The sequence below is a fragment of the Alkalinema pantanalense CENA528 genome (assembly GCF_050753345.1).
GTDB classification, from domain to species: domain Bacteria; phylum Cyanobacteriota; class Cyanobacteriia; order Leptolyngbyales; family Leptolyngbyaceae; genus Alkalinema; species Alkalinema pantanalense.
Genome location: NZ_JBLZFX010000001.1, coordinates 115,343 through 171,078 on the forward strand (window position 1 = coordinate 115,343; position 55,736 = coordinate 171,078).

The 55,736-nt window shown below is 48.3% G+C and carries 49 protein-coding genes and 1 tRNA gene; 30 read left to right on the top strand and 20 right to left on the bottom strand.

Going from position 1 to position 55,736, the window contains the following annotated elements:
• Nucleotides 1–40 precede the first annotated feature (40 nt).
• Complete coding sequence (locus ACN4EG_RS00485; protein WP_431627121.1) at nucleotides 41–2,428, top strand: PhoX family protein; 2,388 nt, start codon at nucleotides 41–43, stop codon at nucleotides 2,426–2,428.
• 463 nt (nucleotides 2,429–2,891) lie between these two features.
• Complete coding sequence (locus tag ACN4EG_RS00490; RefSeq protein WP_431627122.1) at nucleotides 2,892–5,024, top strand: NACHT domain-containing protein; 2,133 nt, start codon at nucleotides 2,892–2,894, stop codon at nucleotides 5,022–5,024.
• A 158-nt stretch (nucleotides 5,025–5,182) separates the two neighbouring features.
• On the opposite strand, the gene ACN4EG_RS00495 is transcribed toward ACN4EG_RS00490, so the two are convergent.
• On the bottom strand, nucleotides 5,183–9,517 hold the full coding sequence (locus ACN4EG_RS00495) for a PAS domain S-box protein (RefSeq protein WP_431627123.1): 4,335 nt from the start codon (nucleotides 9,515–9,517) through the stop codon (nucleotides 5,183–5,185).
• 532 nt (nucleotides 9,518–10,049) lie between these two features.
• Between ACN4EG_RS00495 and ACN4EG_RS00500 the strand changes: the two genes are divergently transcribed.
• Complete coding sequence (locus tag ACN4EG_RS00500) at nucleotides 10,050–10,583, top strand: PAS domain-containing protein (protein ID WP_431627124.1); 534 nt, start codon at nucleotides 10,050–10,052, stop codon at nucleotides 10,581–10,583.
• Between the two features lie 40 nt (nucleotides 10,584–10,623).
• Here ACN4EG_RS00500 and ACN4EG_RS00505 read toward each other — a convergent pair whose 3' ends face one another.
• The gene (locus tag ACN4EG_RS00505; protein WP_431627125.1) at nucleotides 10,624–10,860 is read right to left on the bottom strand and encodes a hypothetical protein; all 237 of its coding nucleotides are present in this window, start codon (nucleotides 10,858–10,860) and stop codon (nucleotides 10,624–10,626) included.
• Nucleotides 10,861–11,127: 267 nt separating this feature from the next.
• Between ACN4EG_RS00505 and ACN4EG_RS00510 the strand changes: the two genes are divergently transcribed.
• The 3 genes from ACN4EG_RS00510 to ACN4EG_RS00520 all read left to right on the top strand — a co-directional run bounded on the left by ACN4EG_RS00510 (nucleotide 11,128) and on the right by ACN4EG_RS00520 (nucleotide 15,696).
• On the top strand, nucleotides 11,128–13,887 hold the full coding sequence (locus tag ACN4EG_RS00510) for a cation-translocating P-type ATPase (RefSeq protein ID WP_431627126.1): 2,760 nt from the start codon (nucleotides 11,128–11,130) through the stop codon (nucleotides 13,885–13,887).
• Between the two features lie 148 nt (nucleotides 13,888–14,035).
• A complete protein-coding gene (locus tag ACN4EG_RS00515) occupies nucleotides 14,036–14,647 on the top strand; it encodes a DnaJ domain-containing protein (protein ID WP_431627127.1) in 612 nt (203 codons plus the stop codon).
• Between the two features lie 2 nt (nucleotides 14,648–14,649).
• The gene (locus tag ACN4EG_RS00520; protein WP_431627128.1) at nucleotides 14,650–15,696 is read left to right on the top strand and encodes a hypothetical protein; all 1,047 of its coding nucleotides are present in this window, start codon (nucleotides 14,650–14,652) and stop codon (nucleotides 15,694–15,696) included.
• Nucleotides 15,697–15,837: 141 nt separating this feature from the next.
• Here ACN4EG_RS00520 and ACN4EG_RS00525 read toward each other — a convergent pair whose 3' ends face one another.
• Together ACN4EG_RS00525 and ACN4EG_RS00530 are read right to left on the bottom strand one after the other, a co-directional pair.
• Nucleotides 15,838–16,050 (bottom strand): type II toxin-antitoxin system HicA family toxin, encoded by a 213-nt coding sequence (locus ACN4EG_RS00525; RefSeq protein ID WP_431627129.1) that lies wholly within the window; start codon nucleotides 16,048–16,050, stop codon nucleotides 15,838–15,840.
• Nucleotides 16,040–16,234: a type II toxin-antitoxin system HicB family antitoxin gene (locus ACN4EG_RS00530; protein ID WP_431627130.1), complete on the bottom strand. Its 195-nt coding sequence runs from the start codon at nucleotides 16,232–16,234 to the stop codon at nucleotides 16,040–16,042. Before ACN4EG_RS00530 ends, ACN4EG_RS00525 begins: the two co-directional genes overlap by 11 nt.
• A gap of 296 nt (nucleotides 16,235–16,530) precedes the next feature.
• On the opposite strand from ACN4EG_RS00530, the gene ACN4EG_RS00535 reads away from it, so the two are divergent.
• The 4 genes from ACN4EG_RS00535 to ACN4EG_RS00550 all read left to right on the top strand — a co-directional run bounded on the left by ACN4EG_RS00535 (nucleotide 16,531) and on the right by ACN4EG_RS00550 (nucleotide 19,094).
• Nucleotides 16,531–17,007, top strand: a complete 477-nt coding sequence (locus tag ACN4EG_RS00535) for a YbhB/YbcL family Raf kinase inhibitor-like protein (protein WP_431627131.1) — start codon at nucleotides 16,531–16,533, stop codon at nucleotides 17,005–17,007.
• Nucleotides 17,008–17,095: 88 nt separating this feature from the next.
• A complete protein-coding gene (locus ACN4EG_RS00540) occupies nucleotides 17,096–17,521 on the top strand; it encodes a hypothetical protein (RefSeq protein WP_431627132.1) in 426 nt (141 codons plus the stop codon).
• 234 nt (nucleotides 17,522–17,755) lie between these two features.
• On the top strand, nucleotides 17,756–18,208 hold the full coding sequence (locus ACN4EG_RS00545) for a RidA family protein (RefSeq protein ID WP_431627133.1): 453 nt from the start codon (nucleotides 17,756–17,758) through the stop codon (nucleotides 18,206–18,208).
• Nucleotides 18,186–19,094, top strand: coding sequence for an alpha/beta hydrolase (locus ACN4EG_RS00550; RefSeq protein ID WP_431627134.1), 909 nt, complete (start codon nucleotides 18,186–18,188; stop codon nucleotides 19,092–19,094). The genes ACN4EG_RS00545 and ACN4EG_RS00550 overlap by 23 nt, the downstream gene beginning before the upstream one ends.
• A gap of 159 nt (nucleotides 19,095–19,253) precedes the next feature.
• Here ACN4EG_RS00550 and psb30 read toward each other — a convergent pair whose 3' ends face one another.
• The gene (psb30, locus tag ACN4EG_RS00555) at nucleotides 19,254–19,373 is read right to left on the bottom strand and encodes a photosystem II reaction center protein Ycf12/Psb30 (RefSeq protein ID WP_190569644.1); all 120 of its coding nucleotides are present in this window, start codon (nucleotides 19,371–19,373) and stop codon (nucleotides 19,254–19,256) included.
• Nucleotides 19,374–19,755: 382 nt separating this feature from the next.
• Between psb30 and ACN4EG_RS00560 the strand changes: the two genes are divergently transcribed.
• From ACN4EG_RS00560 to ACN4EG_RS00570, 3 genes are all read left to right on the top strand, one after another.
• The gene (locus tag ACN4EG_RS00560; protein WP_431627135.1) at nucleotides 19,756–20,106 is read left to right on the top strand and encodes a YkgJ family cysteine cluster protein; all 351 of its coding nucleotides are present in this window, start codon (nucleotides 19,756–19,758) and stop codon (nucleotides 20,104–20,106) included.
• A gap of 76 nt (nucleotides 20,107–20,182) precedes the next feature.
• Nucleotides 20,183–20,551, top strand: a complete 369-nt coding sequence (locus ACN4EG_RS00565; protein WP_431627136.1) for a TMEM165/GDT1 family protein — start codon at nucleotides 20,183–20,185, stop codon at nucleotides 20,549–20,551.
• A gap of 5 nt (nucleotides 20,552–20,556) precedes the next feature.
• Nucleotides 20,557–20,889 carry a TMEM165/GDT1 family protein gene (locus ACN4EG_RS00570; protein WP_431627137.1) on the top strand — a complete coding sequence of 111 codons (333 nt, stop codon included), beginning with the start codon at nucleotides 20,557–20,559 and terminating at the stop codon, nucleotides 20,887–20,889.
• On the opposite strand, the gene ACN4EG_RS00575 is transcribed toward ACN4EG_RS00570, so the two are convergent.
• Entirely contained in the window at nucleotides 20,857–21,303 is a 447-nt protein-coding gene (locus tag ACN4EG_RS00575) for a DUF4149 domain-containing protein (protein WP_431627138.1), read from the bottom strand. The two genes, ACN4EG_RS00570 and ACN4EG_RS00575, sit on opposite strands and share 33 nt — an antisense overlap.
• A gap of 741 nt (nucleotides 21,304–22,044) precedes the next feature.
• On the opposite strand from ACN4EG_RS00575, the gene ACN4EG_RS00580 reads away from it, so the two are divergent.
• The gene (locus ACN4EG_RS00580; protein WP_431627139.1) at nucleotides 22,045–22,626 is read left to right on the top strand and encodes a DUF2808 domain-containing protein; all 582 of its coding nucleotides are present in this window, start codon (nucleotides 22,045–22,047) and stop codon (nucleotides 22,624–22,626) included.
• Nucleotides 22,627–22,884: 258 nt separating this feature from the next.
• Here the strand turns inward: ACN4EG_RS00580 and ACN4EG_RS00585 are convergent, their stop codons facing one another.
• Nucleotides 22,885–23,331, bottom strand: coding sequence for a phenylpyruvate tautomerase MIF-related protein (locus tag ACN4EG_RS00585; protein WP_431627140.1), 447 nt, complete (start codon nucleotides 23,329–23,331; stop codon nucleotides 22,885–22,887).
• Nucleotides 23,332–23,477: 146 nt separating this feature from the next.
• A complete protein-coding gene (locus ACN4EG_RS00590) occupies nucleotides 23,478–24,290 on the bottom strand; it encodes a DUF4114 domain-containing protein (protein ID WP_431627141.1) in 813 nt (270 codons plus the stop codon).
• Between the two features lie 344 nt (nucleotides 24,291–24,634).
• On the opposite strand from ACN4EG_RS00590, the gene ACN4EG_RS00595 reads away from it, so the two are divergent.
• Nucleotides 24,635–25,627, top strand: a complete 993-nt coding sequence (locus ACN4EG_RS00595; protein ID WP_431627143.1) for an inositol monophosphatase family protein — start codon at nucleotides 24,635–24,637, stop codon at nucleotides 25,625–25,627.
• Between the two features lie 132 nt (nucleotides 25,628–25,759).
• On the opposite strand, the gene ACN4EG_RS00600 is transcribed toward ACN4EG_RS00595, so the two are convergent.
• Nucleotides 25,760–26,827 (bottom strand): potassium channel family protein, encoded by a 1,068-nt coding sequence (locus ACN4EG_RS00600; RefSeq protein WP_431627144.1) that lies wholly within the window; start codon nucleotides 26,825–26,827, stop codon nucleotides 25,760–25,762.
• 87 nt (nucleotides 26,828–26,914) lie between these two features.
• On the opposite strand from ACN4EG_RS00600, the gene msrA reads away from it, so the two are divergent.
• Nucleotides 26,915–27,565: a peptide-methionine (S)-S-oxide reductase MsrA gene (gene msrA, locus ACN4EG_RS00605; protein WP_431627146.1), complete on the top strand. Its 651-nt coding sequence runs from the start codon at nucleotides 26,915–26,917 to the stop codon at nucleotides 27,563–27,565.
• A 102-nt stretch (nucleotides 27,566–27,667) separates the two neighbouring features.
• Nucleotides 27,668–28,834, top strand: coding sequence for a glycosyltransferase (locus tag ACN4EG_RS00610; protein WP_431627148.1), 1,167 nt, complete (start codon nucleotides 27,668–27,670; stop codon nucleotides 28,832–28,834).
• Nucleotides 28,835–29,026: 192 nt separating this feature from the next.
• On the opposite strand, the gene ACN4EG_RS00615 is transcribed toward ACN4EG_RS00610, so the two are convergent.
• The 3 genes from ACN4EG_RS00615 to ACN4EG_RS00625 form a co-directional block, all read right to left on the bottom strand.
• Complete coding sequence (locus tag ACN4EG_RS00615; RefSeq protein WP_431627183.1) at nucleotides 29,027–29,551, bottom strand: LabA-like NYN domain-containing protein; 525 nt, start codon at nucleotides 29,549–29,551, stop codon at nucleotides 29,027–29,029.
• Nucleotides 29,552–29,994: 443 nt separating this feature from the next.
• The gene (locus tag ACN4EG_RS00620; protein ID WP_431627149.1) at nucleotides 29,995–30,549 is read right to left on the bottom strand and encodes an FKBP-type peptidyl-prolyl cis-trans isomerase; all 555 of its coding nucleotides are present in this window, start codon (nucleotides 30,547–30,549) and stop codon (nucleotides 29,995–29,997) included.
• Between the two features lie 715 nt (nucleotides 30,550–31,264).
• On the bottom strand, nucleotides 31,265–31,588 hold the full coding sequence (locus tag ACN4EG_RS00625; RefSeq protein ID WP_431627151.1) for a phasin family protein: 324 nt from the start codon (nucleotides 31,586–31,588) through the stop codon (nucleotides 31,265–31,267).
• A 151-nt stretch (nucleotides 31,589–31,739) separates the two neighbouring features.
• Between ACN4EG_RS00625 and ACN4EG_RS00630 the strand changes: the two genes are divergently transcribed.
• Together ACN4EG_RS00630 and ACN4EG_RS00635 are read left to right on the top strand one after the other, a co-directional pair.
• Entirely contained in the window at nucleotides 31,740–32,063 is a 324-nt protein-coding gene (locus ACN4EG_RS00630; protein ID WP_431627152.1) for a TIGR03792 family protein, read from the top strand.
• A 39-nt stretch (nucleotides 32,064–32,102) separates the two neighbouring features.
• On the top strand, nucleotides 32,103–32,462 hold the full coding sequence (locus tag ACN4EG_RS00635) for a zinc ribbon domain-containing protein (protein WP_431627154.1): 360 nt from the start codon (nucleotides 32,103–32,105) through the stop codon (nucleotides 32,460–32,462).
• A gap of 22 nt (nucleotides 32,463–32,484) precedes the next feature.
• Here ACN4EG_RS00635 and ACN4EG_RS00640 read toward each other — a convergent pair whose 3' ends face one another.
• From ACN4EG_RS00640 to ACN4EG_RS00650, 3 genes are all read right to left on the bottom strand, one after another.
• Nucleotides 32,485–32,667 carry a hypothetical protein gene (locus ACN4EG_RS00640; RefSeq protein WP_431627155.1) on the bottom strand — a complete coding sequence of 61 codons (183 nt, stop codon included), beginning with the start codon at nucleotides 32,665–32,667 and terminating at the stop codon, nucleotides 32,485–32,487.
• A 183-nt stretch (nucleotides 32,668–32,850) separates the two neighbouring features.
• The gene (locus ACN4EG_RS00645; RefSeq protein WP_431627157.1) at nucleotides 32,851–33,576 is read right to left on the bottom strand and encodes an FTR1 family iron permease; all 726 of its coding nucleotides are present in this window, start codon (nucleotides 33,574–33,576) and stop codon (nucleotides 32,851–32,853) included.
• Between the two features lie 26 nt (nucleotides 33,577–33,602).
• Nucleotides 33,603–33,734, bottom strand: a complete 132-nt coding sequence (locus tag ACN4EG_RS00650; protein WP_431627158.1) for a hypothetical protein — start codon at nucleotides 33,732–33,734, stop codon at nucleotides 33,603–33,605.
• On the opposite strand from ACN4EG_RS00650, the gene ACN4EG_RS00655 reads away from it, so the two are divergent.
• The 6 genes from ACN4EG_RS00655 (at nucleotide 33,727) to crtC (ACN4EG_RS00680) (ending at nucleotide 39,506) form a co-directional block, all read left to right on the top strand.
• The gene (locus ACN4EG_RS00655) at nucleotides 33,727–33,939 is read left to right on the top strand and encodes a hypothetical protein (protein WP_431627159.1); all 213 of its coding nucleotides are present in this window, start codon (nucleotides 33,727–33,729) and stop codon (nucleotides 33,937–33,939) included. The genes ACN4EG_RS00650 and ACN4EG_RS00655 overlap by 8 nt on opposite strands.
• Nucleotides 33,940–34,369: 430 nt before the next feature.
• The gene (locus tag ACN4EG_RS00660; RefSeq protein ID WP_431627160.1) at nucleotides 34,370–35,047 is read left to right on the top strand and encodes a (2Fe-2S) ferredoxin domain-containing protein; all 678 of its coding nucleotides are present in this window, start codon (nucleotides 34,370–34,372) and stop codon (nucleotides 35,045–35,047) included.
• Nucleotides 35,048–35,698: 651 nt separating this feature from the next.
• The gene (locus ACN4EG_RS00665; protein ID WP_431627161.1) at nucleotides 35,699–36,319 is read left to right on the top strand and encodes a hypothetical protein; all 621 of its coding nucleotides are present in this window, start codon (nucleotides 35,699–35,701) and stop codon (nucleotides 36,317–36,319) included.
• A gap of 365 nt (nucleotides 36,320–36,684) precedes the next feature.
• Nucleotides 36,685–37,641: a cyanoexosortase C gene (gene crtC, locus ACN4EG_RS00670; RefSeq protein WP_431627163.1), complete on the top strand. Its 957-nt coding sequence runs from the start codon at nucleotides 36,685–36,687 to the stop codon at nucleotides 37,639–37,641.
• Between the two features lie 189 nt (nucleotides 37,642–37,830).
• Nucleotides 37,831–38,448 carry an HpsJ-like protein, cyanoexosortase C-associated gene (hpsJ-C, locus tag ACN4EG_RS00675; RefSeq protein ID WP_431627164.1) on the top strand — a complete coding sequence of 206 codons (618 nt, stop codon included), beginning with the start codon at nucleotides 37,831–37,833 and terminating at the stop codon, nucleotides 38,446–38,448.
• Nucleotides 38,449–38,570: 122 nt separating this feature from the next.
• Nucleotides 38,571–39,506, top strand: coding sequence for a cyanoexosortase C (gene crtC, locus ACN4EG_RS00680; RefSeq protein WP_431627166.1), 936 nt, complete (start codon nucleotides 38,571–38,573; stop codon nucleotides 39,504–39,506).
• A 6-nt stretch (nucleotides 39,507–39,512) separates the two neighbouring features.
• On the opposite strand, the gene ACN4EG_RS00685 is transcribed toward crtC (ACN4EG_RS00680), so the two are convergent.
• The 3 genes from ACN4EG_RS00685 to ACN4EG_RS00695 form a co-directional block, all read right to left on the bottom strand.
• Entirely contained in the window at nucleotides 39,513–40,229 is a 717-nt protein-coding gene (locus ACN4EG_RS00685) for an ABC transporter ATP-binding protein (RefSeq protein WP_431627167.1), read from the bottom strand.
• A 160-nt stretch (nucleotides 40,230–40,389) separates the two neighbouring features.
• Nucleotides 40,390–41,607: an ABC transporter permease gene (locus ACN4EG_RS00690; protein WP_431627169.1), complete on the bottom strand. Its 1,218-nt coding sequence runs from the start codon at nucleotides 41,605–41,607 to the stop codon at nucleotides 40,390–40,392.
• 230 nt (nucleotides 41,608–41,837) lie between these two features.
• Nucleotides 41,838–43,292 carry an efflux RND transporter periplasmic adaptor subunit gene (locus tag ACN4EG_RS00695; RefSeq protein ID WP_431627170.1) on the bottom strand — a complete coding sequence of 485 codons (1,455 nt, stop codon included), beginning with the start codon at nucleotides 43,290–43,292 and terminating at the stop codon, nucleotides 41,838–41,840.
• 1,019 nt (nucleotides 43,293–44,311) lie between these two features.
• Here ACN4EG_RS00695 and ACN4EG_RS00700 point away from each other — a divergent pair.
• Nucleotides 44,312–45,646 carry a hypothetical protein gene (locus ACN4EG_RS00700; protein ID WP_431627172.1) on the top strand — a complete coding sequence of 445 codons (1,335 nt, stop codon included), beginning with the start codon at nucleotides 44,312–44,314 and terminating at the stop codon, nucleotides 45,644–45,646.
• A gap of 159 nt (nucleotides 45,647–45,805) precedes the next feature.
• Here the strand turns inward: ACN4EG_RS00700 and ACN4EG_RS00705 are convergent, their stop codons facing one another.
• Together ACN4EG_RS00705 and ACN4EG_RS00710 are read right to left on the bottom strand one after the other, a co-directional pair.
• A complete protein-coding gene (locus tag ACN4EG_RS00705; RefSeq protein ID WP_431627173.1) occupies nucleotides 45,806–46,687 on the bottom strand; it encodes an alpha/beta fold hydrolase in 882 nt (293 codons plus the stop codon).
• A gap of 52 nt (nucleotides 46,688–46,739) precedes the next feature.
• The gene (locus ACN4EG_RS00710; RefSeq protein WP_431627174.1) at nucleotides 46,740–47,936 is read right to left on the bottom strand and encodes a homocysteine biosynthesis protein; all 1,197 of its coding nucleotides are present in this window, start codon (nucleotides 47,934–47,936) and stop codon (nucleotides 46,740–46,742) included.
• A 172-nt stretch (nucleotides 47,937–48,108) separates the two neighbouring features.
• Here ACN4EG_RS00710 and ACN4EG_RS00715 point away from each other — a divergent pair.
• From ACN4EG_RS00715 to ACN4EG_RS00730, 4 genes are all read left to right on the top strand, one after another.
• Nucleotides 48,109–48,182: transfer RNA gene (locus tag ACN4EG_RS00715), tRNA-Asp, on the top strand.
• Nucleotides 48,183–48,272: 90 nt separating this feature from the next.
• Nucleotides 48,273–49,817 (top strand): TAXI family TRAP transporter solute-binding subunit, encoded by a 1,545-nt coding sequence (locus tag ACN4EG_RS00720; RefSeq protein ID WP_431627175.1) that lies wholly within the window; start codon nucleotides 48,273–48,275, stop codon nucleotides 49,815–49,817.
• Between the two features lie 669 nt (nucleotides 49,818–50,486).
• A complete protein-coding gene (locus ACN4EG_RS00725; protein ID WP_431627177.1) occupies nucleotides 50,487–52,319 on the top strand; it encodes a hypothetical protein in 1,833 nt (610 codons plus the stop codon).
• A 5-nt stretch (nucleotides 52,320–52,324) separates the two neighbouring features.
• Nucleotides 52,325–55,438: an SNF2-related protein gene (locus ACN4EG_RS00730; RefSeq protein ID WP_431627178.1), complete on the top strand. Its 3,114-nt coding sequence runs from the start codon at nucleotides 52,325–52,327 to the stop codon at nucleotides 55,436–55,438.
• Nucleotides 55,439–55,736 lie beyond the last annotated feature (298 nt).

The following is a 55,736-nucleotide window of genomic DNA, read 5'->3' on the forward strand; positions in this document are numbered from 1 at the left end:
TTCGTCACGTTCGTTCGCGGGACTCTTCTAGAGATTGGCTATGACGCACTTAAATCGCAGACAGCTTCTGATCTTTTTTGGGGCAAGCGCGGTCACGACTGCCTTGGCTCCCACGGCCTTGAATCGCTTTTTAGGGGGGACGGATGTCGTCCTCGCAGCCGAAAAGCTCCTAGGCTTTACCCCGGTTCGTGTTCCCCATTCCCTGCCGATTTTCAAGGAAACCCCAACCTATTTGGCTTCCTCGATCGGAGTCGGTTCCACGTTGCCTAAGGCGACTGCGTTTGAACAACTCCACTTAAATGCCTACTCTCCGATCGACGATGTCGTCGTCCCCCCCGAGTACGAGCGCTACGTGATTGTCAGTTGGGGCGATCGGGTCTTCCCGAACCCAGAAGAGTACTTTGGTTACAACTGTGACTACACGGGCTATGTGCCTATTCGCGAAGAAGAAGAAGGCTGGCTGTGGGTAAACCATGAGTACGTCAGCTATCCCATGTCCCGCTTTGCGCCGGATACTCCAGCGGATGTTAAAGATACCAGCCTATATCCTGAATCCGCTCCAGTTGTCTTGGGCAAAGATTTCCCCAATACCCTCGATCTCACCCTGCGGGGAGAATTCCTCTATAACCTGGGTGGCTCGATCGTCCGCATCAAAAAGCAGAACGATCGGTATCAACCCGTCAGCGATCGTAAAAATCGGCGGATCCATGGTCTATCGGGCCTAGGCATTAACGCTAGCCGCAAAGACAGCTACGCCAGCATCACCGGCTGGGGGACAAAGTCCTACCAAAAGGGCGATCAAAACTACCTGATCGGGACAGGCCCAGCCGTTAAGGAAGTCTTTGAAGCGGTCAATGCCGACGGATTGGGCAACCGCATTATTGGCACGGCCTACAACTGCTCCGGCGGAACTACCCCCTGGGGCACGGTTGTGTCTGCTGAGGAAAATTTCCAGGGCAGTGCTGATTTCTTTATCGGGGTGACGGAATCGGTCAAACCCAACGGCAGCCAAACCAGCTACACCGCAGGCACGACGGGGGCTGAGTTTGGTTTGGTGGGTGAAAAATACGGTTGGATGGTGGAAATCGATCCCGCCGACCCCAACTTCCGTCCTCGTAAACACACGGCTCTGGGACGCTTCCGCCACGAAAACATCACCGTGCGGGCTGAGGCAGGTCGTAAGCTGGTGGCCTACATGGGCGACGATCGGCGTGGGGGCCACACCTGGAAATTCGTCAGCAACAGCACCGTCAGCAATGCCAAGAGCAAAGCCAACAGCCGCCTATTTGAAAATGGTGTGCTCTACGTTGCAAAGTTTAATCCTCCCAGCAATTCCCGCCGACCGGATGAGGGCACTGGCGAATGGATTCCCCTCACCTTGCAGACCCCGACCAATCCGATTTCTCCCAGTGTTTTGTCCAGCGTTGAATTCCAAGCCCTCGGAGCCGCCCAACGCAACGGTCGTTTGCCCTTGCCTCGCCGGAATGGGATCGCTGGACAAACTAGCGATGGCGGCACCTTCAACTGCGAGCGTACCAACGAAGCCACCGCCCTTCCCGGTTATCGGAATAAAACCTTGGCGAACTTCTACACCTCCCAAGGGGCTGTGCTGTGCGATGCATTTCTCGCCGCTAATTTAGTCGGTGGAACCCCAACAGCCCGTCCAGAGGATTTGGAAATCAATCCCAAGAATCCCCGCGAAGTCTTCATTGCCTATACCGATGGCGCACCGGGCGGTGATGGCTATCCCGACTCCCGAATTTTTGTCGTCGCCAAGTACTCCGGCGGCAATAACGACACGCAGCAGTACGGTGGATTGTATAAGATTATCGAAGACAGTGCAGACAGCACAGGCCGCACCTTTAAGTGGAAACGGTTGGAACAAGGCGGAGAAGCGGGTTCGATCGATGGCGCAGGCTTCGCTAACGTAGACAACCTTGCCTTTGACCAGAAAGGCAACATCTGGGGCGTGACCGACATGTCCACAGGGCTGCACAATGGCTTTGAGACCGGGGCTGCGGGCAAGCCGACAGACATTAGCCATGCGCCATCGGGTAACGTTGGCAATTTGGTGGGTGTTTTTGGTAATAACTGGCTGTTCTATATTCCCCTCAAGGGACAACATGCGGGACAGGTCGTGCCCTTTGCCTATGGCCCGCCCCGCTGCGAAATGACTGGCCCAACCTTTGTGGGTAATACGCTGATTCTCTCGGTGCAACATCCCGGCGAAGATTGCCCTTACCAACCGCAGGTGAATTTGAATCGATCGGTGGAAATGTTGGCATTGAATGGGTCGATCGTTTACCAGAACCGTACGGTACCGCGCGGCAGTAACTGGCCCAGCAACCTGAAGGGTAACCCCAACGGAGCACCCAAACCTTCTGTCATCGGAATTCGGCCTAAAAAATCGGGATCGAAATTCGTTTAAGCTTTGCTGTTTAAGCTTTAAGAGAATAGTAATGGGGTTCCGCCAAACGACTGAACTTTTGGTAGGCCACCTAGTCATCTTCACTTTTGGCTTAACTTGGGCAACTTAAATTTAAGCCTCCTGCAAAACAGGGTTGCCATCACAACCATTGCACGGGGGTTATATCACTTGCTCAATCACATGGGATAGGTGCCACTGGCACTTATCCCTCTTTTTTGGCGTCTGGGGGTACGAAAGGAATGCTCGCTTGTAGAATATTAGCGACTGCTCAGTATTCGTGACGGCTCAGTATTGATGACTGCGTCGTCAATACTGAGCCGTCAAATTTGCGCTGCGTGGCTATTGGAATGATTAATAGATTTTCTGAATCAGAGATTGTTTAAGATATTTCGACCATCTGGATTGAAGCTAATCTGGACTGAAGCTAAAAAATGAGTGATGTTGTGAGCTGAAGCGGAATGTAATGGGTGTGTGGCCAAGTACGATCGGCAGTGAACTAAGCCTTGTCCTGTGGCAGAGGGAGGGCTGGCTACTTGCGAGTGCAGATTCGTCCTTGCCCACTTGGCTAGAGCAACTATTACAAAATTCGCCCTTAGGTTCTGTGGTGGGAACGTTTGTAGCCTTGGCAGGCGCACTTACGTTTTTATCTACACAGACGGAAACGATTCAAAAGTTAATTGAGTCTTGGCGGACGATCGCGGGATTTTTTCGATCGCCTACACAATCGAATCCCCCGATCGACACCACCGAAAATCGGCGGCGATTTTTGCGAGTCCTAAAAAGTGAAATTGCCCGCCGTCGCCAGGATTCGCTGCACAATTTGGTTGTGATTGACCTAATGCTGCAAGATCAGCCTGAGCAAGTCGGGCGGCTCCAACTTCCAGAGTTAGCCATTCCCCAGGAATCTCAGGTGGAGCGCACTCTGCAAATCGGCAATCAACCGGCTGTCGCGATCGCCAATGTGCGGACGTTGTTTGATGTATTTAATCAAGTGGACATTGATGGGAAATTGCTAATTCTAGGGAAACCGGGTTCAGGCAAAACGACAGAAATTCTCAAATTTGCCGCCGAGTTAATCGATCGGGCCGAAGCGGATGCTACCGCTGCCCTTCCTGTAATCCTAGAACTTTCGTCTTGGCGCGACGAAGGCACCCCGATCGCCCATTGGATGATAGGTCAACTGAAAAAACAATATAACGTACCGTTGCCCGTGGCCCAGCAATGGTTACAGGATGAACAACTCGTCTTGCTGTTGGATGGACTCAATGAATTGGGTTTGGTACAGCAGGTTAAATGCATTCGAGCCATTAATCAATTTTTGGCAGAAACCGCCTATCCTCACTTTATTGTTTGCTGTCGGGAAGAGGAATATCAAGCGGGGGAGGCCAAACTATCGCGGTTGAATGGAGCGATATATTTGCAACCTTTAACGGATACACAAATATATCAATACTTGCAGCAGGTTAATCGCATTAGCCTCTGGGATAACATTCAACATTCCGGAGAACTGATGGAACTTGCCAGAATTCCGTTATTACTCACGATGATGGTCGCAGTATACCAAGGGCGAACGATTCGTAAACCCCAGGAGTTATTTGATTTATATATTGAACAGCGCTTTAGTCAAGCGATCGTAAAAGCCCAGTATCCAGCAGGGAAAGAGCCATCCCGTAGCCAAACTCGGCAATATTTAATTTGGCTGGCACGACAACTGAAAGCCCAATCTAAACCGGAATTGTTAATTGAGCGCATTCAGCCCAGTTGGTTAGGACGACCCCGCGCGCGACTATGGTATCGATTAAGTTGTGGCGTAATCATCGGACTGTTGTATTTGATGATCACTTGGCTAGTCCTCTGGCAGCTAGGGTTTGGGTCTGCGGGCCGGGTCTTTGGGGTGATGGTTGCCGGGATGGTTGGATTTCTCTACGGAGTCTATAGCCGTGAGGATTTGCACCACTGGCTCTTACAATTTAAGGTGTTGCAGCCCCTCATAGAACTGTTGGACAATGAGGAAATTGAACCGATTCAACTAGGTTGGTCGTGGGAGCGAGCTCGATCGGGAACGATTGCAGGCTCAATGATTGGCTTGCTGCTAGGCACGATCGTGATTGTTTTCTTTTCCTATAAGGACTTCTTGGTCAAAGGTTTAGTATGGGGACTCTCCTTCGCAGGGAGTTATGGATTATTGATTGGCCTAGTCTCCGGTTTACAAGCGGGGATTCATACCAGTAATGAGCCCAATCAAGGCATGCGAGAGTCAGCCAGGAATGCGCTCACGATGTTTTTGATCGGGGTTCCGATGGGAATGATTCTGGCGACGATCGGTCTATTTTTACCCACCTCCCAAGTAGATTTATACCTCAATTTCTGGTTGGGAATGGGGTGCGGCTTATTTTCAGCCGTCTTAACCGGCGGACTCCCTTGTATTCAACATTTTGTGTTGCGAGTTTTGCTCTGGCGCAGTGGCATGATGCCGTGGAACTATGCCCGGTTTCTGAACTATGCCCACGACCTACGGTTAATGCAGCGGGTCGGGGGGCGTTATCGATTTATCCATGAGCTGTTACGGGAACACTTTGCTCAGATGCGTTCATAGTGCCTAGAATTGCTCAACGCCATTCATTTCATCGGACTGAGTTCAGAGACACTGATCCCAACACCCAACCCCAAAAAACAGCACCGCAACCCTAGAATTCATTACGATCGAAATCATAGTTGGCTAAGCTTCATCTCCCGAATCATTCATGTCCTTCTCTACAAATCAAAGACATCATGATTCCCTTGGACAAGATAATGAACACTGTACAATAGATTTTCTAAGGTATATGGCTTTTCTAAAAACAGCCGAGCCCCCACCGCCAATGCCGCTTCTCGGTGAGAGGATAATCCACTGACAGCAACGATGACTGCCTGCGGATTCATGCTTTTCAGAACTCGAATTGCTGTGATTCCATCCATATCTGGCATCATGATGTCAATAATAATAACTTTCACTTCATTACGATGTTGTGTATAGAGTTCGATCGCGTCTATTCCGTTGTTGGCGACTAAGGTGTTGTATTGATAATGTTCCAAGGACGCTCGAGTAGCTTGCTGTACAGGAATATCGTCTTCCACAATTAGCACCAATTCTCCCTCGCCCTCTGGACAGATTTCCACAGAACTTCGGGTTTCCAGGGTAGATTCGATCGCAGGTAAGTACAGCTTAAACTGACTGCCTTCACCAACTTGGCTCGTCAGTTGTAAAAAACCGCCGTGGTTTTTGACGATCCCCAAGACCGTTGAAAGCCCTAAGCCAGTGCCCGAACCGGGCTCTTTGGTCGTAAAGAAAGGATCAAAAATACGATCGCGAATTTCAGGCGGAATTCCCGTCCCGGTATCCGTGACTGTGAACAGGACATAATTCCCCACCTGACTATCCAAGGTCATCCGAGCAAAGATTTCATCCACATAAAAATTGTCCACGGATAGGGTGAGCACGCCGCCCTTGGGCATGGCATCCCGCGCATTGACGCACAAATTCAACAAGACCTGATGCAGTTGGGTGGCATTGGCGGAAACCAGCGCTAACGGGGTATCCGGAATCTTCTGGTAAATTTCGATCGATTTTGGGAAGGTCGGTTGGATCACCTTAATCACGTCCTGCAACAGCGACACCACTTCAACGGGAGTCTGTTCTCCACCGGTGCTGCGGGTAAAGGTCAGAATTTGTTGAATCATGTCTGCCCCCCGCCTCGCGCTATCTTCAACAATCTTGAGCATCTGTTGCGCTTGTTCTTCCTGTAAATTTAATGGTTTCAATTGTAAAAGCTTAGAAATCGCTAACACTGGCGTTAGTACATTATTCAAATCGTGGGCGATTCCACTTGCCAGCGTCCCTAAACTTTCTAGCCGTTGGGCTTGATAAAACTGTGCTTCCAGCAATTTCTTTTCTGTAATATCCGTATCGACTGAAAGAATAGATTGTGGTTTTCCAGATTCATCTCGGATCAATGTCCAACGGGTTTCCACCGTAATTTGCTTTCCAGTTTTAATCGTATTGCAAACCTCCCCCTGCCATTGGCCAGTATCCGAAACCCGTTGCACGATGGTTTCAATTGAAGCAGAGTAATCTTGAAGCAGCTGATCAGCCTGCTGCCCGATCGCCTCTGCCGCCGTCCACCCGTACAAGCGCTCGGCTGCTGGATTCCAATAGAGAATTCGGTTATTTAAATCCCGAACAAAAATGGCATCGGAGGCAATTTCTAACAAAGCCGCCTGTTCTCGGATTTTTTGTTCCGCTAATTTACGATCGGTAATATCGGTATGGGTACCAATTACCCGCAATGGCTTGCCATCGGCTGTCCATTCAATGACCTGACCCCGATCGAGAATCCATTTATAGCTACCATCATTACAACGCACTCGATGCTCACTTTTGTAAATTGGAGTTTTGCCTTGAAAATGCTGGTTTAGATCCGCATAGCATTGCTCTTTATCCTCCGGATGCACCCGGCTCTCCCACTCGTCCAAGGTATTGCCAATTTCAGAATCCGCATACCCTAACATGGCTTTCCATTGATGGGAAAAGAAGACGGTATTCGTCTGAGCATCCCAGTCCCAAATGCCATCACCAGATCCTTCTAGGGCAAATTGCCAACGGGCTTCGCTTTCTCGCAGGGCTTCTTCCACCAGTTTACGATCGGTGATATTGATCGCGGTTCCCACAATCCGCACAATTTCGCCTTGGTCATTTCTAATGGGTGAGAGGGTTGTCAACGTCCAGATCCTTCGCCCATCAAGAATATTTTGCTCTTCGTAGGAAATACTGGTATCGGATTGCAGACAACGCTCATAATTTTGCCGAAAGAATGCACCAATTTGGCTACCATAAGCCTCTTCCGGCGTTTTACCTTGGGAGTCCTGACTACTAACGCCACCATACTGTTCTGCTAAGTGATTAAAGCCAGCGTAGTAAAAATCATTGTTCCGGACATCAATAGCAAAGATTGCTTCATTCGCACCATTGTAGACACTGCTGAGAAACGCTTCCCGCTGTTGCAGTTCAATTTCAATCCGTTTGCGATCGGTGATATTGCGACTTAAGGTGGCAAGGGCGATCGGTTCTTCATTTTCGTCTCGAATACAGACTACATTGTAAATCATCCATAACGCTTCTCCAGTTTGAAAATGGCGAAACCGAATTTCCACCTCTGCCCGTCCATCCCGCAAGACCTGGGGAAAAAAATTATTGATAATAAAATCTTGATCTTCGGGAAAGAAACAATCTCGTACAGAGAGGTTCTGGAGGAAGGCAACATCAGAAAGCCCAAGCATTTGTTTGGCTGCCGCATTCACGTAAAACGGAACCCAATCCATCCCACAGATGCCAATAAATTCCGAACTATTTTCAGCCAGCGCCACAAATTTTCTGACTTCTAGCTCCGCTTGTTTACGATCGGTGACATCCTCCGCAATGCCTCCGTAGCGATAGACTTGACCGAATTCATCCCGAATGGCAAAGCCCCAATCCCAAATCCAGCGAACCGTGCCATCCGGCTGAATGATCCGATATTCCACAGCACTCGAGGAGCCTTGGCGCTGCTGTTGCAGTTTGGTTTGAACCCGATCGAGATCGTCGGGATGAATGGACTCTAACCAGGAATCAGGATATTCGATCAGACTTTGGCGCGACCGACCCCAAACCGTTTCGTAGGCCGGACTTACATAGAGATTATCAAGGGTCGTCGGATGGGCAATCCAAATTACCGCATGGCTATTTTCAGCAAACTGGCGAAAGATTTCCTCGCTTTCTTGGAGTTCTGTCTCCACCTGTTTACGATCGCTCACATCCCGCAAAATTGAAAGATGGCGACCGGGAATAAAATTGGCGATCGCGTTAAATTCAGTGGCTCTCGTTGTGCCATCAGGACGAAAAAGGCGAAACTCTCCCGAGAGTTGTCCAACCTGCAAAAACGTTTGCCAAACTTGAATGATATCCAAGCTGGGATCGGCAAAATTAGCCACACTGGCGCGTAACAGTTCATCTTTTGTGACGCCAAATAACTGACAGGCCGCTGGATTGGCATCAAGATATCGCCCTTCATCATCGGCAATCAAAATCGCATCCAATGCATAATCAAATAATGCTTGCCATTGATCGTGTTGCTGTTGTAGGGATTGATTGGTCGCAGTCAGTTCAGTGGTGCGTTCTATCACCCTTTGTTCTAAGGCATCCCGAGCAATTTGTAATTGTTGTCGTTCTTGGGCGATCGTTTGATAGGCATCTTGCAATTCTTGATTTTTCTGGCGTAATTCCGCTTGAGTCGATCGTAATTGTTCTAACGTTACCTGGAGTTGGGCATTGACGGCTTTTAATTCAGCAACTTGAGTCAGGGGGAGTTGATCGATCGCTGGGCCTCTCAACGGTGAGGCGTAGAGCGGATTCAATTGATAACCTTCTCTAGGTTTCGTTTTAATGAAATCCTTCGGTGCAGCAACGGCCATTAATTTTTTACGGAGTTCCTTAATATGAACTCGTACCGCTTCCTCTCCGGGGGCCTCCACCGAACTCCAGGCATGATCTAAAATTGCCTTTGCATGGAATATTTTCTGAGGTTCCCGCAACAAAAGTTCCAGAATCGAATATTCCTTGGGTGTCACAGACAGAAGATTTGTGTCATAGGCGACTCGGTGACTACTGGGATCCAGAGATAACTTGCCCCAGGTGAGAACTGGCTGACTAGCTGAACTGCCTCGCCGGAGCAATGCCTGAATCCGAGCGATCAATTCTGCGACATCAAAGGGCTTAACAACATAATCATCCGCACCAGCATTCAGGGCGATCGTCTTCTGCTGCACATCCGCTTGGCCCGTTAGTAGCAAAATCGGCTGCAGAAACCCCTGGGCGCGAAGCCGCTGACAAACACCAACGCCATCCAACCGAGGCAACCCCAGATCCAGCAGGATCAAATCGTATTCAAAAGCCTCAGCCATTTCTAAGGCAGCTTCGCCATCAGTGGCTAAATCAACCGCGTAATGATGGCTGGTCAGCAATAGGTTCAAAGCTTGGGCAATGATGTATTCATCTTCAACCACTAGAATCTTCATCCTTACCCCCCAGATCTAGTACTCTAGAGCAGCATTTTGCAAAGCTTTTTCCGGTAACTGCTGTAATTTCCTCAGCTTCAATTACTTTCTGGAATCCTTACTTTCAGAATAACTTAATTATTAGACCTGTTGGGATATAACGAAGAAAATCGCTGAAATAATGCTTACACAGCTTGAGTTTCAAGCATTTTTACCAGAAGTCGTTGAAACGCTTACCTGAAGCGGGTTTTGAGAGTCTTTCGTCTTATTACCCAACAAGTCGATTTTTCTTGCTAGATTAAGATCGTTAATTTTCGCACTCCTCACAGTTTCTTTACAACTCATCTTTCATACTACTGAGGAAAGTTCAGCCGTAATTTGGAGTTCTTTGCCTTCTGAAAAACCAGATGATGGCTGAATTTGACTCCCCTAGCTCCAGACCTTCTCCCAAGCGGTAGAAGCCCCGATACGTTGATACTTTTTCTCTTGCCAGCAAGGAGAAGGTCTCTTCTTACAGCTAGTATGACCTCATTCAAAAACAGAGGGATGGATAATGCGTCACACGAATACAGCAACTCACCTAAATAATTTCTTACCATTACTGCCCCAAAAAATTATTAAAATCCTTGCACAGCTTCAATCAAGCTCGACGTGCACTCTTCCAGGCAGCTTCTATATTTATGATCTGGTAGAGCAGCAGACTCTCTGCGCAAGTTCTTCAATCCCAACGCTTTTAGGCTACACTGCCGATGAAATGCACACCATGGGGATGAATGGATTAGCGAATCTGATTCATCCTGATGATTTACAGCGTGTCTCTGAGCATTATCAACACTTGACTGTTTTGCAATGGGGAGAAGTGATTTGCAGTGAGTATCGCATGCAACGATCGGATGGCTCATGGTGTTGGCTTCGATCGCAGGAAACTCCGTTACCCCTAGAGAACAATGACTTTCCACGACAAATTTTAGGCTTGATTCAAACCTTGGTGCAGCCGACAGTCCATCAGTCACCACATAGACAGCGCCGTCGCAGAACACGGGAACGCCCGATCGCAGGATTATCCATCCATCATCCTGTGGGCTAGAACCGAAATCGTTTACTTAAAATCATTCACTTAAAATCATTCACTCAAAATCCTTGCTCTCCTTGGGTTCAACCGTTTTACTTCCACCAATTGTTTGAAAGCGAGTTTGATATGTCCTATCACAATTGTCCATGGTGCAAAAATCCAGTTCTGCTGCACGTTCGAAATCATCAATCGTACTGGTTCTGTCGGTATTGCTGGCAGGAAGTTCCCGGACTGCGACAGGATTTTCCAAAGACCCTGGCCCAAGAATATCCAATCCAAGGTAATGCTTCATCCATCAATCATCCATCCCCCCATCTGCTCCGACAGGATTTGAGACATCAGAGAACACCTGACTGGATTTCTCCGCAGTCATCGCTCTTTCCCTAATCAAAACCCAGGGTTATTAAGAATTGTTGTTAGCGATCGCCCTAGGCCGCGATCGTCCCTTCGGAGGGTTTGGGGCAATATTGCTGCGTCCAGGCTACGCCCTAAAAACGGTATGCTGGATAACAGCAATCAACAGTAATCCGCGCAGGTCAGTTACGACAGGACAACCACCTTGGGCCACTGGGAGCGATTAGATGACACCGACGTTTTGCAGCAACTGGACACGGACGCCGCCCAAGGGTTAAGCCGTGACGAGGTACACCGTCGGCAAGCACAATGGGGCAGCAATGAACTCGCAGACCACCACACCAAAAGTCCTTGGCTGATCCTCTGGGAACAACTCACCGCTTCCACGATCGTGGTTCTGTTGTTGGCGGCGCTGACAACGCTCGTTCTCGGGGACTATAAAGATGCGATCGCGATCGGAGCGATCGTGCTGCTCACTGTTCTCTTAGGGTGGAGCCAAGAATACCGCGCAGAAAAAGCATTACTCGCCCTCAAACAACTGACCATTCCCAATGTTCGTGTTTGGCGGGAGGGCGCATGGATCGAAATTTCAGCGCGGGAGTTAGTACCGGGGGATATCGTGCGACTGGAAGCGGGAAATCGTGTCCCTGCCGATGGGCGTCTACTAGAAACGGCGCATCTACAAGTGCAGGAATCGGCCCTAACTGGAGAGTCAGTCCCCGTTGAAAAATTCAGTCATTTGCTAACAAACGAGGCCATTCTGGCCGAGTCGGCGTTTTATCCCAATATGGTCTATATGGGCACGACGGTGACTGCTGGCCGAGGGCGTGCTGTCATTACAGCCACGGGGATGCAGACAGAACTCGGCAACGTAGCGCATCTGATGCAGGAAGTCGGCTGGGAACCCACTCCTTTACAGCAACGATTAAATCAACTTAGTCAGAAGCTCGTGTTAGCCATTCTGGGGCTAGTAGCTATTATTTTTGTGTTGGGTGTATTGCGCGGAGAATCGCTGCCCTTAATGTTTCTGACGGCGGTTAGCGTTGCGGTGGGTCTGATTCCGGAAGGGCTGCCTGCGATCGTGACCATTTCCCTGGCTCTGGGTTCCCAGCGAATGCTGAAACAGCAAGCCTTAATTCGCAGATTGCCAGCGGTGGAAACCTTGGGTTCTGTAACCGTCATCTGTTCAGATAAGACAGGGACGCTGACGGAAAATCGCATGACCGTGACGACCTTGGAGGTGGCAGACCAACGTATGCGATTTGATGCCTCTCCAGGTTTATCTTTGGATTCCAGTTTCCAACTGTTGCTGCTTGGGGCCGCCCTTTGCAATGATGCCGTTTTGCCCAACCCTCAAACTCCAGTCCAGCCCCATGACAGTTCTCCGCTGGCAGATCCGATAGGAGATCCGACCGAGGTGGCTTTGGCAGCCGCAGCGAGTATTTTGGGATTTTCCAAATGTGATCTAGACACTCAATATCCACGGGTGGCTGAACTTGCATTTGATGCCGATCGTCGCCGCATGACTACGATTCACCAGTGGTACAGAGATCGGGACAACTTCAGTAATTACAATCATGTTAGAGATCAGGATCACTTTAACGATAATTTTTGGGTTGCGCCCTACATTGCTTTTACCAAGGGATCCGTTACTCACTTACTGGATATTACCAGCCACATTTGGGTGAAAGATCGCCTTCAAGTGTTAGATGCCAACTGGCGCGATCGGATTTTGACCGCCCACCAAGAATTGGCTGAAACAGGAACACGGGTGCTGGGGGTCGCATTTCGCCTTTGGAACGATCGACCGGATCTGAGCAACGCTGAAACCGTCGAACAGGATCTCGTTCTCATTGGTTGGCTAGGGCTGCGCGATCCAGCACGTCCGGAAGTCAAACAGGCCGTCCATCATTGTCAGATAGCGGGCATTCGGCCAGTGATGATTACGGGCGATCATCCCTTAACGGCATTACATCTGGCGCAGGAAGTGGGAATTGCAGACAACGATCGCTATCTCACAGGCCACGATCTGAATCAGTTATCCCCAGCGGAACTAGCGGAAAAAGTCGAGTCGATCGCGGTATACGCGCGGGTATCCCCGGAGCAAAAACTAAAAATTGTCCAAGCATTCCAGTACCGTCAACACATTGTTGCCATGACGGGGGATGGGATTAATGATGCTCCGGCACTGCGAAAGGCAGATATTGGGGTGGCGATGGGGAAAGCGGGAACGGATGTGGCCAAGGAAGCAGCGGATATGGTGCTGCTGGATGATCATTTTGCAACGATCGTGGCAGCGGTGCAGGAAGGCCGGGTGATTTATGACAATATTCGCAAGTCGATTAAATATCTGCTCAGCGGTAATTCAGGCGAAATTTGGGTGATGTTTCTTGCGCCGTTTTTGGGAATGCCCTTGCCGTTGTTGCCAATTCAGATTCTTTGGATTAATTTGATGTCGGATGGGCTGCCTGCGTTGGCGCTGAGTGTGGAACCAGCGGAACGGGATACCATGCATCGTCCACCACATCCGTCTGATGAGCAAATTTTTAGTCGAGGCATGGGGTGGGATATTGTCTGGATTGGTTTACTGACGGGGGCAGCAAGTCTGGGGACGGGTTATGTCTACTGGCAAGGCGATCGAACCAGCCATTGGCAAACGATGTTATTTACGATTTTGACATTTTCGGAAACGGTGATTGCGTTGGCGGTTCGATCGGAACGGTATTCGCTCTTTCAAATTGGCTTACTTTCTAATAGACCATTGCTGGGCGCGATCGGGTTAACGCTAGGACTACATTTAGCGATCTTATATATTCCACTCTTGCAAACGCTGTTTCAAACGACGGCGTTATCGATGAATGAGTTACTGTTTTGTTTGGGGATGAGTAGTTTAGTGTTTTGGGCGATCGAAGGGCAAAAGTGGCTGATGCGACAACAGTCTCCTATCTACACTCATCAGCCATAGATCCTTCAGTTCGGGGACTTAGACAAAAAAATTACAGAATTTTTACAAACCCTTCTTGTTTGCTTGGTTGACAATAGGCTACCTTGGGGTATTATTTAGCGAGAAAAGACAATCCTCACGCATTAACGCACTTATCAAGGATTGAACCATGGCTACTGCTACCCAATCTCACAAGAAAACAGCACCTAGCAAAACCGAGAAATCTCTCAACAGCTTGATCCAGAATGAGATTACTCGTCTCTCAGAAGTACACGGCATTAGTCAATCTGAGCTAGAAAGTTTTGCGCAGTTTGTCATTGCCAACCATCGCAAGACCGACAAGCCACCAAAGCAATCGGCCAAACGACCAAAGCCGTTAAAACTAACAGAGCTTAAGCAGGCTATTTTCAAACAGTTCAGTGTCACTAATTTAACGGAACTCCGGAAATCAGGATCTTTCCAACTTGCAACCAGCAGTCTAGATAAACTAGATCTCTCTAAAATTGCAGGCTGGGAAGTTTTATATCGGAAACTCATTGGCGTGCTACCCCATGAAGTGAATGAACAGGGCTATGGGTGCATCAACGGAATTAATATTTTCAACTATGACATGCCCTGGCAAGCCTTTGGCTTGAATCCCCAAACAGCCAATACAGAACAAATCAAATCTGCATATCGAGATCTCAGCAAAATTTACCATCCTGATAATCGGGAAACAGGGGATGCCAAGATTTTCGATCGACTCACTGTTTTCTATAAAAGCCTCACGGAGACTTTCTAGACATGGCAGAAGTTTATATCACCGCTCAAGAACTCCTCAAAGCGCTTCAAGAGATCTCACCTAAGTTCAGTAGTCAAGACTTGATTGCACTTGAGGAATTTATTGATTCCGATCCTGATGACGAATGGGAGTTGAAGGAAGGCAAGGACTATCGAATCGCTATAAAAGCAACTGGGAAACGTGAATACACTGCATCAGGAGCCTATACGATCGCACGGTGCTTAGAAGCTCGGCAAAAAACAGGATTTTGGGCAAGGATTAAGGAACTGGTTTTGCATACTAAACGCAAAGTCCGCAGGGCATTTATTAATAAAAAAATTCTGGATAATTGTTCTTCTCTCGTCAAACGCAGAAGCCATTTTTGGATTTCCCGTGCTGACTTAGTTTCCATTTTGGGTACTAACTCCCAGACATTGACTCGAATGCTCGACAAGGCTAAGCAAATGCAATCTCCTCTGATTCAAGGGCAAGATTACGAAGATTTTGCAGATGGATCAGGTATCTATTTTTCCTTAGGTGGGATCTACAAAATTTCTCAAGTCTTCGGCAAAAGCTTGACACAGAAAAATCGTCGAGAATGGTGTGAAGAAGTTGGTAATACAATTCAGCCACAGGTGAACGACATTGTTGATACCATCAAAAATCGTGAAAACGAAATAGAAAGAGCGATGAGATACGTTCGAGAAAAGCGGGATAAGAAAACCTGTCAAGTGACCAAGACGAAGCAAGATAAAATTAATAGTCTGAAACTAGCTGTTCATCACTTGTATTCTCGGAATGCTTATCCTGCGATCGCGAGTAACCACGCAAACTTGATTACTATTTCCTGTGACGTTCATGATCAGTTTCATCAGGACTATATGGGTGGAACCAATAAACCTTGCACAATTGACGATTTTATTGATTTTGTGCAGCGTTACTATCCAGACAACACCTCTCTAGTAAATCAGTTGACTAGTTGGCGTGTCAGTCTGAATAATCCTCAGCCGATCGATCTCTCGAAGCCTCCCCACGTTTTATACTTGCCTGCTTCTCAATTAATAGGCTAATTCTCTTAACAGATTATTGTTCCACTATGGTGTGACGCCAGTACTAATCCATCTGCAAATACATCATGGTAGAGATCTGTTTTCACAGACTGCCTAAACTTAGCGAGGCTAAGGCAATGGATTAGTTCTGCATACCAACTTCTAGCGTAGCTGGTTAAACACTTCCTCAGTAATGCCCAACTGCTTCAAAATTTCCTGAAACAACCAACTTCCTATCTCCGCACTGCCATGAGTTGGAATAGTTGTTGCTCTGCCATCGGGATGTTTCCAGCGGGCATGACTCCCTTTGTGTCTAACCTTCTCAAAGCCCAACTTTTGTGCGACCCGCTCAATCTCTTTTGCTTTAGCAGGCATGGGTCACAGCCACTTCAACATCTTCAGGGAGTTCCTGCCCGACTTCTTGGTACTCATCCCAAATCATCTCAAACACATGGACAAGCTCAGCTTGAGCCTCTTCTGGAGTACTTCCCCAGGCATGACAACCCACAATAGCTGGAACATAGGCAACAAATGTGCCATTGCTGTCAGGACGTAGCACAACTGTATAATTTTTCAGCGATCTCATAGTTTAAGTGGAAAGAACATACAGCTAACATGAAGCTAACACAATTTTGCTGAATTCCGCTCAGCTTTAGCATTTTCACCTGCGATCGCTAGCCTGTAACTGACTTCCAGAAAATATCAAAAACTGATAGTACTTGTTTTGTCTACGAGACAATTGTCACGCTTCTCAACCCTAATGCAGGACTCAGCCCAACCGATCGCCTCACAAGTTCCCCAAATTTCCTCGCTAACCTACTGTATAGCTAGGCATTTCTCCGCGAGGAACCCACCATGCCCCTCACGTTAACATCCCCCGCGTTCACCCACAATCACCCCATTCCCGCCCTCTACACCTGCGACGGCAAAGATCGATCTCCGCCCCTGACTTGGTCAGGCATTCCCCCAAATACCCACAGCCTCGTTTTAATGATCGATGATCCCGATGCCCCCGATCCCAAAGCGCCTAAACTCACCTGGGTTCACTGGCTGTTGTATAACATCCCTCCCACGATCGACCACCTCGACGCAGGTTGCCAAAAACTTCCCCCTGGTACCCAAATAGGACTCAATAACTGGAACCGTGGGCAATACGGTGGCCCCTGTCCCCCGATCGGACAACACCGTTACTTCCATAAACTCTACGCCCTCGATATTGTTCTCCCTAATCTGCATAACCCCACCCAAGCCCAACTCCTCCAAGCCATGCACGGCCATATTCTGGACTATGCTGAACTCATCGGCACCTATCAGCGGGATCGGCAATCATAATCGAGGAATTGCCATGCGATTACCTACAGTAAGACCACAAGATTCAAGCCATCAAAAAACATCCTGAATTAAATTGAGGAACACCAGAATGACAACCGAACCAGAAACCCTAAAAACTGAGAGTACGGATTCAGATCTACAAATTGTTCCAACACCACCCCCCAGCGAAGTCAGTGACGAACTCGCTAAAGTCAAACAAGCTACCCAAGCCCTCGTGGATGCCCTACAAGGACTTGCCCAAGCCAAACTGCAAACCGCAAGCGACTTAACCGAAGAAGCCCACAAGAGCATCGACCAATCCGTCCAAGCACTTCGCAGCAAAGCCGACCAAAAGTGGCAAACTACAATCCACCAAGTGGCAGATATCGACACTCGCCTGACCAAAGCCGCCAAAGCTGCCTGGGAAGCCTTTACCACCCCAACCGTATCATCTGCTGAACCAGATACGACGGAGTCTCCATCCGAGGCTTCAAAAGACTCCAACGCTCCAGCAGACTCCCCCGTAGACTCATAAGTCCTTCCATCCTTTTAGCCTAAACTAGAGTCCAACGCCCGCCTACCTTCGGTTGTAGACGGGAATATTTTTGTTAGTCAATCGAGGATGTGAGGCTCTAATGACAGACGGCTGATGTGAATCGGTGATAATCTTGTCACAGTATTTCCTAGGTTGCTCACCATAGAGTAAAGGTTAGTGATGAATCTCAAAAAGTTATTCGTGATTTTAGTTGTACCGCTTCTCGTAATTTTCATGTTTGTTGGTTCAGTTACGGCACAAACGGGCCGCCAAGGACTGCGGAAAGAAGCCCTGGAAAATCCCCGTTTACCTAATTTTACGAGTATTTTTAATTGGGGCTTGAAGCTCAGTAATATCAAAGACTGGTATTTCTTTTCTGGAATTGCTGCGCAACAGCCGAGTTTTGCCGTGGTTGCACCGGGTAACTACATCGTTCAAACGGATTATGTTCTGAACGAGTTAGATATCTTCTTGAGACAGAACAAACTCGATCGCAGTGATATTATCCGTATCGAATTCACGCTTGTAAATGGGTATAGCGAGGCAGACTTCAACACCATTTTGGGAAGATTTGCAGGCTATTTCCAAAATGTAAAAGTGAAACCCGCTGCTGGTACTCTACGAGTCGTCAATGCATTAGCTTTTCCCGGTTTAGTTGTGGAGTATGAAGTCTGGTGCGCAAAATAGCCATCGATCGCCTTGTCCACTTTCGCACCCAACCACCAACGCCACCATGTCCCACCGCTTCGATTGGACAACTTGGATAATCGGCTATTGGTCATGGTGGCGGGTTTTACGCATTTTCCTATTGGGCTACGGCACGATCGCTGCCTACGGATACTTTTTGAGCGATCGCCAAATGTTTCCTGCCCCCACCCCCAGCTATACCGATCGCCCCGACATCCTTAAACTCACCACCTCCAACCAGCAACAAATCTCTGCCCTCTACCTCAACCACCCCACCGCACAATACACCCTGCTCTACAGCCACGGAAATGGGGAAGACCTCGGCAGTATCCGCCCCCATCTCACCAAACTCAACCAACTCGGCTTGCGCATCTTTGCCTATGACTATCGCGGCTACGGCACCAGCCAAGGCCAACCCTCCGAATCCGCCACCTACGACGATATTCAAACGGCTTACAACTACCTCACCACCCACCTTAAAACCCCACCCAAAAAAATTATCCTGATGGGTCGGTCGATCGGCAGTGGCCCTTCGGTTCACTTAGCCACGCAAAAACCCGTCGCTGGCCTGATTCTAGAAAGTGCCTTCACTAGCATTTTCCGAGTCATCATCCCCTTTCCGGTGCTGCCCTTTGACAAGTTTCCTAACCGCGATCGCCTGCCTCAAGTTCGGTGCCCCGTCCTCATTATTCACGGCACCCAAGATTCTGTCATTCCGTTCCACCACGGCCAAACTCTCTACGAGACGGCTAATCCCCCTAAGACCCTCCTGACGATCGCGGGAGCCGACCACAATGATGTCAGTGGAGTAGGAGGGAGGCAGTATTGGCAAGGCATCCAAGCTTTCCAGAAACAATTAACGACCCCCTCAACCAGCCGCCATTAGCCACAACGGAGTTCTATCCCCTCACCCACAAAAATTCACCCATGAAAAAGCCTAACCCTAAAATGGGCTAGGCTCTAGAGCTACTCTCTCTTACAAACTTTGAATAGATTCAACAATGCCTATCAATGGATAGACAGCCGATCGAAGTGATGGCCTGACTTACAGATCGCCACCACGTAGAAATAGCAGAAACACGATAACCGGGCCTGCTACCACAATGAGAAACAGAGTTAATAACTGGAAAATAACCGTAAAGTTGATTGCACTCAAGAAGTCCATTGATCCGTGATCCTCCCAAACTAGCCCAAGAAACCTCGAAGTCTTAGCTGCAATAACGCATATTTTATCGGTCGAAGGCGTCAACCTTAAAGAAGTTTACAAAACTCCAAAAAACTCAATTTACAGGATCCCCTGTAACTGGGTTTGACTGGATCACGTAAACTTTCGTGCCCCTAGTTTCTCATATCCTGTGTTCCGATGGCGCGATCGAATCCGGGTTTCTTGCTCAAGAAAGACTGAATCTAGAGTTTACGGGGACAGAAATCAATACTGATCGATCTCCTTATAGGAATGCCCATGGACTTTCACCCCATAACCCTGGACAATGAACCTCTGTCTTGTTACTATCCCTGTCTTATGACTATCCTTCACCACTAGACCCATGGCTACCTGGCAATGCATCAAAAACTGCGGGGCGTGCTGCCAACTGGATCCTAACGATCGTCCAGATCTAGAGGACTACCTCACGCCGGAAGAATTGATGCTCTACCTCAGCATGGTTGGCGAAGATGGCTGGTGCATTCACTTCGACCACACCACCCGCGAATGTTCCATTTACGAGAAACGGCCTTCTTTTTGCCGTGTCACTCCAGAGACCTTTGAACAGATGTTTGGAGTCACCGACGACGAGTTAAACGACTTCGCGATCGACTGCTGCCGGGAGCAAATTGAAGCAGTTTACGGCGATCGCAGCCTGGAAATGCTCAGCTTCGATCGGGCGGTTGGGATCTAGGAATCCCTGCTGTAGAAAAGGGTCGTTGTGAATCTGTGCTATAAATATGAAAAGAAAATGAAAACGGCCCAGCGGCATGACACCCTTAAACCTCGCACCGCCCAAACCTATCCTTCCCGACAGTCCCTCTCACCCGACGGCAGCCAACACTTCAACCGCTACCTCGGGGGTCTTTAATTGCTTTCTTTCCACCTTTGTCACAATTTTTCTGGCGGAATTGGGTGACAAAACCCAAGTCGCGACCTTGCTGATGAGTGCCCAATCCCATGAGCCTTGGGTTGTTTTTGCAGGAGCGGCCTCTGCCTTAGTTGCCACCAGTTTGGTAGGTGTCCTCATTGGTCGTTGGCTCACCAAATTCTTAAAACCCCGCACCCTGGAACTGTCAACGGGCGTGATCCTGGCTGTTGTTGCAACGTTGCTCTTCATTGATGTCGCAGGGATGTAACCACCATGCATTGGCACTTACTCGGCCTGAGTTTTATCACCGTTTTTTTGGCAGAACTGGGCGACAAAAGCCAACTTGCCGCGATCGCTTTAAGTGGTAATGCTAAATCAGCCAAAGCCGTCTTTTGGGGAACAGTGGCAGCCCTCGTTCTAGCCAGCCTGATTGGGGTTTTAGTCGGAGAAGGCACCGCTCAGATTTTGCCAACCCGTTGGACGAAGCTCATTGCAGCGATCGGGTTTGCAGTCATGGCGGTGCGGCTTCTCTTCTTTAGCAATAACGAAGCAGATGCTCCCAATGAATCCGAATTAGTGGGTCAATCGGAAACTCCGTTGCAGTAGCAGACCTAAGCAACCTAATTTGACAATCTCCAGTCCCCAGTACAGAAAATGAAACTGATTCATCGCTGCGGGAACAATTGCTTCACTTCCATCCTGCAGGTTGAGGCCCATGGCACTCATTTGGGGAGCTAGGACGTAGGTGAAAATCAGCGCGATCGCCAGAGTCACTAGGGCTAAGGGGATATTGCGTAGCGCAGCTTCCCGTTGCACCTTGGGTAATTGTTGCTTCCAAAGAAATCCACTCAGGACGATCGCGCCACAGAGAACTTCAAAATGGTTAAAATTCCCAAATAACGCATATCCCACCGTCGCGAACTCGCTCTGACTCATCATGCCAGCCCAATACAAACTGGGGAGCACGAGAAAATCTAGAAATAAGCTACCACTGAGCCACAGAGCCAGTGTGCCAATCATACATAAATGCCAGGATGAAACTGACCAAGCTAGGACAGGGGAATCGGAAGACGTTGAGTTTCCTCTCGGTTGACTGAGCATCATCTCACCTACTTTAAGAATTCAAAAGTTAATTCTTTACACCGTGACAGTTGTAGCGTGTGGAAATTCAGGGTGAGCATCGTAAAAGATTAGAGGAAGGATAAATTCAAAAGACGATCTCTCCCAACCATTCTCACTCTTGTACTAGCCAATTTAATCGTTCTTCAATCACCTTCATTTCAAGTCCAGTGATTGCTGAAATGGCTTACTTTTAGCCTAACAAAAACAGCTCGAAATGCTCAGAAAACTAAGCTAAAAATCATATTTTGCAATGCATGGATAATATTGCCGTTTTCCATGGAAAGCGGGTCTCATGAAGAAACCCGCTTTCACGACAGTCAACGCTCGACAGTTAAATAAGACGCCCTTCAACCATCTTGTGAAGATTTGACATGGACTAATTTTGAGCTTCACCAATTAGCGATTGAAAGAGAACAAAAATAAATCTTCAAAGAACATCCTTCAGCTTAAATTAAACGCTAACAAAGTCAGCTTAATCTTGAAGTCATGATCTTGAAGTTGTTTACTTTTGCTAAGAGAGTCTTGAAGAGTCAAATACCTCTCTTAAATGTCTTACTTGTTTAAGCTATCATTTTCCCAGATTCACCAACTCTTTTTTTAACAAAGCCAAACCGACTTTAACAGAAGTATAAATTTACGATGAGTCCTCACTATTTCAATCGGTTTGCAACGATCGCGATTCTCGGAGGGATTCTAGGCTTAGCCGTCCTTGGCAGTCGCGCAATGCCGATCGGGGCCGTCCAATTACAGGATGGCACGGTCTACTTCAACCAGCCACCCCGATTGGTAGACGCCATCACCACCAGTACCATTGCCAACGATTGGACGGCAACTTACTATTTCACGATCGCCCTTCCAGCGAAAGCTGGGGAATCCCTCCAAAAGGTCACAATCACCCAAGCCGAGGGCATCGATCGGATTAACTTTTCAACCGAGCAGATTGCCGCTTTCGTGGGGCAGCCCCCGCAATTAGGACAACCTCTGACGATCTCAAATCGCCAAATCGATCGTCCCAGTCGGACAGTCACGATCGGCTTTGATCCAGCCATCCCCCCCGGACAGACCGTGACGATCGCCCTCGATCCCCAACGGAATCCTTTCTCTGAAGGTGTTTACTTGTTTGGAGTAACCGCCTATCCCCAAGGCGAAAAATCCCACGGTCAATTTTTAGGCTATGGGCGCTTTCACTTTTATCGTGGGGTTGGCTACTTTTTGCGCTAGAAGTTAGCTTTGCGCTAGTAGTGAGCTTTGGAGTTTGGACTAAACGCAATTTTCTATGCTGGGTAGCGGTTTCGTAGATATTTAAACCACTACAGGTCAAGTATTTCTTGAGTGAGTCCAAAGTCCAGTTAGGGATTTGCAAAGAAATAATATCCCATCTTCATTCCCCTACTCTCCTACCCTTTTACTCTCCTACCCCTACCCAATTGAGATTTTATTTATGCGCTGTTCCCTTAGCTGCTAAAAGTGAGCTAGAAGTTACCCAAACGTCCCGCCATTCCAGCCCCACATAGCGCCTTTTGCATCGCTGAATTCAATGTAAATTCGGTTAACCGGAACCCCCAAGGCTTGTTCAAGCTGCTTACAAAAGTCCTGACTCATGGCTTGTGTTTGCTTCGACGTCATGGAACCAATGCTTTTCACTTCCACATAACAGGTGGGATCGGTCGTCCCAGCAAAGGTCATGGGTTGCCCGCCTTCCAGCGCCGTCATCACGTACGACTCCGGCTTGCCCGTATGCTTGGCGAGGCTAGCAGAAAGTTGTTTGAGTAATCTCGTGACCTGAATATCGTCAGTTGTGGCAGAGGTTTTTACTTGGATGAGGGGCATTTTCAATTCCTCACAATCGATCCTGCCCAGCATACCAAAGTTACCCGCATCCCAAAGTGAAAATATCCCAATGTGAAAATGGGAGGCGATCATCATTCGATCTCCTCCCATTTTCACAAGGCTCAAGGACTTATATGCAACTGTCTTGTATGCAACTGTCTTGTGTGCAACTGTCTTGTAGGTAACTGTGACAAGTCAGTAATGCGTTGCTGTTAATTTCAGTTGGTGGCGACAGTCAGGAGTTACTCAGCTTGATTAGCTTGACGACGACGCACTTTCAGCGCGCCAGCAGCCGTCAGACCCAGCAGAGACAGCACGACAGAAGGTTCAGGAACGTCCTTACCTAGGAAAGCATCGACGTTTTTCTTGCCCACATCGACCACAAAGATGGTGTCATTAAAGTCACGATCGGATACTTCACCAAATTTGCCCTGCTTAGACTTACCTGTTCCGTACAGATCCTCAAAGCCCATCAGCAGGTAACCAGTACCTTCGATTGCGTAGGCAACAACGTGCTGCAACTTATCGGGATTCGCAGCATCCTTAGTGCCAAAGATGTAGGAATCACTGCCACGATTCAAGCCATCGGCCCGTAGAGAAAAGTCGAGTTGGCTACTACCTTTGATGGTACCTAGCTTCACGCCATCGCCAAACTTCAGCGCGTTACCACCCCAAGCGCCCGCACAACCTGCTCCCGAGCAGGAAATATCTTTAAACACCAAACCTTGGGTGTTGGTGGAACCCGTGGAGGTGAACGCTAACTGGTTCCGGTAGCCTGCACCCTCGTTGATGAAATAGGTAGAAACGTTGTGATCGTATTTCAGGGCCAGTTTAGTGGGATCCAATTTAAACTGACCACTGTTTTGGATCGCCAACCCTTCTTGTTGAACATATTTTTGGAAGGGAGCGTCGTTGAAGCCCGTTTGAGATTTGCTCAGAATTTGGGGCTGGGGCATGTCCCACACAGAATTAGCCGATGCAGAAGCGGCTTGAGCAGTCATGCCGATCAAAGAAGCCGCGACAAAGAATAAACCGGTAGAAAATTGCTTGTTCATGTCAAATCAACTGAGTGTAGCTAGCGGTAGGCTTGAGCGATGCCTGCTGGTTTTAGCGGTATCTTTTTACACTTGTAACCTACGGATTGAGGATTGCCTAGAGTACACTCACTGTCTTTGTCAAAGGCTTAATTTATGGGATATGAGCCAATGATTATACGGATTTTGATTAATTAACCTTTGATCTAAATCAGTAGCAAAATCTTCAGTTACGTCCATTACTTCTGTAAAAATACAGTCTGATTAACTCGAAAAAGATGGGAACACGAGCCATCAGAATTGTCTTGAGGGGAAAGGTCAGTTAAGTTACCTAGCGAAGATCTCGTAGAATAGGTGCCTCAGAGATGTCCCTCATCCAAGAACAACAGGTTGCGATCGCCGCCGTCCGGTCAGCCGCCCAGATTTGTGAAAGGATTCGTACCCACAATGCCATACAGGTTGTTGGCAAAGCGGATGCCAGTCCTGTGACGGTGGCAGATTTTGCGGCGCAGGCCATTCTCTGCCAAGGCATTGCTACAGCATTTCCCCAGGACGCGATCGTTGCAGAAGAATCAGCCAGTCTTCTTCGCCAAGCTGACTATACTCGCCTCCTCCAGCAAGTGACGGATTGGGTCCGCTCTGAAGTTCCTCCAGCGACGCCCGAACAAGTCTGTAATTGGATTGATCTAGGTCAGGGCCAAGTGAGCGATCGCTTTTGGACCATCGACCCGATCGATGGAACTAAAGGATTTATACGAGGGGCCCAATACGCGATCGCCGTGGCATTGATTGAAGCGGGAACCGTTCAACTGGGCGTATTAGGCTGCCCCGCCTTAAAGTTGCCAGGATTTCCCGCAGGCATCATCATGAGTGCAATCCGAAACCATGGAATTGTCATTACATCACTGGAAACGGGGGCAACCCAACCCTGGAAATCCTTTGCTCCAACCATTTTGCGCCTTGCAGAAAGCGTGGAAGCTGGTCATGGTAACCCTGAATTACAACGGCAGGTTGCCCACCAAGCAGGCTGTACAGAACAACCTCTCCCTATGGATAGCCAAGCGAAATATGCCGCGATCGTAGGGGGCCAAGCAGCGCTTTATATGCGGCTGCCGTGGGTTACAAGGCCGGACTATCGAGAAAATATTTGGGATCATGCAGCAGGTAGCCTGTTGATTGAAGCCGCCGGAGGAACCGTGACGGACATGCACGGTCAGCCCTTGGAATTTGCCTTGAGTCACCAACTAGTTAATAATGCAGGCATTATTGCGAGCTTGGGCCTTGATCACGATCGGGTCATTGCATCCCTCCCCCAGGAAACATCCCCAACCACCGATGGTTGCCCCCTTATTCCTTAACAGGTCGATCGCACCAGACCTGATCCTTTAGGGATTTGCAAAGAAATAATATCCCCTCTTCATTCCCCTACCCTCCTACCCTTTTACTCTCCTACCCCTACCCAATTGGGATTTTATTTATGCGCTGTTCCCTTACAGTGGTTCAGGATGCTCGTAGGCCGGATCATTGAATTTACGTTTGACGATGTAGCGCTGCACCAGCTTGGGTAAATCCCCTCGGTGGCCCATGACAATTAGAATATCTTCCCGTTCCAAAATGAGCGATCGGCGGGGATGAATAATCATGTGGCCATCGGCCTTGCGTAGCGCCACTATGATAAACGTTCCCTTCCCCCGCGCCTCTAACGTTCCCACGGTGCTACCCAGCAAGGGTGAATTGGGCGAGATCGCCACTTCATCCACCTGCACATCCACCTTAGAGAGTAACTCATTCAGCGTATTGCGTCCGTCCCCTTCATCCAAAAAATCCAGGGTGGCAGGATGGGTAATCATATGGGCAATCCGAGCCGCACTGATTGATGCGGGCAAGATCACCTGATCAGCCCCCGCCAAACGCAATTTTTTTTCCGTTGATGGAATTTCTCCCCGCGCCAGAATTCGGAGTTCGGGGTTGAGTTCCCTGGCTGTTAACGTAATAAAAACATTCGTGGCATCATCCGGCAACACAGATGCCAGAACGTGTGCCCGTTCAATGCCCACCGCCTTCAGAATATCCTCATCCGCCGCATTGCCCGTTTTGACTAAATATCCTAAGGATTCAGCAATTTCCGTTCGATCGGGATCGTTGTCAATCACCACAAATGCAATGCGAGCTTCCTCCAGCCGTCGGGCCAAAATTTGGCCAATTCGCCCAAAGCCACAAATAATGGCATGGTGTTCCAACATTTCAATCCCGCGAACCATGCGCCGTTGCCCTAAAACGTCCTGTAACTCGCCTTCGGTAATCATTTGAATAAATCCCCCTACGATATACACGGCTGAAGAGGTACCGGAAATAATGACAAAAATTGTGAAAATTTTCAGTTGTGGTGTATTGATGGGACAGGCTTCTCCATACCCCACGCCAAACACTGTGATCACAACCATATAGGTTGAATTGAGCCAGGTACAACCGCCAGCGCGATAACCCGCGATCGCCGTAATCAACGTCGCGCAGAAGACTAAAAAACCTGTCAGGATGCGTTTAACCGGGGTTTCCATTCTAAGGAAAGGCCAAGGCGGCTCTAAGAACGATGAAGTAGAATAGTAAACAGAACAAACGTAAAGAACTGTATCAAAGAAACTCCTATGGTGCTGTTTGGATTTGGCAAAAAAGCGACAATGCCCGCAAAAGAGAGTGCATTGCCTGGACGGGCTGAACAAATGCCAGTTCCGGCACAGCACTTTGTCAATGGCAACCCCCTCAAGCCCCCCTTTCCCGCTGGAATGGAGATGGCAATCTTTGGCCTAGGCTGCTTCTGGGGTGCAGAACGCAAGTTTTGGCAACAGGAAGGCATCTACACAACGGCTGTGGGCTATGCAGCGGGATACACCCCCAACCCAACCTATCAGGAAGTTTGCAGTGGCATGACAGGACATAACGAAGTTGTCTTCGTTGTTTATGATCCCAAGGTGATTAGTTACGGCGACTTGGTGCGGGTCTTTTGGGAAAGTCACGATCCAACCCAGGGGATGCGCCAAGGGAATGATGTGGGTACGCAGTATCGATCGGGAATTTACGTCTATTCCGATGAACAGCTTAAGGTGGCTGAGGAAAGCCGCGATCGCTATCAAGCGGAACTCGCAAAAGCAGGTTATGGCAAGATCACGACGGAAATCCTGGATGCACCAGAATTTTACTACGCAGAGAGTTACCATCAGCAGTATTTAGCCAAAAATCCTGGCGGGTATTGTGGACTGGGGGGAACCGGAGTTTCTTGTCCAGTGGGAGTCTTGTAGATGAAATAACAGGTTGGCTGATGGAAGGGCATGGGGAACCGTGCCCTTTTATGTGGGTTTATGGGGTGTGTTTCATCAAAACATGGGGGAGGAGCAAGGTAAATGGAGCCAATTTGGTTAGGACTCAGTTTACTATCACTGATGATTTGGAGTTATCTGTTGCTTTGGCGAGGACAGTTTTGGCGGACTAATCAACAGTTAACGAACTGCCCATTCCAAGGAGGCGATCGGGTACCGTCTATTGCAGTCATCATTCCCGCCCGTAACGAAGCGGAGGTGTTGCCGATTTCCTTGAGATCGTTACTCACTCAAAACTATGATGCATCAAAATTAACGATTTGGTTAGTCGATGATCATAGCGAAGATGGCACCGCAGATGTAGCCAGACAGATTGCAGAAGTCGTTGACAAAACTGAGCAATTGCACGTATTGTCAGCGGCAGCCTTACCCAAAGGGTGGACTGGAAAACTGTGGGCCTTGGAACAGGGAGTCAATCACGCGATCGCCCAACAGAATCCTGATTACTTACTGCTAACCGATGCAGATATTGAACATGCCCCCGATAATCTCAGTCAATTGGTTGCAAAAGCTATACACGACGATCGTGAGTTAGTTTCACTCATGGTTAAGCTACGGTGTAAAAGTTTTTGGGAGAAATTGCTGATTCCAGCCTTTGTCTTTTTCTTTGCAAAGCTTTATCCCTTTACTTGGGTCAATAATCCCCAACACCCATTAGGGGCAGCGGCAGGCGGTTGTGTATTGGTTAAACGCAAGGCGATCGAACGCATTGGGGGCATTGCCTCCATTCGCGATGCCTTAATTGATGACTGTACCTTAGGGCGAACCATTAAAGGAACTGGCAATCATCGCATCTGGTTAGGATTGACCAATACAACCCATAGCCTACGTTCCTACGATACGTTGGAAACCATTTGGACAATGGTCACCCGAACGGCCTATACCCAACTGAATTATTCTCCAGTTTTGCTAATAGGAACCTTAGTAGGGATGTTTTTGGTGTATCTGGTTCCTATCGTAGGAATTACTATCGGACTATTGTCTGGCAATGTAATGATTACAATCGCCAGTGTGATTCCCTACCTGTTTATGACGATCGCATATCTCCCAACAATACAGTTTTATCAATGTAATCCGATATGGAGTTTAACCCTTCCTGCGATCGCATTTTTATATACCCTAATGACGATCGATTCCGCCCGTCGGCACTGGCAAGGCAAAGGTGGCCAATGGAAAGGTAGAACCTATTAATCCATGCATTAATACATTCGTTAGCTTGCTGATTAATTTGTTGGTCAACTAAACAGTCAACAAGCTGATAGCTCGTTAATTAAATGACTGATTAACTGATTAGTTAACTCGTTGGTTAACTCGTTGGTTAACTTGTTGGTTAATTGCGACCTTTCCTGAAAATGACGAAATTCAGCTCGAGTTCAGCCTGGATTATTTCATTTTACGGATGTCATGTTTGATCGCTTCTAAATCGATGTAGCGATCGGCGACGTTGATCAAACTATCGCTCGTCATTGTGCGGAGGCTGACCAGTTCAATTTGCGTACCACGATAGCTCACCGAATTGACCGCGTAGGCCAAATCACCATCGCCACTGAGAAGCACTACTGTACTGCAATGTTCCGCCAGCGTAATCATATCTACTGCGATCTCAACATCAAGATTCGCCTTCTTAGATCCATCGGGTAATTGCACCAACTCCTTCGTTACGACCCGATAACCATTGCGCCGCATCCACAGCAAGAATCCCTGTTGCTTTTCATTGCTCAGATCAACGCCAGTGTAGAAATACGCCCGAAGTAGACGACGTCCCTTCAGTAACGCACAAAGCAGCTTGGCATAGTCAATTTCAATGTCCAACTGCAACGCAGCGTAGAATAAGTTAGAACCATCAATAAAAATTGCCACCCGATCGTCCTGATCCCAACCCCAGGGCTGATCTTGCTCTTTGGGCATCCAAGACACGGAGGGTGAATACATACTACCTACATTAGTGCCCCGCTTCGATACAACTTGCATAGCATGGTGCCTCTAAATGGATCCGGCTTTACCAGTGCATTGATTAACTCGTCGTTTAATCAATTTTAAATCTTAAGGTTTTCTTTAGATTCTGTTGGTCAGACTAGTAGGTTTGCCTGAAGAAAGTCAAGCGAATTTCATATATTGAAATCATTACAATTGCGCTGATCCCTAATGGCTTCTGCAAAGAAGTCGCTTCTCAAACCAGCAGGCGTGGAGTGGGTCATGATCAAAAAACGAGAGCCGCCAGAGCAGACCCTCGTTATGCAAGATTGAGTTAACAGATGTCGGTTAAAAATCAGGTTGATTCGACAATATAAGGTCTATCAACATAAGGTCTATCAACCTAGGTGCAAAGCACCGTCCTTTTTAACCAGAAACTAGCCAATTTTCAGCAATTCCACCTCAAACACAAGCGTGGCATTCGGCGGAATGGGGCCAATGCCACGGGATCCATAACCCAATTCTGGGGGAATGATGAGTTTACGCTTGCCACCCACCTTCATGGTCGATAGTCCTTCATCCCATCCCTTGATCACCTGACCTGCACCCAGGTTGAAGGCAAAGGGTTGGTTACGATCGCGGGAACTATCAAATTTCGTGCCATCGGTAAGCGTACCTGTGTAATGCACATAGACCTTCTGGCCTGATTGGGGTTGAGCCCCAGTGCCTTCAACAATCTCTACATACTGAAGGCCAGAGTCAGTCGTGATCATCTTTTCATCCATTGGTTTCGTCTCAGTTGTGGGTTCTGGAACAGAGGGATTCAATTTAGACGCTTCGGCAATCACCACATTTGCAACCATATCCGCCATGGATTGCTTAGGCGCAAAATTTGCCGCGATCGCCTCATCTTTACTTCCGGTTAACTGTGCTATCAACAAAACAGCCGCACAGGCCACGACAACACCCAAACTAATCAGAATTTCTTTCATTGATGAAAGCTCCTCGGGAAGGCTCCTGAATTGTATCTCGGTTATTATTGTGACACTGAGTAGATTGAAAGTAGATCAAAAATGCCCAATCATCTGTGGGTATAATTTCCCCAACATCCCTCATTCGTGTGAGCAGAAAAAACCTGCTCTCCAAAAAGAGACTGCAAAGTTAGGCTGGGTAAGGCTGTCTGCCCGAATTTCATTCAAGCAGACTCGATTGTTCTACTGACAACTTACTCATTCAATTTGGCTGTCCCTTGCACAGCAGATCCTCAGAAGTCTGATTGAGTCGCATTACCGGGAAACAATACGTTCTAGCAGCACTGATTCTAGTCACACTATTATTAGACGCAAGACTAGACCCAAAACTAGCTCCAAGCCCTAATAAAGCCTGCCCCTAAATCGTTAGAACAAGTTGCTTAATCCCAAATCAATCCCAAATCAATGCGTGATTGCAACAGATCCGATCCCCTTAAATCCCCTTCAATCAGGACTTTAAGAGAATTTGGCCCAATTCCCCCTTCATCAGGGGGCGAGGGAAAATCAGATCTGTTGTATTGATCAATTCATTTGGTAGTAAGTCAACACGATAGGATTCGCAATTTCGACTCCAGCCCCGCAATCTCTGCTGAAATGAAATCGCTAAAATGCAATTGCTAAACTGCAATCGCTGAAATTGCATCACTCAGAATGAGTGCTTGAAATAGAACAGCCCCTAGCGCCAACTTTTGTTTTCGAGATCTCGAACCTGCCGCTCAAGGCGATCGATTCTGCCCCGTAGCTCATCGACCTCCGATTGACGAGCAACGCCCATATCTTGCATGATGTTCTTGATTTGCCGTTGAAATTGGACTTCAAGATCACCCTGGTTGGTTTGGAGTTGCTTGAGCAAATCATTGATGAAGCCAGTGGCTTGATCGGGATTAAGTTTGCCTTCTCGCACCCATTGATCGCCCACTTCTTTGAGCTTTTCTGCTGCGAGGGAAGTCGTTCCTACGCCTAGCAACAGAAGTTGTGTTAGCCAGTTGTTGTTATCCATTTCGTCTCACCTGTCGGTGCAATTTGTTCTATTGTGTCAAAGCTGAGAAAAGACGGGAATGCGGTTTTCTAGTCGGGAACCGAAGAGAAACCGAACTTTTGGTAATTAATTAGAAAATAAAGATTAGTCATGATGATAATGGAGATCCGTGATGGTGATTGAATGGCTTAGGGTAAAAGTACCGATCGAACTTCGAGAGCGTTACATTGAACAGGATGCAGCCATTTGGACTGCGGCATTGGCCAACTGTGCAGGTTTTATGGGGAAACAAGTCTGGACTAATCCTCAGGATCCCACGGAAATTGTAATGGTGCTGCAATGGGCCAGCCGCGATCAGTGGAAAGTCATCCCTGCGGACTGGTTAGAATCCCTCGATCGGGCCTTTATCGCAGCCATGGGTCAAGCTTTCCCATTGATTGAAACTGGAGAGTACCATGTGGTTTCTAACACACCATCCCATCAGCCCTCCCCTTAAATCGATCGGCCACCCCAATTACATGGATGAAGTCCTTCTATGCGCCATTGTCCCAAGTGTCACCAATTAATCCGCGCCAAAGAGGTGCAATGTCCCCATTGTGGAGCGACGCTCAAAGCCTTTGGCCATGAAGGAATTGATTTGTTTCACGCCGTTGGCGATGCCCCCCTTTGCGAAACCTGCACCTACCACCTAGACAACACCTGCACCTACACCAAGCGACCAACTGCACGGGAATGCACCCTCTACCGGGATGTTCATCATCAGCCTGTGCCTGCTGCCAAGCCCAAAGCGCCCGCACCCTTCAGCCCAGCCTGGTTCCGACAAAATCCCGGCCTAGTCGCGATCGGGGGGTTAGTTCTCATCAGTTTACTGTTAGCTCTTTGGCAGCGGCGGTAGGGTTCAGGGTTAACAGATCGGCTTAGTTTGTACGTCCTTCCTTGTTGATACAACCGGGACGATCTTTCACATGCTGGCACACCCGTTGATAGAGCACTTCCCGCGTCGATTTTGCTCCTGTTGAAAAAATGACCATATCCTGGCCAATTAATTTCTGGATTTTGACCCCGCAGATCGAACAGACCTGAATATTTGCTTGACTCATACCATCTCCACGGGGCTATTTCGACCCCACGATTTAAACCGATTTCCTTTAAACCGTAAAGTATCGAATGTGTCGAAAGCAAATTTCCACCCATTTTGGTCTGGGCAGGATTGAATACCTCTTCTATCCCACAGCTCGTTGCCATCTTAACTGCTAGATTTTATTCGGCTAGATTTTATTCGGCTAGATTTTGTTTGAAAGACGTTCCATCTTTTTCCACGGCAAGCTAAGTTTACCCGTCAAGCTCTGGAAATAAATTCCCCCTACCGCAATTAAAAACACACCGTAGGCCACACCCTGCACCATAAAGAGCCGTTGCGTATATCCAAACAACGCACTCAAAATTAGCCCAGGGAACTGATCATCTGGCAACACCTTGCTGAAATTCCACACCATTGGCCCCAAAATACAAGCCCGATTTTCCGCCTTCACAAATCGCTCTTGGAAAAAACACAAGGCCGCTGACTTCCGATCGAGACTCGCCAGTGCATTCAACGCCACATCAAAATGACCGAGTGCTGTTACGACCAATCCCACTATGATCATTAGCAAAAGCACCCCCATCACTATGAAAAACTTGCGTAAATTCAAGCGAACACCTAGCTTGAACAACATTACCCCGATCGCTACAGCACCCGCTAAACCAGCCAAAGTTCCCAATGCAGGCACCAATCCCTGCTGAAACTTTGCCGAAATAAACAACACCATTTCAAATCCTTCACGAATCACCGCGAAAAAGATGAATGCAAACACGCCCCAAGCGGCCTTCGCCTGGTTCAGCGCCGCATGAATCGCCCCTTCCACATCCGTTTTCAACGTGCGGGCATTCTGCGTCATCCAGATCAACATCCAACTCAACAGCCCGATCGCCATTAGGCTAAAAACACCCTCCAGCAACGGCTCAAACACTGGGCCATACTTCTCGTTGGATTGTCCTAACGAAACTCCCGCACAGTGCGACCATTTTCCTGGGTAACGGTGCCGTAGTCAAACTCCCGCAGAATTTTTAAGGGACTGATGCCAGACCCATGGTGCATGTCCTCTTTAGGCAAGGGGGGAATGGTCACAGCAGCCGATCGACTCCTCGATCGCTACAGTTGCGAAAGACCGATCGCTGCACCACCTGTCGCTCCTACCAGAAGCCTGATTGTAACAGTTGTCGTCGATTTAGCAAGGGGGTACTTGATGTCCACGGTCTTGTTCTCAGTCTACGATCGTGCCCTAACGCCACAGTCTCACCGTCATTTTCCACAGTCAATTGGGGCTATTTAATGAGAAAAGGTATTGTCTAAGCCATCATCGCATTTTTTCGAAAAGGCGGGTAGAGGATCGGCAGAATTAATGAGATCGATCCATATATGCTTCATCAGTCTTGCCATTCCCCAGTTTACATCAGTCATTCAGCGGACAACAGGAACTTCCCATCCAAAAAAATAATTGCAACTCTCTGTCATTTGGTAAATTTATCTGCTAAGGTGAAAGCAAATAGTTGATTATTAATCGCAATAAGACTACTCGGTGGAACGTCAAACGCATCCTCATCATCCAGGAATGCGGACAGGATAGGGATTCAAGCCTATTAGGAAGGATACACAGACCAGAGAGATCAGGCATGCCCCGTCCACAGCCTCGCCCAATCCAAATACCCTCGTTCCAATCCAAGTCCAGATCAAACCGTCCAGATAGCGCAATTAGGTTAGCCATGGGTAAGAAAGCAGGTTTCAAACATCACCAGGAAACGCAATACCGTCTTGCAGGACAGTTCCTCGGATTTTGGCAGAAGCAGGATGGAGAGATTAAAGGACTACGGCTCCAAACGCCGTTGGGTGAACAGGGCCTGAAAATCGGGAAAAAACTACGGAGCCAACTTTTAACAGTACTGACGCCAGGGAGCTGGGTGGAAACTATTTGCGATCGCCGGATTGATTTCACAACAGGTCACGTCATCCTGAAAGTTGATTCGATCGAATCCATCAGCATTGCTTGGCCCACTCAAAAAAATGGATCAGAACCCATTGTTGAGACTGTTCCGGCTAATACCGTAGACATCAATACAGACAGGGATCTACAGGTTGTCGGTATGGGTACAGTTACACCGTTAGTTCAGGCAGCCCCCCCCTGTAAAAAAGCCAAAATTCTGATGTGCCAAAAATCTGACTGTATGAAGCGGCAGGGCAAAGCCGTTTGTCAGGCATTGGAGGCTGCATTACACGATCGGCAATTAACGGAATTTGTTCAAGTCAAGGGCACGGGTTGTTTAAAGCATTGTAAGGCAGGGCCCAACTTGGTCGTGGATAAGGTGCGCTACAGCAAGGTGACACCAGAGGAAGTCCCCGATCTATTGGACAAGCATTTTGTGGCGCAGTTGGCCGCTAGTTAAGCACCAGTTGATGCAGGGCCACATGCTAATAACACTGGTTAGAAAACTGTTCAACCTAGAGAAGCCATTTCAGACTAGAGCCCCTTTTCAGTGTTTAGGGGCTCATTCAAGCTGATGTAATTTGTCCAAAACGACTCAGATGGGGTAGATTACCTCAATCTTCTTGCGGCAACTGATCGATTCAGGACAAAAGTCAAAATTAGGAATTGACAGTGGGAGGGGTTTCAGGAGGTTCGATCGCACCACTGAAGGGGAAATCCCCTAAGTAAGCTGGGATGCCATCCCACCTAATCCCCCAAAACTGAGTGTTTCAGCAATTTTCTTGTAATTTTATGCGATGAACAAAAAAATATGGTTTTGAGCCAAGAATTATTAAGCCCTCATAAAGTGTCTACTCCAACCTTGCCACTCTCCGTAGGATTGCATACGATGTATCGGAGTAAGGCAACTAGCCTCCGGAATTACGACTAGGCGAAATCACTAGGCAAATTCACACAGAATCAGGTTCTCCTTCATCTACCGCATCGTCCTTCGCTTGATTTTTAGACTGGATGACTTCCTTCTGCTGGAATCTACTTAAGATTGCCTCCAGGACTTCCCGTTTAAACATCAGTGCGATTCTACTCACAAATAACGAAGAGGTAGATTCTCATGACTATGTTGAAAAAAGTAGCAGTAGGTGCAGCTTTTGCCGCCTCTATCACTGCTGCAAGCTTTGGCGCAAGTGCTCCTGCCCAAGCAATGGATCTCGCAGGTAAGAGATTATCTTTCAGTGGTTCAGCCCAGCTATTGAACCCAAATGTTGCAATCGGCGGAACCTCAACGCTTCAGTTTGTTGATGCAGAGGTAGGCTCACTGAGTCAGATCGGAACACTTGGAGGCAATTTTTCTATCCAGAATCTAACACTCACGAAAGTAGCTACCAATGAATGGTCACTACTATCTCCCGTAACCAGCTGGCTCAGTGGTGGTGGGTTGGGTTCTATCACATTTAACTTGAATACATTCGACTTGGCAAAAGTCACTTATTCAACTCCGGTTGGTATTTTTACCTCATTTGTTGCCAACTTAAGCGGTCAGTTCAAGAACCTGCCGCAAGTAATTGATAGCCAAGATGGAACGTTTAGTTCTCAGGCACAACTTGCATTTACTGGTGACACCTACTCGGCAAGCATTACCGCTGTTCCCGTTCCGGCGTTGCTGCCTGGTGCGGTAGGGGTTGGTTTGGCGGCTCTGCGCAAGCGCAAGGCTCGGGCCCTAGCGACTGCCTAGGCACAAGAACTCCTAGAGTTCATCGATAATCACATTCCACGAACACAGGGAACTCAGTTGATACGCAAACTTGAGTAAGCACCTGAGGCAGAGTAGGGGGAGAATTCAGGCTCTCCCTACTCTTTTGTAGAAAGACTACCTTGTATACCAAATCAACTTGTGATTGCAACCCATCACGATCCTCCTAAATCCCCCTTAATAACGGGGACTTTGAAACCATTTGACTGAATTTCCCTCTTGTTCAGGAGGGCTAGGGAAGATTGGATCTGTCGCATTGATCAATCAATTTGGTATAGACAAACTGCTGTCAGCGTTCTTTGTAACCAAACTAGATTTTCACCTATCTATTCTCTAGAAATCAGCCAGTGACTATTCATACTTGTGTAGAGAAACTCAAGCAAATATTGCACTATAGTCTGGCCACTCGCCATCGGCGGCGACTCGCACTCGTGGGATTGCTGGCCATTCTTTATCTCCCTGACTGGATCAGCGTCTTAGTAGAAGGCATTCTTAAAGGCCGATCGGATTCCATTCTCAATATAGGTTTTATTATCTTAGGTATTCAACCCTTCCTGAAACAGCCCAATGCCTTAACTCAATTACGCGCCGAAGAAGACGATCGCTGGACGGGTTACATTTTGTTAGTCATCGCCAGCGTTGCATTAATTATTTTCCATAGCACTTCCCCTTCAGTGACCTTCCAAGCATTTTCAGTTATGGGGTTAGTCATTGGAGCGCTTTGGAGCACTTGGGGACTTGGATTTTTTCGACAATTTCCAGTCGTCACGCTCATGCTTCTGGCTGCCACCTATCCCCATCTCTCCTTTATCACCGCCGAAGCCTTGCGGTTTGTCACTGCCCCGGACTTGCTAGAGCGCACCATGGCGATCGTGGGCAGTTGGGGCCTGACCCAAATCGGCTATCCTGCCCATGCGGAGGCCGCGATCGTGCGCATGTCTACGGGTTCAGTTTTTGTAGCTCCGGGCTGTAGTGGCTTCGACCTGGCCTTTACATTATGTGGCCTAGGATTCCTCTTAGGACGACTAATGCAGACCCGTTGGCGAAAAACGCTGCTAGTGATGGGGGCGGGCATTCTGCTGGCCTGGATTGCTAACGTGCCAAGAATCATGCTGTTGGCGATCGCGTCGGTTTACTGGGGCAAGGCGTCCTTCGACTTTTGGCATGGGCCGATCGGGGGCCAAATTTTTGCCGGGATCGTCTTCACAATTCACTATTACCTAGCCATGGCCCTGATTGGGCAGGAATCCCCAATCAGCCCTCCAGAATCAGACCCAGCTTCTATCAATAATTCACAAATATAAATTTTTGGCAATGAGAAATCACTTTGTCAGGATTTCTACGGGGAGTCCCTGAAAGAGGGAAAAGTTATTCAGTAACTTCGCGGAATAGTGAGAGATTAACGGCAATGGCCCTCTCTTACAGGTGCAGAAACGCCATCTCTGACTAGGTATCAATGATTCAATTTACTCACCCATTGAGGTTAAACAATTATGGCGGCGTCCTCCTTGTCTACCCCTAACTATGCCAATTCCGGGACCGGAAATACCAATGCCCGAGGTTTGTGCCGAATTGTCGGTGTCGCTTGTTTGATAGGCTTTCTTGTGGATATGGCCGTGCTGACCTTTCCCCCGGCCTTTGGCGAACTGACTTGGCGCATCGGCTTTATGCAGCAGATGGGCGATCGTAGCATTATTCTGCTGTTTGGACTTGCACTGATGCTGTACTCTGCATTGGATACTCGTACCCTAAGACGTCAACTCGCGATCGCTTGTCTAGCGATTGGCATTATTTTTCCGCTCTCCTGCGTTTTAGTTGTACGAGATGCCATCACCTTCCAAAACATGGCCGTAAATAATATCAGCGTGCAATTAGAACGAGCTCAAAAACAATTAGCTGAAATTAAGCCCGGTGAAAATCCCCAGCTAAAAGTTACCCAAGAACAACTCCAAACGGTTGCTAAACAGCTATCTGGTAATGCCCAAGTTGCACAGCAAACCGCAAAAAACACTTCCATCAAAACTGGACTATCCAGCGTGGGTAACTTGCTGGTTGTCGGCTTAGCGCTACTGGGCCTAGGTCGATATGGCATGCGTCCCCCCCGTGGTTAATTGCTAAGACATTGAATGGAAGAGATTCAATCTAGACATTATCAATAGGATTGAGCTAGGGAAAGTTTTCGCTAGCTCCTTTCTCTTATTTCTAAATACTGAGATTATGGAACGGCAAACCCATGGAACGGCAAACCCTAGGCTCACACATTATTGATTGGTGTAGATATATTGGTCGAAATGGTTTTAGAACAAACCATGGATTTCTGATTCTCTGCGGCAGTATCATTCTGATGATCTATGGAGTTATTCTCTTAATTTTTTTAGGGGATATTACAATCCATGGGAGTTCTAGTGCATTCATCAATATTTGTTTTCTGTACCTTGGCATAGCGGGCTTATGGAAACAGCAGGGAACATTAACACAGGAACGAGTTTATCCCGACGATCGCATCATTGGATATGCTTTGCTACTGACCGGAACGATCGGATTTTTCCTATTACATTCCTCGTTTTCCTTACAGGCACTCTGCGCCATGCTGATTGTCATGGGAATGTTATTGAGTCACTTTGGCTTAACAATGATTCGCCACCATTGGCTATTCATTGGGTTTATCATCGTGGGTCTCTACCCCAACATCATTAATCTTGCGACCCAAACTTGGAAATTTGCGACACCCCACAATTTACTTGAATTACTCATGGCAAACCTAGGGAGCCAAGGACTACGGCTACTTGGCTATGAATCGATCGCCCAAGAGCAGTTTATTAAACTAGGATCAGGAGCCGTAGAAGTGGCTTTCGGGTGCAATGGGTTCCATATGAGTTTTGTATTGGGGATGGCAGGATTTATTGTGGGTCAATTTATGCAGCTTTCTGTCCGAAAAACAGTTCTACTAATTATTAGTGGTGTGACCTTAGCATTAACTCTTAATGTACCCCGTGTAATGTTGCTAGCGATCTCATCAGTATATTGGGGCAAACAATCCTTTGAATTTTGGCATGGTTCGATCGGTGGCCAGATTTTTGCCGGGATTCTTTTCACAATTTACTACTACTTAGCTATGTGGATTATCGATAGAAAACCCAATGCAAAAGCTAGTGGGAGTATTGTTTAGACCTAATCAACCGACAATCGTTTGTCCGATATCTTCCGGAGCCATATTCGGTTCTAAGATCCGCCCATCCTTAAACCAGATCACCCGACGGGTACAACGAGCAACCTCCGGCTCATGGGTCACCATCACGACCGTCATTCCACTGGCATTTAAATTCCCAAAAATCTCCAAAATTTCATGGGTCGTTTGGGAGTCTAATGCCCCCGTTGGTTCATCTGCCAGCAAGAGGACAGGTTGATTCACGATCGCGCGAGCGATCGCGACCCGCTGCTGTTGTCCGCCGGAAAGCTGTGTGGGTTTGTTATTCAGGCGGGATTCCAATCCTACTCTGACTAGGGCCTCTCTAGAGCGCTCTCGCCGTTCCGCAGGGGGTACAGCAGCATAGATCATCGGTAACATCACATTTTCCAAGGCCGTCAGTTGGGGTAGCAAATGGAACTGCTGAAACACAAAGCCCAACTTTTGGTTGCGAATGTGGGCCAATTCCTTATCGGGCAATGTTGCGACCTCAACCCCATCCAAATAGTAACGACCGGCTGTCGGCTGATCGAGACAGCCAATAATATTCATCATGGTTGATTTTCCAGAACCCGATGCCCCCATAATGGCGCAGTATTCGCCCGCTTCGACGGTTAAATCAACACCCGCCAACGCATTTACGGTAATGTCACCCATCCCGTAAATTTTAGTAATTTCTTCTAGTCGAACGATCGTGCTAACCATAATAACAATCGGTAAATTATGAAATTGATAAAATCGTATCTAGAGCTATTTATTTTGGCATTAACAGAATTATTTTTTCCATTTCAACTGACAATTGGACTTGTTGATTCTCTATAGCCTTTATTGTAGCTACCCTAGAATTGTAGCCACCCTAAAAAATCTAAGCACTCCGTAGAGCCACGATCGGATCAAGTCTTGCGGCCTGTCTCGCTGGAATTACGCCAAACACCAAGCCAATCGTCCCAGAAACACCCACAGCTAACCCGATCGCGGCCATCGACACCGAAGCTTTTAGGGGCGTAAAGGCTGACACGAGATAAATTCCGCTGACTCCCACCAACGTTCCCAACAGTCCGCCCGCAGCCGATAGCAAGACCGCTTCAATCATAAACTGCACCAAAATATCGGATTGCGCTGCCCCGATCGCCTTCCGAAGACCGATTTCCTGGGTTCGTTCCGTCACCGACACCAGCATAATATTCATAATCCCAATACCACCTACCAGCAAGGAGACCCCCGCGATCGCGGCCAACATCGCCGTTAAGCCTCCTGTAATAGTTCCGACAATGCGAAGAATGTCCTTTTGAGTTTGTACCGTGAAATCATCTTCATTAATAATCTTGTGACGGAGACGCAATAAATTGGTGATTTGAAATTCCGCCGCTGGAATACTTGCTTCATCCTTGGCCGAGATGGAAATAAAAGTCAAATCTAAGCCATAGGGCGAGGTGCGTCCCGTCAAGGATGTTGCACTGGTTGTTAAGGGAATATAGACTGCGTCATCCTGATTACTGCCCAGAAAGGAACCCTTCGCCTGCATCACTCCGACCACTTCAAAGCTTACATTCCGCAAGCGAATCCTTTTGCCGATCGGCGTCTCTTGACCAAAGAAATTAGATGCTACTTCTGAACCCAAAACTGCCACCCGCTGGCTCCGATTCAGATCATCCTCCGTCAAAAAACGTCCCTGAGCAACATCAAAATCTCGAACAGTCAAAAAGGCGGGTGTTGTGCCGACCACTAACGAACTGCGATTGAGCCCACCATAGGTCAAGGTCAATTGGCTTTGGCGCTGGGGAGCCACTTCCGCCACTGAAGGAACCTGCGCCGCGATCGCCTTGGCATCATCCCAGACCAAGTTTCTCGGCAAAAGGGATGTACGTTGCCGAGCCGATCCCGATCCAGGAGAGACAAACAGTACATTCGGCCCTAAGGACTCAAACTGTTCAGAAGCCAGTTTCTGAGCCCCTTGACCAATCCCAATCATGGCAATCACCGAAGCATTACCAATTATCATCCCTAACATTGTCAAAGCTGTTCTCAGCTTATTCGATGTCAGTGTTTTTGAGGCCATTCCTAAACTTTCGACCCAATCCATTGCATGCCTCTCTCAGTTAAGGTTACTCATCTCAGTCAGGTTACTCAGCTATCCAACCCCATCAATCTTTAACCCCATGAATCTTCAACCCCATGAATCTTCAACCCCATGAATCTTTTGTGTTTCTTCGTTCATTAATCTCAGATAGCCCAGCAAAAACCATCAGCACCTTTTATCCATCATTTCGTCGAGATTTCGTCGAGATTTCGTCGAGCAAACCTAAGAGTTACTTATTTTGGGTTATCTTTGACAATCTGATCGAGCTTTTGCCCTTCTGGCAAGGTTACAAAAACCTGCTCACCCGCATTCATTCCATCCAAAATTTGAGTCTGACCTTCTTTCTTCCCATCGGGCCGTTGCTTATCTTGCGTCGCCCCGATCGTCACTCGTTTAAACTGCGGTTTACCCTTTTCATCAGGCACCAATACCCCCGTTTGTCCCCGCTTAGTCACGATCGCCACCGTTGGAACCACTAATGCCTCAATCCGTTGGCCAAGGAATTCTAGATCCGCATTCATTCCAGAACGCAATTTATTCTGGCCTTCCAGCAATTTAATCCTCACTTGGAAAAATTTGACATCCCGTTCTTCGATCGCCTCCGGTGCAATCAGCCGAACTTGACCTTTGAACTTTTGCTTAGGGAACGCATCCACAACAATCTGAGCTTCCTGTCCCGGTTTGATCTGGTTAATATCCACCTCCGGCACCTTGGCAATCACCTCTAGTTCGCTAGCTAACGCCACGATCGAGGTAGAAGTTGCCCCGGTTCCCGAGGCTGAGGCCTGGGTGGTGGGCGTCACAAAGGCTCCCACCGAAGCATACCGTTGGGTCACGAGTCCCGAAAACGGGGCACGGATGATCGTATCGGCAATCCGATTTTCAATCCCCCTGAGTTGGGCGATCGCGGCGGCCAATTGGGCCTCCTGCACCGCAATATCCCCGGTGCTCCCTGTCTGACCCTGTTGGCTTAAGCGATCTTGATTTCCCGCCACCTGGGCTTGGGCCTGGGAAAGCTGAGCCTGGGCCTGGGAAAGCTGAGCCCTCGCCTGTCGGAGAGTCTCACGGGCATTTTGTTCCTTGCGAATAAACTCATCCAAACTGTTTTCGGAAATTGCGCCCTCCTTCTGCAAGCTTTCTTGGCGTTGCCGCTGGCGCGTGGCAAACTCCAACTGCGACTGTGCATCCGCCACAAGCCCTTGCGATCGGGATATTTCACCTTGGGAACGCAACACCTCCCCCTGGGACTTACGCAGATCCGCCTCAGCCTGTCCTACCAACTCAGGTCGCGCCGGATCCTGTAATTGCACCAATCGAGCCCGCGCCGCTTCCACATTGGCCAAAGCTTGTTGGCGTTCGCGCTCCAAATCCGACGAGTCCATCCGCGCGATAATTTGTCCTGCTTTGATGTAATCCCCTTGCTCCACCATGAGTTCCATGACCCGCCCCGCACTTTTGGGACTCACGTTCACCGTTTCCCGGGGAGTCACGGTTCCACTGGCTTTGACCCGCAGCGTCAGTTGTTCGGAAACCACTGGAGTTGTTAATTTACTGGTATCCAAAGCTTTAGAATTCGGTTTGAACAACCCCAAGCCGATCGCAGACAATCCAATGACACCGATCGCTGCACCTGCCACCCACCAGATTTTGGGCGTCTTTTTAAGAGTGGTCAATGAAGGAATATGCATGAAAAAGCCTGTATGCCGGATGAGTGCCTGATTTCCTGTAACAACCTTATCCAAGTCACGAGCATAACCGCCGACTTAGACCAGCCAACCTCGACCATCGGCCTGCCACCGACCCATACCCCAGCCAGGGACAAGGCTGCCTGAAAATTCTGCGGTTAGAAGCAACAAGTAACGAAACGACAGGTAACAATATGTTAATCACTCTAATATAATTCTTAATATACCTATGAGTTCCTAACCGTTGCCTAAAAGTCTTGTTCGCAACATCCCCCTTTGTCATACGTCTGTGAGTATGTTAAGTCTGTCATTACATTGGCCAACTAGCCTGGGTCACTTGAGATAGTGAACCTTAGACAGTGAATCTTAGACAGTAAATCTCAGACATTGCCCCACGGAGATAATCACTAGCATCCAAGACTTGCTAAATGCCAAAGATTCTAGATGTCGCACGGAGAGCATGCAGAAGACTATCCGTCCAGTCCATTTTTAAGCCTCACCTAGCTGATCCCTGAAGTTGATCTTAGCGAAAGGCTCTGGCCTTCGTCCGGGACTTTAGTCCTTCGTTGTTAGACTTCACCCAAATTCAGAAGAGACCCAGCCACGAGCTAAACTGAGGGACACTCTGTAGCCCCCTGACGCCAGACAGCCTCGGATATCCACCATTTCTACGGATAGTTTTCAGATTTTTCCGATCGGGATCACAGATTGGAAAGGGATAGAAGTCAGTATCATAGGCGTAGGGATGCGGACAGTCGGCAGCCTCGGGTTTCCTTGTCCAAAAGTCCCCCGCGATCGTGTCTATAATGGTGCCCGATGCGGTTCTCCTTCCTTTTATAGAAACTTTTCTACAAAAGTGCAGGAAACTGTACGGATCAACCAACCACAAGATTGCATTTTGTATCATGAAATCTTTCTGCATGAGTAACTCCTCGGTCATTTTTGTGACTTTTCCAGAGTTTCCCATTCAGATAGGATTCAGATCGAAGCATGTCTATGCTCTCCGCTTGTGACGATAGCCTATGAGTCCTGTGCCAAATCGACCTCAGCCACCTAAGTCGTCTGCATCTCAACCGAGTTCAACCGACGAGTCCTTAGCGATTTCCTCCGAGGAGATCACGCCCATTAACTCCGAACCGCAAGCCTCCGGATCGGATGATAGCTCTGTGCCTAAATTGGTAAAGCCACCTGCACGGCCTGTACGTCCCGTGGCTCCCCCACCGGAACCCGAGCCTCCCGCGCCGGAACCCGCTACTGCTCCTGAGTCCCAACCTGTAATTGCCAAGGCTGAGACCAGTGGTGCAGTTGTTCCCGATCCTGAAGAGTCCAGCGAGGCAGTGACCACGATCGATTCGGCTGATCTGTCACGGATCCGTCCGATTCCTGCTCCCAGTGAACCGATGCAATATCGGGCGATCGGGTTGGTGCGGGGTCGCTATGCCCCCGAGGAAGAGCAATTTACCCGAGGAACCCTCACCACCAGCGATGGCACTGAAATTGAGGCTGTCCTATTGGGTCGGGTCATGAGTCTGGTGAAAAACCACCTTCCCCTAGACGAACCCCACCTATGGGTTGTTTATCCCCGCACTCGCGAAAGAGAAGGTACCCTACATTTGCAAATTGTGGGCGTCTGGGAACCTGAGAATTTAAATAAGCCTGTCACAGAAACTGATGACGACGCTGAAGATATTGAAGATGTCGAAGATATTGAAGCTATCGAAGACTTGAACGAGTCTGAAGACTTGAGCGAGTCTGAAGAGCCTCAAGTGGCCGACCCAGAATCCGTCTCAGAGCAGACCAGTCCTCCAACGGAGATTAATTATCGTCCTTACGTTCCCTCCTCCGAAGTCGAGGATAACTACTTCTCCATTCGTGGCGAAATCGTTCACCACGAACCGGGGGACAAGCATATTGTTGTAAAAATTCAGCAAGTGCTCAAGAAAAAAGTTAAAGGCGATTCCACCAAGTTCTTTAAGCTCAATCTAGAAGGAAACTTAACTGGTAAAGTTCTAGGCTATTTTTGGGATCTGCATGTCCACCGGGAAGGTCAAGCCTTAGTCATACAGGAAGGCACCCAAATTGCCATGGTGATGCCGAAGAAGCGCACCCAACGACCGGATGGTCGCGGGGGATTCCGGAGAGGCGGCGGTGGTGGCGGTGGCCCTCGGCGTCCCGGCGGTGGCGGTGGCGGTGGCGGCAGACCTAGCTTTCGGAGTGGGGGTGGCCGCAGACCAGAAGGCAGACCGGAAGGAAGGCCAGAAGGCAGACCTGCGGCTCCCAGTCGGCGCGAACCGGGCGCAGCGCCTCCGCCCAAGCCGGTTATCAAGAAACGAGACCACAGTGAAACGGGGGGCTAAGGCAGCCCACTCTTCGTAAGCACAGCAGCCTAGTTTGCTAGATTCACGTCTAGGAACAAGGGCACCCATAGGCAAGCCTGGGTCTTTTCCGACTCAGGCTTCATCATTTGCGCTCACCTTGGCGCTGACCTTAGGGCCACCTTTATAACCCTGTTTTCCTCAAATTGCCAGGGATTCGGCCTGACTCGGCCCTACCACAAAGTCCCTAATCGCATCTAACAGCGCTTGGGGGGCATCCGATCGCATCAGGTGGCCGCTGGTTTCAAAAATCTGCAACTTTGCGCCGGGAATCAGTTGGGCAATTTCTTCAGAAAACTCGGGGGCACAAATCCAGTCATGACGGGCAGCCAGTACCAGGGTTGGAGCGGTAATGCGGGGTAACTCAGGCCGTAGGTCAAAGGTCCGCAGAAAGCCGCCAAAGGCGACATTAATTGCATCCACCGAAAAAATAGTTCGTCCGCGTCCAGCGGCCCTCTCTGCCGTCTGAGGCTTTTGGGAATACAGGGGAGCCATGACTTGGAAATATTCCGCTAGTTGCGTTTCTGTTTCAAACTCAGCCTTCCAGAGACGATCGGCCATCCTTTGTTGTTCCGGGGTTCCCCGCATAGCCAAAATCGCCTTAGCCCGGTCTAGGAAGCCGCAGTGGGCAGCGGTAACATACACAATCAGGTGAGCAACGTGTTGGGGATAGCGTGCCGCATAGGCCATGGCCACCATCCCACCGTAGGATCCCCCAATCACGACAATTTTTTCGAGTCCTAGATAACATCTCAGGGCCTCTAAATCTTCCACGTTGTTGTCGAGGGTGTAGGTCGATCGATCGCCTCTGGCCGATCGTCCTTGGCCCCGATGATCGATATAAACCAATTGCAGGGTCTGGGCAAGGGGCGAAAAAGTGGGTTTGTAACTGGTATGGTCTGCTCCTGGCCCTCCATGCAGCAAAAAGGCCACGGGTTTTTCCCGCATTCGATCGCCCTCGGGAACGAGGCCAGATCCTTCCACATCAAAGAAAATTTCCGTCTCCCGAATTTTGGCCCGCATCGCTAATTTTCTCCTAGAAAATCGAAATACTCCACGGCGTCAGGTCTAGGCTTCAGTTGCCTCGCATATCTTGGGGAATAAACACCCGATCGCGGGGCAGCTCTGCCACGGGTTCTGTGAGCAAAAATTCACCAGCTTGGATCCAAGATTTCAATTCGATCGCGACTTGGCGGGAGAGGTACAAACTGGCGAGGGGTGCCACCCGCACAAGCTTGCCATCAATGCTGAGCTTGCCGGACTTGAGTTGGGCATAGCTGACCAGACCAAAGGTCGGGCGTACCCGGCGCGGAATCGAAAAATCCACCACAGGCGCGACCAAGTCCTTATCCTGCACGGCACAATGGGCCACAACCTCTTCCGTCAGCACCGGCAACGGAATGCCAACCCCCAGCATGACCGATGCCCCGTAGCCCTTGAAATAGCAGCCTCTGACCCACCGGGCATCCATCTGTTTGGCATCTCCAATCAACGCGAGGGTCGCCGCAGGGCCGATCGGCGTTTCATTGGGCAATCGTTTCTGCAACGGAAAATGCTGCGTTCCTTCCCAAGTAACATAGCCAATCCCACCGCCCAGAAAAATTCGGGTGCCAATCCCCACCAGTTGCAGCTTGGGATCATTCAGCAGCGGGGAAATGGCCCCAGGGTTAGAGTAAACCGCATTGCCCAACTGGGGTTGTAACGTGCCCAGGTAGGTATAGAGCGGGCGCTCTCCGCCGTTAACGCCCACAATAAAGTTTTGGTAGAGGTTGCGGGGATTGAACAGATAGAACTGGTTAATCCGATCGCGGTTGATCGTCGTTTCAAAGGAACTGCGGGGATAGCAGTCGGTCACCTGCCCGATCGCCCGCAAGCTCACTGATTTGCCCGCGATCAGATCCTCGATGACATGGCCACCGCCGCGATAGCGACGATTCGCATCCCGTGATTCTTCCTCGATGCCATCGTTGGCACTGCCATACTCAGCCGATTGGCTAGCCCCCAAATACAAATCCACCGCTCCAAAGCCCGAGTAAGCCGGAACTCCATCCACCCAACATTGGCGGATTTTGATTGGCGGATCCGTTTGACCTAGATTTAAAATTGCACCGGAGGACTCCATGGGTTCGAAGGTTCCCGTCGTCACCACATCGACTTCCTGGGCAGTTTGAGCCACGCCCACATCGGCCACGCGGGCTTTGAGTTCTTCGACAGTGAGGACAACGGCGTTGCCTGTTTGAATTTTTTCGTTGATTTCGGGGATCGATCGCATGCCAATTCTGGCCCATTCCCTAGCTGATGAGTAGTGCCCCCATTATCCCCCACTGGTTCCGGAGCACTAGGTTATAAAGCCGATCGAAAAAAATTCAGAAAATATTTGACAAACGCCTCGCAAGTCTGCCATTATAGATTTCGTCGAGAGGCCGCGAGGCTGAAAACTGCAAGGGACTGTAGTTCAATTGGTTAGAGCACCGCCCTGTCACGGCGGAAGTTGCGGGTTCGAGCCCCGTCAGTCCCGTAGAAAAATCAATAATAAAAAATGGCCAACAACAGAATTTAAGGTTAACTTGTTCTTGTTTGTTTGCTAATTTTAATACCTGTCAAAGCGATGTCTAATTGGTCGCTGCTAAAATTTTTATTGCCTTTGTTATTGGCGATTCTGCTGGGTTTAGGCATCTATGGATTGCAAACTCAGCGGGTTCATGAATTGGTTCTTGCTGCTGGATCTCCGACGGGGGAAAGTTACCTGCTCAGCCGCGCGATCGCCCAAGCCGTCGCAAAAAATCATCCCAATTTGAAGATTAAGGTCATTTCCACCTGTGGCAGTTCGCAGAACTTAGAGCTTTTGGAATCTGGTCAAGTGAACCTTGCAACGTCGCAGGCCGATATTCCTGCGAGTGCTAACGCTCGATCGATTGCGGTGCTGTATCGCGACATTTTTCAACTCGTCGTTCAGCCCAATGCCCAAATCCACCAAATGAGTGATTTCGCTGATCAAACCCTTGCCCTGCAAGCGGATAGTGGAGAGCAGCGATCGTTTCAGGAAATCACCCAGTACTATGGCTTGGATTCCGTTAATTTACAAACAACGCCCTGTCAGCCACCTCTCAGCGATCGATCGGATAGCTTTGAAACCCAGCAAGCCGATGGTGTTTTCCGGGTGCGAACCTTGGGTAATGACTACATTGCGATGCTAGTGCGCCAGTTCCACGGGCAATTGATTCCGATCGCTCAGGCGGAGGCTTTACAGATTAATCATCCAGCATTGGAAGTGGCCACCATTCCCCAAGGCGCGTATCAAGGAAATCCGCCCATTCCTGCCCACCCCTTACCAACCGTTGGGGTCAAGCGCTTGTTGCTGGCCAGTAAGACCTTAGATAAACGCTGGGTGCGTCAAATTACACAAACCTTGGATGAGCATCGTTTGGACATTGCCAACGCCCTGCCGCCGGAACATCGTGAATTACGATCGCTGGTTGCCAACATTAGCCAGCCCAGCAATTCCATTGGGACTGGAATTCCAATTCATATGGGTGCTCGGGCCTATTACGATCGCAATAAACCCACATTATTCTCATTTATTCTGGAAAATGGATCAACGTTTGTCACCTTGGGGACTCCTGCGATCGCAGCTATTTTCTGGATTTGGCAACGCTTTTTAGAACGCTTACGCCAACAGAAGGATTTAGCAGAAGATTATATTAGTCAAGCAATTCAAGCTATGGCTGAGGAAACGGAATCTGATCCAAAAATGCGACAAAAAATACTTCGAGACAAACTCATACAATTAGAAGAACAATTTAATCAAGCAGCAACGGCTCTAGTCAACGAAGCGATTTCCCAGGAAGCCTTTCGGACGTTTAATGAAGCCTACACAACAACGCGAACTGTTTTGGAACGCAGAATAGCCCAAGCATCGGAAGAATTAGCCGATCGCTACATTGAGCAGTTAGTGAACCTATCCCAGCGATCGAGCCCATCTCCGGTCAACCCGTCTACACTACCCAATCCGCCCACTGCTCAAACGGTTCAGCACCAAGAATTAGGCAAGATTCTAGCCGCGATCGAAACCAGTTTACTCAACAAAGAAATTTCGCAGGAATCCTTCCGGACTTGCCTCGATACCTATCGCCTTGCTTGCGAAAAGATCTAATTTGTTCTAGCAACATTGCGACAGCTGCCACGGACAATTTGTGGCAAATGTGACAGAATAGGGATAATTTTTCTCCCATAAAAGATCCTGCTAAGAATAACTCATATGAGTAATTCAACGTCTCCACACCGTTTTCTACGATCTCGATTCCTACAAATCGCTGAGTATGCCTCGGTTGCTGGCTCAGTAGTAGGCGTTGTTGCTTCAGCTCTATCGCAGCAGGTTGTCTATGCTGCAGCCCCACTTTCTTTATCCTTATGTCTAAATTTACTCAATCGGCGGAGTTATGAACAGCGGCTTAACGCCGTGATCGTCCACATCGATCGACAAATGCTAGACCTGCCCGTTCCCAATCAAGCAGATATTATGGAACGAGCAGCGACGCTTCAGGAACAAGTTAACGCGATCGAGCGACGCCAAACTGAGCAAATCACACAACAGGGTGAGGTTCGATCACAGCTTACTCGGCTTAATGAGCAGTTAACTGCACTTCAGCAGGGGCAACCTGCCATCCCCACAAATTTGACTGAATTGCAAACTCAGTTCTCCCATTTCAGTGACCAACTGGCTTCTATCCAGCAGCGTCAAGCAGATACAGCAACAAGTCAAACGGTATTAGAAGCCCAACTGAACCAATCGCGAGAAGCTTTTGCCATTCAAGCGGCGCACATGGCTCAAAACTTGACGAGTGCCACTGAGCAAATTGATCAGCAGATTATCCAACTGAGTAATCAAGTGACGAGCATTCGACAACGTCAAACGGATGAAGTCACTGATCAGGCTGAGGTACGATCGCAACTTTTCCAACTGCATCAACAACTCACCGCAATTCAGCAACACCAACACGAAGTTGCAAGATATCAAATTGAGGTGCAGACGCAATTCTCACGACTCAATGCTCAATTGGCTGTACTACAGGAACAACAAAATCATACAACAAACCGAACTGAGCTAGAAGCACTCCAACAGTTGTTGTTTGAGCTAGCAGAACAAGTTTCTCAGCTCCAACAGCGACTGACCACAGTTGACGTGCTTCAAATCGAGTCACCCTCCATTCTTAGAAACCCAGAGGTCTCCAATCTAACACCGGATTTAGAAATTAAAACCGAGTCTCATGCTTCTGATGGCTTGAATGAGGGAGCCGAGATCGAATTGGGAGAATTGTCGCTTAACTTAGGTATCGATTTCGGCACGAGTTTTACGAAAGTCTGCTTCCGAGATATGGTGAACAACCAATCAGAGATTGTTACTTTTACCGATGAAGTCACTCATTTAGAAGAAGCCTTACTGCCCACGAAAATCGGTATTTTGCCTGATGGCACATTAATTACCGGATTGACTGCTTCAGAATGGCAACGATACGACGATCAAGGACAAACAACAATAGAATTTATCAAAATGCGCCTTGCAGAGTTTGATCTACCTCAAGGCATGGAAAGCTGGCAACTCGAACATCTTCCTCAAGTGAGGCAGGCTGAAGCCGTTGAAAATCTTTGTGCTTACTATCTCAGCCGTGTCATTACCCGTGCTCAAGCTTGGATTCGTCGCCATAAGCCAGAGTTGGTCATGAATCAGAGAATTGATTGGTCAGCAAATGTCGGTGTTCCCGTTGAATACTACGATTCTCAAGCCATTGAGCGATTCAGGAGAACACTTTCCCTGGCTTGGCTATTAAGCAACGAACCTCAGACGAAACCAATCACTTTGGAAAATTTGCAGGATTGCCTCAAACCCCTTCGGGCAAATTTACAACAGGCAACGACTAATTGCCATGCAATTCCAGAAATTGCAGCGGAGGTGTGGTCATTGATCAACTCGCGAGAAGTAGATACCGGATTTTATGTTCTTTTTGATATTGGAGATGGGACACTTGACGGGAGTGCTTTCCGATATTGGAATGATGACGGGGAGAAAAAAATTGACTTCTTTTCAGGAGAAGTCAAACCTTTTGGAGTGACTGCTTTTGCCCAACAATTAGCAAAAGAGTTGGGTATGACAGAAACCGATACCAAAGAAATAATTTGTGCGAACGTATCTAATTGTCCTGATAGTTTTGAAGCTAGCTCTGCTCGAAAAAAGATTCAACAATTAGTTGCGAGAGTGATTTTAAAAGGAAGGTCTGAATACGTTAACCACGGATTTAGATTGATGCAGCCTGGTTTGAAAACAACCCTTGATATTCTTATTGGTGGGGGTGGAGGACAAACCATGTTTTATCAGCAAGCTATTACCTCGACTTATCAGGACTTCCAACACAAGAATGCGGGCATTCCAGAGTATGCTGTACGATCGCTCCCCCTGCCGAAAGATCTAGAAACGAATGGCATTAATAATGACCAATTTCATCGATTTGCCGTAGCCTATGGCTTGTCGATTCCAGATGGGGAAAGACCAGAGGTTCGACTCCCCAGTGAAATGGAGCAAAGCAAACCCATCTCTAAAAAAGAAAAAGATCCACTGAGTCAGCCTCCTAAATACGATGAGATGAGAGGTTCATGGTGAGCAGTATGAGTTGGAATCCAGCGATCGCGGGTCAGGAAGTTAGGATCAAAGGCAACCCCAGTTATCGGGGTATCACTACGGGCAAAACTCGTCCATCAGGAACACGTCTCTTAGTGCAAATACAATTTGCACCGAACGAGAAGTCGTATAAGCCTTACAATCTCCTGGAACTTTGTGGAGAATCCGAGGAACTTTGCGACCTATTTCAGCAAGGAAAATTTAGTGGAGCAGATGACCTCAGAAAAATTCTCACATTCGAGAAATTAAAGGGGCAACTCACCAATATTTTTTACAGTATGGAGTCAAGCAAGACTGACTTCTATCCGCATCAGTTTAAGCCAGTATTGAAATTTCTAGAGTCTCCTGTCGGACGTTTGCTGGTTGCCGATGAGGTTGGTTTGGGAAAAACGATCGAGGCAATGTACATCTGGAAAGAGCTGCAAGCCCGAACGGATGCTCGTCGTTTATTAATTCTTTGTCCAGCAATTCTGCGAGAGAAGTGGCAGGGTGATTTGCAGCAGCGATTCAATATCGTTGCTCGACTAACCAGTGCTCAAGAGCTTTTAGAAGAGGTAAAGCACGTTCTGCAAAGCCAGTATCAGCATTCGTTTGTCTGCGTTGCCAGTTTAGAAGGCATTCGTCCAGGGACGGATTGGGAAGACGAGTCGAACACGAGTGCTAGAGCAGAACTAGCACGATTATTAGACCAGAATCCTGTTGCTGATGACGTGGGACTGTTTGACTTGGTCGTGATTGACGAAGCACATTATCTACGCAACCAATCGACAGCCACTCACCGCTTGGGGCAATTAGTGAGGGATGCATCTCGTCATTTATTGCTGTTGACGGCAACCCCCATTCAAACTGAGAGTGCCAATCTCTATCAACTGCTGAAAATCATTAGCCCAGAAGACTTTTTCGATGAAACTGTCTTTCATCAGATGCAAGCAGCTAACGCACCTCTGATCCGCGCGTTGCGATCGCTCTGGAGCCATCCTCCGGATTTATCAACGGCGAGGCATGAACTCGATCGTGCCCTGCAATCTGAGTATTTTCGAGAAAATCAGGTGCTTCAACAAATCAAAACTTTGCTGCGGACCCCAGAAACGATCAGTGCAGAAACGCAAGTGAGACTAGGCTACAAGCTCGAAAGTGCCTCACTGATCAGCCAATATCTTACTCGTAGCCGGAAACGCGATGTGATTCCCAATCGGGTTGAACGCGCCTCCCAAACGTTATGCGTTCCTTTCTCAGACAGAGAGAAACAAATCTATGAGTCTGTAACACAGTCAATTCGAAAACAGAGCAAAGGTAAGCAAGGCGTTCCCTTATTTCGATTGATTGCGTATCAACGACAGATGGCAAGCTGTTTGGTTGCAGCTCTGCAATCCTGGTCAGAACAGGGCATTCTGGATGAAATGCAAGCGGATGAACTATTTTGGGAAGATTTGGGCATTGCACCCGAACTGCAATCTCAAATCCAAGAGCCACTCAATCCGATAGTTCAACTCGCAGAAATCGACTACGAACATCTCGAAGCTGAAGATACAAAATATCGCACGCTAGTTGAGTTTTTGTGCGGCGAACTTAAGAAAAATCCACAGGAACAATTTGTTCTATTTGCTTACTTTCGTGGGACGCTCCACTATCTCCAACGCCGATTAGAGGCAGACGGCATCCAGACAAGTCTAATTCTCGGAGGCATGGGCGATCGCAAGTGGGAAGTCATTCAACAATTTGAACAAGGCAAAGCCTCGGTTCTTCTCTCCTCAGAAGTTGGCAGTGAAGGGATTGACCTGCAATTTTGCCGCTTTTTGATCAACTACGATCTACCCTGGAATCCCATGCGAGTAGAACAGCGCATCGGACGCCTCGATCGCTTAGGACAGAAAGCCGAGCGTATCTCGATCGTCAATTTCAGTTTAGTAGACACCATTGAAGAACGCATTCTGACTCGGTTGTATGACCGCATCAATGTGTTTCGAGAAAGCATTGGAGACCTCGAAGATATCCTCGGTGCAGCAACGGAAAAACTGCTGGTCACGCTCTTTAACCCGGATCTCACAGATGATGAGAGACTTCAGCGTGCTGAACAAACTTCCAGAGCCATTCTCAAAAAATCTGTTGAACAAGAGCGATTAGAGCAAGAAGCGGTGAATCTAATCGCTTTTTCGGATCACATTTTGAATGCAGTCACGGAAAGCCGTGATCAAGGGAGATGGGTTACGTCCGAAGAACTACATTCCTTTGTTGAAGACTACTTTGCTCGTTACTATGAAGGAACGACTATCAAACCCGTTCCCCAGCGAGAAGCCGTCTTTGAGATCAGACTAAGTGAAGATGCCAAGCTCGATTTAGAATGGTTTCTCAAACAACACCGTGTTGCCACCCAAACCCGCTTACATCGATCGCCCGTTCTCTGTTTGTTTGATCCTCGTATCAAAGTCAGCCGTAAAGCAGACAAAGGCAACCTGCTAGAACTGCTCGATCCAACGCATCCGCTGATCCAATGGATTAGATATAGTTATGAAAGTGATGCCCAAAAACTTCACCCGATCGCGGCAATTCAGTGCCAGCAGTCAGACATTGGGCTTGCACTAGGGCAATACGTTTACGTGATTCATCGGTGGCTATTTAAGGGATTGCGCTCTGAAAGCTGTTTGGCTTACCAAGTGGCTTGCTGCTCGACAAAGCAACTGTTATCGGATGAGCAATCAGAGCAATTTGTGTATCGAGCTGCCCGTTACGGGAAAGCTAAGCCTAACGCAGCAAACTTGTTAGCAGGCACCGATCGCCTTCTAGCCTTGTACAGTGATTGCCAGGGTGCCTTAGAAGAAGCCTTTGAAAAAGCATCCCAGGAATTCGATGCTGAGAATGACAACCGTTGTAGGGTGCAAGAACGCAGTGCTGAAAACTATGCCCAACGACGACGACAACAACTTGAAGAACGCATTCAGCAGTTTCAACAATCGGGGCGGCTCCGAATGCTACCTGCAACTGAAGGATTGCTCAAAAAGGTGAATCGAGAATTGGAAAACAAGCGTAGATTGATTGACGATCGACGCAATACAGAACTCAAGCTCATCGAACTCGCTGCCGGAGTTATCTTTGTAGAGTAAGGAGTCCCAGAAAATCACACAACATCCAATAGATTATCCGTAGTCAATTAATGATTATGTTTAGAGACATTAATGCCGTGAAAGTTGAAGAAGAACTCCAAGACATTTTGCAAAACATAGAATTTAGCCTGCATTATGCATCAATAGTCCGGACAATTTTAGCGAGGCAGGAGTGGACAGAGAAGCTATCCATCGGATAGGGTGCAAATTAATCCAAAACGCACCGGATGGATAGCCATATGGAAAATATTGTACAAAGCCTACTTGCAAAAGTGGGCATTTTCGCAAACCGCAAGTG

Excerpts from the sequence above, each read along its gene's own strand:
- ACN4EG_RS00485 (WP_431627121.1), top strand. The coding sequence starts at position 41 with ATGACGCACTTAAATCGCAGACAGCTTCTGATCTTTTTTGGGGCAAGC.
- ACN4EG_RS00490 (WP_431627122.1), top strand. The coding sequence starts at position 2,892 with ATGGGTGTGTGGCCAAGTACGATCGGCAGTGAACTAAGCCTTGTCCTG.
- ACN4EG_RS00495 (WP_431627123.1), bottom strand. The coding sequence starts at position 9,517 with ATGAAGATTCTAGTGGTTGAAGATGAATACATCATTGCCCAAGCTTTG.
- ACN4EG_RS00500 (WP_431627124.1), top strand. The coding sequence starts at position 10,050 with ATGCGTCACACGAATACAGCAACTCACCTAAATAATTTCTTACCATTA.
- ACN4EG_RS00505 (WP_431627125.1), bottom strand. The coding sequence starts at position 10,860 with ATGAAGCATTACCTTGGATTGGATATTCTTGGGCCAGGGTCTTTGGAA.
- ACN4EG_RS00515 (WP_431627127.1), top strand. The coding sequence starts at position 14,036 with ATGGCTACTGCTACCCAATCTCACAAGAAAACAGCACCTAGCAAAACC.
- ACN4EG_RS00520 (WP_431627128.1), top strand. The coding sequence starts at position 14,650 with ATGGCAGAAGTTTATATCACCGCTCAAGAACTCCTCAAAGCGCTTCAA.
- ACN4EG_RS00525 (WP_431627129.1), bottom strand. The coding sequence starts at position 16,050 with ATGCCTGCTAAAGCAAAAGAGATTGAGCGGGTCGCACAAAAGTTGGGC.
- ACN4EG_RS00535 (WP_431627131.1), top strand. The coding sequence starts at position 16,531 with ATGCCCCTCACGTTAACATCCCCCGCGTTCACCCACAATCACCCCATT.
- ACN4EG_RS00540 (WP_431627132.1), top strand. The coding sequence starts at position 17,096 with ATGACAACCGAACCAGAAACCCTAAAAACTGAGAGTACGGATTCAGAT.
- ACN4EG_RS00545 (WP_431627133.1), top strand. The coding sequence starts at position 17,756 with ATGTTTGTTGGTTCAGTTACGGCACAAACGGGCCGCCAAGGACTGCGG.
- ACN4EG_RS00550 (WP_431627134.1), top strand. The coding sequence starts at position 18,186 with ATGAAGTCTGGTGCGCAAAATAGCCATCGATCGCCTTGTCCACTTTCG.
- psb30 (WP_190569644.1), bottom strand. The coding sequence starts at position 19,373 with ATGGACTTCTTGAGTGCAATCAACTTTACGGTTATTTTCCAGTTATTA.
- ACN4EG_RS00560 (WP_431627135.1), top strand. The coding sequence starts at position 19,756 with ATGGCTACCTGGCAATGCATCAAAAACTGCGGGGCGTGCTGCCAACTG.
- ACN4EG_RS00565 (WP_431627136.1), top strand. The coding sequence starts at position 20,183 with ATGACACCCTTAAACCTCGCACCGCCCAAACCTATCCTTCCCGACAGT.
- ACN4EG_RS00570 (WP_431627137.1), top strand. The coding sequence starts at position 20,557 with ATGCATTGGCACTTACTCGGCCTGAGTTTTATCACCGTTTTTTTGGCA.
- ACN4EG_RS00575 (WP_431627138.1), bottom strand. The coding sequence starts at position 21,303 with ATGATTGGCACACTGGCTCTGTGGCTCAGTGGTAGCTTATTTCTAGAT.
- ACN4EG_RS00580 (WP_431627139.1), top strand. The coding sequence starts at position 22,045 with ATGAGTCCTCACTATTTCAATCGGTTTGCAACGATCGCGATTCTCGGA.
- ACN4EG_RS00585 (WP_431627140.1), bottom strand. The coding sequence starts at position 23,331 with ATGATGATCGCCTCCCATTTTCACATTGGGATATTTTCACTTTGGGAT.
- ACN4EG_RS00590 (WP_431627141.1), bottom strand. The coding sequence starts at position 24,290 with ATGAACAAGCAATTTTCTACCGGTTTATTCTTTGTCGCGGCTTCTTTG.
- ACN4EG_RS00595 (WP_431627143.1), top strand. The coding sequence starts at position 24,635 with ATGTCCCTCATCCAAGAACAACAGGTTGCGATCGCCGCCGTCCGGTCA.
- ACN4EG_RS00600 (WP_431627144.1), bottom strand. The coding sequence starts at position 26,827 with ATGGAAACCCCGGTTAAACGCATCCTGACAGGTTTTTTAGTCTTCTGC.
- msrA (WP_431627146.1), top strand. The coding sequence starts at position 26,915 with ATGGTGCTGTTTGGATTTGGCAAAAAAGCGACAATGCCCGCAAAAGAG.
- ACN4EG_RS00610 (WP_431627148.1), top strand. The coding sequence starts at position 27,668 with ATGGAGCCAATTTGGTTAGGACTCAGTTTACTATCACTGATGATTTGG.
- ACN4EG_RS00615 (WP_431627183.1), bottom strand. The coding sequence starts at position 29,551 with ATGCCCAAAGAGCAAGATCAGCCCTGGGGTTGGGATCAGGACGATCGG.
- ACN4EG_RS00620 (WP_431627149.1), bottom strand. The coding sequence starts at position 30,549 with ATGAAAGAAATTCTGATTAGTTTGGGTGTTGTCGTGGCCTGTGCGGCT.
- ACN4EG_RS00625 (WP_431627151.1), bottom strand. The coding sequence starts at position 31,588 with ATGGATAACAACAACTGGCTAACACAACTTCTGTTGCTAGGCGTAGGA.
- ACN4EG_RS00630 (WP_431627152.1), top strand. The coding sequence starts at position 31,740 with ATGGTGATTGAATGGCTTAGGGTAAAAGTACCGATCGAACTTCGAGAG.
- ACN4EG_RS00635 (WP_431627154.1), top strand. The coding sequence starts at position 32,103 with ATGCGCCATTGTCCCAAGTGTCACCAATTAATCCGCGCCAAAGAGGTG.
- ACN4EG_RS00640 (WP_431627155.1), bottom strand. The coding sequence starts at position 32,667 with ATGAGTCAAGCAAATATTCAGGTCTGTTCGATCTGCGGGGTCAAAATC.
- ACN4EG_RS00655 (WP_431627159.1), top strand. The coding sequence starts at position 33,727 with ATGGTCACAGCAGCCGATCGACTCCTCGATCGCTACAGTTGCGAAAGA.
- ACN4EG_RS00660 (WP_431627160.1), top strand. The coding sequence starts at position 34,370 with ATGGGTAAGAAAGCAGGTTTCAAACATCACCAGGAAACGCAATACCGT.
- ACN4EG_RS00665 (WP_431627161.1), top strand. The coding sequence starts at position 35,699 with ATGACTATGTTGAAAAAAGTAGCAGTAGGTGCAGCTTTTGCCGCCTCT.
- hpsJ-C (WP_431627164.1), top strand. The coding sequence starts at position 37,831 with ATGGCGGCGTCCTCCTTGTCTACCCCTAACTATGCCAATTCCGGGACC.
- crtC (WP_431627166.1), top strand. The coding sequence starts at position 38,571 with ATGGAACGGCAAACCCTAGGCTCACACATTATTGATTGGTGTAGATAT.
- ACN4EG_RS00685 (WP_431627167.1), bottom strand. The coding sequence starts at position 40,229 with ATGGTTAGCACGATCGTTCGACTAGAAGAAATTACTAAAATTTACGGG.
- ACN4EG_RS00690 (WP_431627169.1), bottom strand. The coding sequence starts at position 41,607 with ATGGATTGGGTCGAAAGTTTAGGAATGGCCTCAAAAACACTGACATCG.
- ACN4EG_RS00695 (WP_431627170.1), bottom strand. The coding sequence starts at position 43,292 with ATGCATATTCCTTCATTGACCACTCTTAAAAAGACGCCCAAAATCTGG.
- ACN4EG_RS00700 (WP_431627172.1), top strand. The coding sequence starts at position 44,312 with ATGAGTCCTGTGCCAAATCGACCTCAGCCACCTAAGTCGTCTGCATCT.
- ACN4EG_RS00705 (WP_431627173.1), bottom strand. The coding sequence starts at position 46,687 with ATGCGGGCCAAAATTCGGGAGACGGAAATTTTCTTTGATGTGGAAGGA.
- ACN4EG_RS00710 (WP_431627174.1), bottom strand. The coding sequence starts at position 47,936 with ATGCGATCGATCCCCGAAATCAACGAAAAAATTCAAACAGGCAACGCC.
- ACN4EG_RS00720 (WP_431627175.1), top strand. The coding sequence starts at position 48,273 with ATGTCTAATTGGTCGCTGCTAAAATTTTTATTGCCTTTGTTATTGGCG.
- ACN4EG_RS00725 (WP_431627177.1), top strand. The coding sequence starts at position 50,487 with ATGGCTCAAAACTTGACGAGTGCCACTGAGCAAATTGATCAGCAGATT.
- ACN4EG_RS00730 (WP_431627178.1), top strand. The coding sequence starts at position 52,325 with ATGAGTTGGAATCCAGCGATCGCGGGTCAGGAAGTTAGGATCAAAGGC.